The 57,384-nt window shown below is 70.5% G+C and carries 47 protein-coding genes and 3 pseudogenes (1 of these 50 only partly in view); 27 read left to right on the top strand and 23 right to left on the bottom strand.

Annotated features, from left to right (window positions below):
* Positions 1–109 precede the first annotated feature (109 nt).
* Positions 110–292, top strand: coding sequence for an acyl-CoA carboxylase epsilon subunit (locus IEY89_RS24660; protein WP_189149678.1), 183 nt, complete (start codon positions 110–112; stop codon positions 290–292).
* Between the two features lie 243 nt (positions 293–535).
* The gene (locus IEY89_RS24665; RefSeq protein WP_189149679.1) at positions 536–751 is read left to right on the top strand and encodes a hypothetical protein; all 216 of its coding nucleotides are present in this window, start codon (positions 536–538) and stop codon (positions 749–751) included.
* A 25-nt stretch (positions 752–776) separates the two neighbouring features.
* Here the strand turns inward: IEY89_RS24665 and IEY89_RS24670 are convergent, their stop codons facing one another.
* The 8 genes and pseudogenes from IEY89_RS24670 to IEY89_RS24695 form a co-directional block, all read right to left on the bottom strand.
* On the bottom strand, positions 777–4,682 hold the full coding sequence (locus IEY89_RS24670) for a glycoside hydrolase family 2 TIM barrel-domain containing protein (RefSeq protein ID WP_189149680.1): 3,906 nt from the start codon (positions 4,680–4,682) through the stop codon (positions 777–779).
* A gap of 308 nt (positions 4,683–4,990) precedes the next feature.
* A complete protein-coding gene (locus IEY89_RS40900) occupies positions 4,991–5,518 on the bottom strand; it encodes a cytochrome P450 (protein WP_229695410.1) in 528 nt (175 codons plus the stop codon).
* Between the two features lie 165 nt (positions 5,519–5,683).
* Positions 5,684–5,878, bottom strand: coding sequence for a cytochrome P450 (locus IEY89_RS40905; RefSeq protein WP_229695411.1), 195 nt, complete (start codon positions 5,876–5,878; stop codon positions 5,684–5,686).
* A gap of 52 nt (positions 5,879–5,930) precedes the next feature.
* Positions 5,931–6,387: pseudogene (locus IEY89_RS40910) on the bottom strand (MurR/RpiR family transcriptional regulator); the annotation flags it as partial.
* Between the two features lie 150 nt (positions 6,388–6,537).
* On the bottom strand, positions 6,538–7,479 hold the full coding sequence (locus tag IEY89_RS24680; RefSeq protein WP_229695412.1) for an ABC transporter substrate-binding protein: 942 nt from the start codon (positions 7,477–7,479) through the stop codon (positions 6,538–6,540).
* An 80-nt stretch (positions 7,480–7,559) separates the two neighbouring features.
* On the bottom strand, positions 7,560–8,249 hold the full coding sequence (locus IEY89_RS24685; RefSeq protein ID WP_189149681.1) for an ABC transporter permease: 690 nt from the start codon (positions 8,247–8,249) through the stop codon (positions 7,560–7,562).
* Positions 8,246–8,911 (bottom strand): ABC transporter permease, encoded by a 666-nt coding sequence (locus tag IEY89_RS24690; RefSeq protein ID WP_189149682.1) that lies wholly within the window; start codon positions 8,909–8,911, stop codon positions 8,246–8,248. The genes IEY89_RS24685 and IEY89_RS24690 overlap by 4 nt, the downstream gene beginning before the upstream one ends.
* Entirely contained in the window at positions 8,908–10,029 is a 1,122-nt protein-coding gene (locus tag IEY89_RS24695) for an ABC transporter ATP-binding protein (protein ID WP_189149683.1), read from the bottom strand. Before IEY89_RS24695 ends, IEY89_RS24690 begins: the two co-directional genes overlap by 4 nt.
* A 136-nt stretch (positions 10,030–10,165) precedes the next feature.
* Here IEY89_RS24695 and IEY89_RS40915 point away from each other — a divergent pair, with 136 nt between their 5' ends.
* The 5 genes from IEY89_RS40915 (at position 10,166) to IEY89_RS24725 (ending at position 17,516) form a co-directional block, all read left to right on the top strand.
* Positions 10,166–11,116 carry an ornithine cyclodeaminase family protein gene (locus tag IEY89_RS40915; RefSeq protein ID WP_229695413.1) on the top strand — a complete coding sequence of 317 codons (951 nt, stop codon included), beginning with the start codon at positions 10,166–10,168 and terminating at the stop codon, positions 11,114–11,116.
* Complete coding sequence (locus IEY89_RS24710) at positions 11,113–12,693, top strand: HAL/PAL/TAL family ammonia-lyase (RefSeq protein WP_189149684.1); 1,581 nt, start codon at positions 11,113–11,115, stop codon at positions 12,691–12,693. The genes IEY89_RS40915 and IEY89_RS24710 overlap by 4 nt, the downstream gene beginning before the upstream one ends.
* Positions 12,690–13,592 carry an amidohydrolase family protein gene (locus IEY89_RS24715; protein ID WP_189149685.1) on the top strand — a complete coding sequence of 301 codons (903 nt, stop codon included), beginning with the start codon at positions 12,690–12,692 and terminating at the stop codon, positions 13,590–13,592. Before IEY89_RS24710 ends, IEY89_RS24715 begins: the two co-directional genes overlap by 4 nt.
* 182 nt (positions 13,593–13,774) lie before the next feature.
* The gene (locus tag IEY89_RS24720; protein ID WP_189149686.1) at positions 13,775–15,391 is read left to right on the top strand and encodes a glycoside hydrolase family 43 protein; all 1,617 of its coding nucleotides are present in this window, start codon (positions 13,775–13,777) and stop codon (positions 15,389–15,391) included.
* A gap of 67 nt (positions 15,392–15,458) precedes the next feature.
* The gene (locus tag IEY89_RS24725; RefSeq protein ID WP_189149687.1) at positions 15,459–17,516 is read left to right on the top strand and encodes a glycoside hydrolase; all 2,058 of its coding nucleotides are present in this window, start codon (positions 15,459–15,461) and stop codon (positions 17,514–17,516) included.
* 39 nt (positions 17,517–17,555) lie between these two features.
* On the opposite strand, the gene IEY89_RS24730 is transcribed toward IEY89_RS24725, so the two are convergent.
* Both IEY89_RS24730 and IEY89_RS24735 read right to left on the bottom strand, forming a co-directional pair.
* On the bottom strand, positions 17,556–18,320 hold the full coding sequence (locus tag IEY89_RS24730; RefSeq protein ID WP_189149688.1) for a CoA-transferase subunit beta: 765 nt from the start codon (positions 18,318–18,320) through the stop codon (positions 17,556–17,558).
* Entirely contained in the window at positions 18,317–19,195 is an 879-nt protein-coding gene (locus tag IEY89_RS24735; protein WP_189149689.1) for a CoA transferase subunit A, read from the bottom strand. Before IEY89_RS24735 ends, IEY89_RS24730 begins: the two co-directional genes overlap by 4 nt.
* A gap of 146 nt (positions 19,196–19,341) precedes the next feature.
* Between IEY89_RS24735 and IEY89_RS24740 the strand changes: the two genes are divergently transcribed.
* The 5 genes from IEY89_RS24740 to IEY89_RS24760 all read left to right on the top strand — a co-directional run bounded on the left by IEY89_RS24740 (position 19,342) and on the right by IEY89_RS24760 (position 24,516).
* Positions 19,342–20,433, top strand: a complete 1,092-nt coding sequence (locus IEY89_RS24740) for an NAD(P)H-dependent flavin oxidoreductase (RefSeq protein ID WP_189149690.1) — start codon at positions 19,342–19,344, stop codon at positions 20,431–20,433.
* Positions 20,434–20,481: 48 nt separating this feature from the next.
* The gene (locus IEY89_RS24745; protein WP_189149691.1) at positions 20,482–21,246 is read left to right on the top strand and encodes an enoyl-CoA hydratase family protein; all 765 of its coding nucleotides are present in this window, start codon (positions 20,482–20,484) and stop codon (positions 21,244–21,246) included.
* A 3-nt stretch (positions 21,247–21,249) separates the two neighbouring features.
* Positions 21,250–22,380, top strand: coding sequence for an acyl-CoA dehydrogenase family protein (locus IEY89_RS24750; protein WP_189149692.1), 1,131 nt, complete (start codon positions 21,250–21,252; stop codon positions 22,378–22,380).
* Between the two features lie 9 nt (positions 22,381–22,389).
* Positions 22,390–23,424, top strand: coding sequence for an acyl-CoA dehydrogenase family protein (locus IEY89_RS24755; protein WP_189149693.1), 1,035 nt, complete (start codon positions 22,390–22,392; stop codon positions 23,422–23,424).
* Between the two features lie 210 nt (positions 23,425–23,634).
* On the top strand, positions 23,635–24,516 hold the full coding sequence (locus IEY89_RS24760; RefSeq protein ID WP_189149694.1) for an SDR family oxidoreductase: 882 nt from the start codon (positions 23,635–23,637) through the stop codon (positions 24,514–24,516).
* A gap of 358 nt (positions 24,517–24,874) precedes the next feature.
* On the opposite strand, the gene IEY89_RS24765 is transcribed toward IEY89_RS24760, so the two are convergent.
* Together IEY89_RS24765 and IEY89_RS24770 are read right to left on the bottom strand one after the other, a co-directional pair.
* Positions 24,875–26,275: a cytochrome P450 family protein gene (locus IEY89_RS24765; RefSeq protein WP_189149695.1), complete on the bottom strand. Its 1,401-nt coding sequence runs from the start codon at positions 26,273–26,275 to the stop codon at positions 24,875–24,877.
* Positions 26,276–26,464: 189 nt separating this feature from the next.
* On the bottom strand, positions 26,465–27,571 hold the full coding sequence (locus tag IEY89_RS24770) for an NAD(P)/FAD-dependent oxidoreductase (protein WP_189149696.1): 1,107 nt from the start codon (positions 27,569–27,571) through the stop codon (positions 26,465–26,467).
* Positions 27,572–27,873: 302 nt separating this feature from the next.
* Here IEY89_RS24770 and IEY89_RS24775 point away from each other — a divergent pair, with 302 nt between their 5' ends.
* The 9 genes from IEY89_RS24775 (at position 27,874) to IEY89_RS24815 (ending at position 37,352) form a co-directional block, all read left to right on the top strand.
* Entirely contained in the window at positions 27,874–28,473 is a 600-nt protein-coding gene (locus IEY89_RS24775) for an acyltransferase (protein ID WP_189149697.1), read from the top strand.
* A gap of 302 nt (positions 28,474–28,775) precedes the next feature.
* The gene (locus IEY89_RS24780; protein WP_189149698.1) at positions 28,776–29,942 is read left to right on the top strand and encodes a hypothetical protein; all 1,167 of its coding nucleotides are present in this window, start codon (positions 28,776–28,778) and stop codon (positions 29,940–29,942) included.
* Positions 29,939–30,709 (top strand): WecB/TagA/CpsF family glycosyltransferase, encoded by a 771-nt coding sequence (locus IEY89_RS24785; protein ID WP_189149699.1) that lies wholly within the window; start codon positions 29,939–29,941, stop codon positions 30,707–30,709. The genes IEY89_RS24780 and IEY89_RS24785 overlap by 4 nt, the downstream gene beginning before the upstream one ends.
* On the top strand, positions 30,709–31,968 hold the full coding sequence (locus tag IEY89_RS24790) for a nucleotide sugar dehydrogenase (RefSeq protein ID WP_189149700.1): 1,260 nt from the start codon (positions 30,709–30,711) through the stop codon (positions 31,966–31,968). Before IEY89_RS24785 ends, IEY89_RS24790 begins: the two co-directional genes overlap by 1 nt.
* A gap of 3 nt (positions 31,969–31,971) precedes the next feature.
* A complete protein-coding gene (gene wecB / locus IEY89_RS24795) occupies positions 31,972–33,087 on the top strand; it encodes a non-hydrolyzing UDP-N-acetylglucosamine 2-epimerase (protein ID WP_189149701.1) in 1,116 nt (371 codons plus the stop codon).
* Positions 33,088–33,138: 51 nt separating this feature from the next.
* A complete protein-coding gene (locus tag IEY89_RS24800) occupies positions 33,139–34,020 on the top strand; it encodes a YveK family protein (RefSeq protein WP_189149702.1) in 882 nt (293 codons plus the stop codon).
* The gene (locus IEY89_RS24805; RefSeq protein WP_189149703.1) at positions 33,983–35,479 is read left to right on the top strand and encodes an oligosaccharide flippase family protein; all 1,497 of its coding nucleotides are present in this window, start codon (positions 33,983–33,985) and stop codon (positions 35,477–35,479) included. The genes IEY89_RS24800 and IEY89_RS24805 overlap by 38 nt, the downstream gene beginning before the upstream one ends.
* Entirely contained in the window at positions 35,476–36,549 is a 1,074-nt protein-coding gene (locus IEY89_RS24810) for a hypothetical protein (RefSeq protein ID WP_229695414.1), read from the top strand. The genes IEY89_RS24805 and IEY89_RS24810 overlap by 4 nt, the downstream gene beginning before the upstream one ends.
* Before the next feature lie 11 nt (positions 36,550–36,560).
* Complete coding sequence (locus tag IEY89_RS24815) at positions 36,561–37,352, top strand: glycosyltransferase family 2 protein (protein WP_189149704.1); 792 nt, start codon at positions 36,561–36,563, stop codon at positions 37,350–37,352.
* A gap of 3 nt (positions 37,353–37,355) precedes the next feature.
* On the opposite strand, the gene IEY89_RS24820 is transcribed toward IEY89_RS24815, so the two are convergent.
* Both IEY89_RS24820 and IEY89_RS24825 read right to left on the bottom strand, forming a co-directional pair.
* Positions 37,356–38,255 carry a glycosyltransferase family 2 protein gene (locus IEY89_RS24820; protein WP_189149705.1) on the bottom strand — a complete coding sequence of 300 codons (900 nt, stop codon included), beginning with the start codon at positions 38,253–38,255 and terminating at the stop codon, positions 37,356–37,358.
* The gene (locus IEY89_RS24825; protein WP_189149706.1) at positions 38,252–40,276 is read right to left on the bottom strand and encodes an O-antigen ligase family protein; all 2,025 of its coding nucleotides are present in this window, start codon (positions 40,274–40,276) and stop codon (positions 38,252–38,254) included. The genes IEY89_RS24820 and IEY89_RS24825 overlap by 4 nt, the downstream gene beginning before the upstream one ends.
* 71 nt (positions 40,277–40,347) lie before the next feature.
* Between IEY89_RS24825 and IEY89_RS24830 the strand changes: the two genes are divergently transcribed.
* The gene (locus IEY89_RS24830; RefSeq protein WP_189149707.1) at positions 40,348–41,010 is read left to right on the top strand and encodes a hypothetical protein; all 663 of its coding nucleotides are present in this window, start codon (positions 40,348–40,350) and stop codon (positions 41,008–41,010) included.
* Between the two features lie 17 nt (positions 41,011–41,027).
* On the opposite strand, the gene IEY89_RS24835 is transcribed toward IEY89_RS24830, so the two are convergent.
* The 8 genes from IEY89_RS24835 to IEY89_RS24870 all read right to left on the bottom strand — a co-directional run bounded on the left by IEY89_RS24835 (position 41,028) and on the right by IEY89_RS24870 (position 52,309).
* Positions 41,028–42,074 (bottom strand): glycosyltransferase family 2 protein, encoded by a 1,047-nt coding sequence (locus IEY89_RS24835; protein WP_189149708.1) that lies wholly within the window; start codon positions 42,072–42,074, stop codon positions 41,028–41,030.
* 75 nt (positions 42,075–42,149) lie between these two features.
* On the bottom strand, positions 42,150–45,755 hold the full coding sequence (locus tag IEY89_RS24840; RefSeq protein ID WP_189149709.1) for a DUF4082 domain-containing protein: 3,606 nt from the start codon (positions 45,753–45,755) through the stop codon (positions 42,150–42,152).
* Positions 45,756–45,825: 70 nt separating this feature from the next.
* Positions 45,826–46,944: a DegT/DnrJ/EryC1/StrS family aminotransferase gene (locus tag IEY89_RS24845; protein WP_189149710.1), complete on the bottom strand. Its 1,119-nt coding sequence runs from the start codon at positions 46,942–46,944 to the stop codon at positions 45,826–45,828.
* Positions 46,941–47,633: an acetyltransferase gene (locus tag IEY89_RS24850; protein ID WP_189149711.1), complete on the bottom strand. Its 693-nt coding sequence runs from the start codon at positions 47,631–47,633 to the stop codon at positions 46,941–46,943. Before IEY89_RS24850 ends, IEY89_RS24845 begins: the two co-directional genes overlap by 4 nt.
* The gene (locus tag IEY89_RS24855) at positions 47,630–48,769 is read right to left on the bottom strand and encodes a DegT/DnrJ/EryC1/StrS family aminotransferase (protein WP_229695415.1); all 1,140 of its coding nucleotides are present in this window, start codon (positions 48,767–48,769) and stop codon (positions 47,630–47,632) included. The genes IEY89_RS24850 and IEY89_RS24855 overlap by 4 nt, the downstream gene beginning before the upstream one ends.
* The gene (locus IEY89_RS24860) at positions 48,766–49,758 is read right to left on the bottom strand and encodes an NAD-dependent epimerase/dehydratase family protein (protein WP_189149712.1); all 993 of its coding nucleotides are present in this window, start codon (positions 49,756–49,758) and stop codon (positions 48,766–48,768) included. Before IEY89_RS24860 ends, IEY89_RS24855 begins: the two co-directional genes overlap by 4 nt.
* A 29-nt stretch (positions 49,759–49,787) precedes the next feature.
* Positions 49,788–50,855 (bottom strand): Gfo/Idh/MocA family protein, encoded by a 1,068-nt coding sequence (locus IEY89_RS24865; RefSeq protein WP_189149713.1) that lies wholly within the window; start codon positions 50,853–50,855, stop codon positions 49,788–49,790.
* 14 nt (positions 50,856–50,869) lie between these two features.
* Entirely contained in the window at positions 50,870–52,309 is a 1,440-nt protein-coding gene (locus IEY89_RS24870) for a sugar transferase (RefSeq protein WP_189149714.1), read from the bottom strand.
* A 286-nt stretch (positions 52,310–52,595) separates the two neighbouring features.
* On the opposite strand from IEY89_RS24870, the gene IEY89_RS24875 reads away from it, so the two are divergent.
* The 3 genes from IEY89_RS24875 to IEY89_RS24885 are packed head-to-tail and all read left to right on the top strand — an operon-like array spanning position 52,596 to position 55,796.
* Complete coding sequence (locus IEY89_RS24875) at positions 52,596–53,444, top strand: glycosyltransferase family 2 protein (RefSeq protein WP_189149715.1); 849 nt, start codon at positions 52,596–52,598, stop codon at positions 53,442–53,444.
* Between the two features lie 26 nt (positions 53,445–53,470).
* Positions 53,471–54,742 (top strand): MFS transporter, encoded by a 1,272-nt coding sequence (locus IEY89_RS24880; RefSeq protein ID WP_189149716.1) that lies wholly within the window; start codon positions 53,471–53,473, stop codon positions 54,740–54,742.
* A 31-nt stretch (positions 54,743–54,773) separates the two neighbouring features.
* Positions 54,774–55,796, top strand: coding sequence for a TolB-like translocation protein (locus IEY89_RS24885; protein ID WP_189149717.1), 1,023 nt, complete (start codon positions 54,774–54,776; stop codon positions 55,794–55,796).
* A gap of 276 nt (positions 55,797–56,072) precedes the next feature.
* Here the strand turns inward: IEY89_RS24885 and IEY89_RS24890 are convergent, their stop codons facing one another.
* The gene (locus IEY89_RS24890) at positions 56,073–56,495 is read right to left on the bottom strand and encodes a YjbQ family protein (protein ID WP_189149718.1); all 423 of its coding nucleotides are present in this window, start codon (positions 56,493–56,495) and stop codon (positions 56,073–56,075) included.
* Between the two features lie 284 nt (positions 56,496–56,779).
* Between IEY89_RS24890 and IEY89_RS24895 the strand changes: the two are divergent.
* Together IEY89_RS24895 and IEY89_RS24900 are read left to right on the top strand one after the other, a co-directional pair.
* A pseudogene (locus IEY89_RS24895) lies at positions 56,780–57,046 on the top strand (ABC transporter permease); the annotation flags it as partial.
* Positions 56,986–57,384, top strand: a pseudogene (locus IEY89_RS24900) (LLM class flavin-dependent oxidoreductase); its annotated part runs 469 nt beyond the window's last position; the annotation flags it as partial. The pseudogenes IEY89_RS24895 and IEY89_RS24900, both read left to right, overlap by 61 nt.

The raw sequence follows: 57,384 nt of genomic DNA on the forward strand, positions 1-57,384 counted from the left end.
CGGCCGAGACCCGCTCGGTGCTCATCAGGTCGCTCACGATGCTGCACACCAAGCACGCCGATCGCCCTGCCCGCAAACACGGCAACCCCCCTCAGTGACGGAGGTTCACATGACGACTCCCGGACTGCGCATCGAAAAGGGCAAGGCCACCGTCGAGGAACTGGCCGCCCTCACCGTCCTGCTTCTCAGCCGCAGCGCTCTCGCACTTCGCGTCGGCGGGCCCGACGGCTCGCACCCCACCTCCTGGCGTCCCCAGACCTTCGACGCTCCCCACAGCTGGCGAAAGCGGTGACGAGGGGGCCGGTTCGGTGGCGGGGTCCAGGGTGACGCCGAGCATGCCGTGACCGGTGGCCGCGCAGGCGTTGTCGTACCCGGGAAGCCGTCGATCACCGGAAGGTCCGATGCCAAGCCTCGGACAGCCGGCGGTCAGGACGCCGAGCCGGACGCCCGCAGAGGCCAGGCGAAGCAGATGAGAGAGACGACGGCCGGCAGGGGGATGTTCTTGAACGACCTGCGGGCCCAGCCGGACTGACCGGTGCCGCGCGACACGATCACCGCCTGGTGCGAGCGGGTTCAACCTCGTCCGGACGTCCGCCGCCCCGCGTATCCACCGCAACACGTCGTCCACCGGCTGAACAGAACCGAGCAGCTCACCGGCCACCCGCTGCGCGAACACCGGACCGTCACGGCCCGGTGCCTCGCCTGTCCGGCCGAAGAACCGGGCGAGGGCGCCACCCCCGACGAAGGGTGACGCCCTCGAACCCATGCTCCCGCAGCTATCCGGCGGACTCCCCCGCCGTGGGCCGCCGCGAGGCCGCCATCGCCTCGTCGACGTCCGTCAGGGGACGCAGCCGGTAGGTGTACGCGTAGTCGCGGGCCGCGAACAGCTTGTACTCGTCGTGGGTGTGAGCACCCCAGCTGTTGTCGCCGCCGACGCCCATCTGGCGGTGGCTCAGGCGCAGGACGACCTCGTCTCGCGGAGTGAGTTGGTAGTCGTGGCGGGCCCCGACCGACAGGTCCTCCGGCGTGAAGTGCGAGGCGTTGACCTCCAGCAGCGGCTCGGCGGAGACCAACAGGCCGGCGCCCTTGCGGTCCGTCAGGGCGATCCAGCGGACGTCGGTCTTGTTGCCGTTCTCCTGCGGGCGCAGATAGCCGCTCCACTGCCCGTCGACGGTGGCGGAGTAGAGGCCCACGTCGGTGGCGTTGTTGCGGTCCCAGTGGTTCTCCTCGGGACCGCGCCCGTAGTAGTGCAGCCTGTCCAGGCGGCCGGGCAGAAGGAGCAGGTTGCCGACCTCCGGGATGTACGGCAGTGAACTCGCCCCCGGGTGCAGGGTGTTGTCGACCCTGATCTCACCGTTGCCGAAGACCGTGTAGGTGGTGGTGTACGTCGATGCCGGTGTCGTCGGCAGTGTGCCGGCGACCTTGATCTCGACGGCCCGGTCCCGCAGGGCGCGGACGCTCACGCCGGTCACCGCACGCCGGGCGCCCGCGTCGCGCCAGGTCTGGTTGCGGGTGTGCTGGCCGTTGCCCCGGTCGTTGTCGGTGGGGGCCCGCCAGAAGTTGGGGGTCGGCCCGGACTCGATCAGCTGGGCGCCGCCGGCCTTGTACGACGTGATCACGCCGGTCGCCTTGTCGACGGTGACCGAGAAGCCCTTGCCCCTGACGGTGACCGACGCGTCGCCGTCCTCGTGTCGGAGCGCCGGGACGCTGTTCAGGGGCCTGGGTGTGACGGCGGGGCTGCCCGCGTCGAGGGCGAGTTGCTGCCTGGCCACCTCGAAGCCGGCCTTGGCCCACTTCGTGCTCTCCCTGGTGGTGAAGGACAGTTGGAGGAAGTACTCCGCGCCCGGCGCCGGGTCGTCCGGCAGGTCGAAGGGCACGGTGATGTCCTTGGCGGTCAGGGGCGGGACGTCCAGCTGGGCGCGGGTGAGCTTTCCGCGCCGGACCACCCTTCCGTCGGCGACCAGTTCCCACCGACCGTCGAATTCGCGGAGGTTGGTGAAGAGGTACTCGTTGGTGAGGGTGACCGCGCCCGGCGTGGCACCCGAAGTGATCTGCACCGCCTGGTAGATCCGCTTGACCTCGGCGGACTTGCCGGTCAGCCCGCGGTCGGCGGTGATGATGCCGTCCCCGGCGAAGGCCCCGTCGTTGGGGTTGTCGCCCCAGTCGCCGCCGTAGGCGTAGAACGTCTTGTCCCGGGGCCGCTTCTCGGTGATGCCGACGGTGGCTGCGTCGAACCAGAACCGTACGCCGTCGTCGCCGGGGCCCCGGCTGTCGGAGGCCAGCTCGGTGGCGCTCAGCGCGCGGGCGTAGACGCGGGCCCGCCGGATGGTGCCGCTGAACTCCCGGGTGGGGTTGTCGATGTCGGTGGCCAGGGAGAGGGACGCGGTGTTGTTGCTGGGCCGCCGGGTGGTGGTCCTGGTGGCTCGCGCCACGCCGTCGACGTGGAGGGTCAGTGTGCCCGCCGCCGCGTCGAAGACACCGGCGACGTGGTGCTCCTTGCCGGTCCAGTCGTCGGGCAGCGTCCAGTACGCGCTGACCCACTGGCCGTCGCCGTAGATGAAGAACTCCAGGCCGCTGTCCGACTGCTTCAGGGCGTACTGGGTGTCGCCCTTGGCGATGACGGGCTGGTGGTAGCCGAGGAAGTGCGGGGTGATCCACGCCTCCAGCGTCAGGGACCCGGTGAGGTCGAGACGCTCGTCGCGGGCGAAGACGGTGCCGCCGGAGACGCCCTTGTCGCGGGTGAACGTGCCGGCGGGGGCGATGATCTCACCGTGGAGCGCGGCGGGCCCGGTCTCGGTCAGCAGCTTGCGCGTCGGGGTGGGCCAGCTCAGGGCCTGGTCGACGAAGTCCCAGATCCAGCCGCCCTGGAGGACGGGGTAGCGGCGGACGAGATCCCAGTACTTCTTGAAGTTCCCGTTGGAGTTGCCCATGCCGTGGGAGTACTCGATCATCACGTACGGCCGGGTGTCGTTGGTGTCCTTCGCCCGTTGCTCGACGCGGGCGGGACTGTCGTACATCTCGGAGCGGATGTCGCTGATCCCGGGGCGGTCGTCGCCCTCGTACTGGATGACCCGGGTGGTGTCGTAGGAGCGGATCCAGTCGTACATGGCGTTGAACGTGGTGCCGCCGCCCGCCTCGTTGCCGAGCGACCAGATGACGACCGAGGCGTGGTTCTTGTCGCGGTGGACCATGTTCTGGGCGCGGGCCACGCACGCCGTGGTCCACTCGGAGTGGTTCCCGGGGTACTCACCCCGGACGCCATGGGTCTCGAGGTTGGTCTCGTCCACGAGGTAGAGGCCGTACTCGTCGGCGAGTTCCAGCCACAGCGGGTTGTTCGGGTAGTGCGAGGTGCGGACGGTGTTGATGTTGAGCCGTTTGATGATGCCGATGTCCTCGACCATGTCCGCGCGGGTGAGGGCGGAGCCGTGGACGGGATGCATCTCATGCCGGTTGGTGCCCCGGAAGGAGACCGGCTTGCCGTTGATGCGCATCAGCCCGTCCTTCAGGGCGAACTCGCGCAGACCGACCCGGTGGGAGAGGGTCTCGGTCACTCGGCCGGCCGGGTCGCGCAGGCGGAGTACGGCGGTGTAGAGGTCGGGGTGTTCGGCCGACCACAGACGCGGTGCGGGAACGGCCTTCGCGGCCTGTACGGACTTCTCCTCGCCGGCGCCGAGCGCGACGGTCTGCTGGAGCGGGCGCGACCAGACCGGGTGCCCGCCCGCGTCGTACAGCTGCGTCTCGACGGAGTACTGGCCGGCGCCCTTGCCGCCGTAGTCCCGCACGTTCGCGGTGACCGACAGCTCGGCCGCCGAGTAGTCGTCGCTCAGCGGGGTGTCGAGCCGGAAGTCGCGCAGCCGCACGGCGGGCGTCGAGTAGAGGTACACCGAGCGGAAGATGCCGCTCAGCCGGATCATGTCCTGGTCCTCCAGCCAGTCACCGTCGGAGTAGCGGTAGACCTCCACGGCTATCTGGTTGGTGCCGGACTTCAGGTGCGGCGTGATGTCGTACTCGGAGGGGTCGTAGGAGTCCTCGTGATAGCCGACCAGCGTGCCGTTGATCCATACGTAGTGGGCCGACTTGACACCCTCGAAGTGCAGGAACGTGCGTCGTCCCGACCAGTCGCGCGGGAGGGTGAAGGTGCGGCGGTACTGGCCCACGGGGTTGTGGCGGGTCGGGGCGACCGGCGGCTGCGCCTCCTCGCCCCGGCCGTTGGGACCCCACCAGGGGTAGTCGATGTTGACGTAGATCGGGCTGTCGTACCCGTGCAGCTGCCAGGCGGAGGGGACGGGGATGGTGTCCCAGGCACGGTCGTCGAGGTCGGTGCGGTAGAAGTCGGTGTCCCGGTCGTCGGGCCGGTCGACGTACGCGAACTTCCAGGTGCCGTCGAGGCTCTGCCGGTACGGGGAGCGGGTGCGGTCGGCGGCGAGGGCCTGGGCGAGGGTCGCGTACGGCATCAGCGTGGTGTGCGCGGGTTCGGTGCCGACACGGAAGACGTCGATGTGGCCGTTCCACTCGGGGGTGGCGTCCGACGCGTCCGCGGCGGCGGCCCGGTGGGCGGCGGCCGGTCCGGACAGGGCGAGCGCGCCGAGGACGGCGGCTCCTCCCTCCAGGAGACGGCGGCGGCTGACGGCCTGCTGGGCGCGGACCGGCCCATCGGCGAGGGACTCGTGGGGGTGCGGCATGACCGTGGCCTTCCTCGGTACGACAGTGCGCTGTACGGACTGAGGGCGCGTCAGATCTTGTTCGTTACTGTTGACAAACCGACCCGGAATCCGGCAGCGCTGTGGTCATCGGTGGCGGCTCAATCCACCTGGGCGGTGCGGGAGTTGCTGTTGGGTCAGCGCACAACTGCTGGTGACAGTGGGAGCTGCCGAGCCAGGCTCACCCTAGGACTCCGAACGCAGCCGAAGCAAGAATCTTGTCTGACTCTGTTGGATCCTGATGGCTCAGCTCGCACCTCCTCCTCCCGGCGGCCCCGCACTCCCCCTCGTCAGGCGGGAGCGTCCCACAGCACGTGCAGGGCGGACGGCTTGCGGAAGACCAGGCCCCCGCACAGCGGCGGGGTGGTCCGGGTCCAGGCGCAGTCCGGGCAGGCGTTCGAGGAGGCGGTGGAGGGCGATGCGGGCTCGAGGCGGGCGAGGCGCTCGGCGAGGCAGTGGTGGGGTCCGTGGGCGAAGGCCAGTTGGAGGCGGGCGTTCTCGCGGCGGACGTCGAACCGGTCGGGGTCGGGGAAGACGGCGAGGTGGCGGTTGGCGCCGGTCAGCGAGACGGTGACCAGATCGCCGCGGCGGATCGCGGCCGGGCCGAGGACGGTTGTCCCGGGTGGCGTAGCGGTCCACGACGGCGGCGCCGGGTTCGAGGCCCGGTGACTCTCGATCGCGCCGTCCAGGAGGTCCACGTCGTCCCGGACGAGGGTGAGTTGGGCGGGGTGCCGGAACAGGTGCAGCAGCGCGTTGGTGATCATCGCCTCGGTGGTCTCGATGCCCCCGAACATCAGGACGGCGACATTGGACGCCACCTCGGGCACGGTCGGCCGTCCGGCGGCGGAGACGAGGAGCGAGGCGGTCTCCCGGCCCGGGGCCCGCCGTGTGGCCGGCGGTGATGTCGGAGACCGACCGCACGATGGCGTCGTACCAGGCGAGCACCGTGTCCGCGGTGGTACCGGTGAGGCCGAGAGCCTCGGTCACGACGGCGACCGCGAGGGGCCGGCGAAGGCGCGTCGCAGGTCGGCGGCGCCGGTGGGTGGGAGTGCGCTGATGAGCCGGCCCGTCTCGCTTTCGATGCGGGCGGTGAAGCCCTCCCGTACCGCCCTCGGGCGGAAGGGCGCGTTGAAGGGTTCGCGGTGGCGGGTGTGCTGGTCGCCGTCGGGGGAGAGCATGCTGGGGCAGACGACCTGGGCGGTGGAGAAGCGGGGGTCGTCGACGGTGAAGGTCGAACGGCCGTACGTCGGGGTGGACTTGGCCGGGAGTAGGCCAACCCGCGTGCCTGGGCTGCGGAGGCGCGCGGCCCGAGCGTCGGCAGCGGCCGGGAGGCGGCGAGCGGTCGTCCCGCGCGTTCCACGGGGCCGGGGTCCGCGAGCAGGGGTCCGCGAGCAGGGGGGCGAGCTGCCGCAGGTTGTCGATCTCGGCCCGGACGGCTTGCCGGTACGGGTTGTTCGACCGTTCCTCCGGGTCCGCACCGGCGGGGGCGACCTCCCGCAGATGTCTGCGCAACACCGGATACCAGTCGAAGCCGAGGGCCACCGCGAACCCCGTCACCGACGGCCGGCTGACACCGGCCAGGTGGGCCGGCTCCACGCTCGACAGGAAGGGCACGTCGCCGCCTGCCGGACCGGACGGTGCGCGATACGGCGCTGTGCCGGGTGAGCCGACGTCCCTCGAAGAGCTGGCCGCCGTGCGGAGGAACCGGCCCGGGCGGCCATGTCGGGGCCGGCGCCGTCGCGCATCCGCGCCCCGGGGCGGTCGTGTTCGGTCCCCTCTCCCCTGCTCGGCGTGCCGGGCGGGAGAGAGGGCGGGCGGGGTGTGCGACCGAACGAGGTCAGCTCACGAGACCGGTGCTCGTCAGCCACTCCTTGGCGACGGTGCTGGAGTCCTCCTTGTCGTTGACGAGCTTCTTCATCATCTCCAGCAGGTCCTCGGTGGTGAGCTTCGCGGAGAGGGCGTTGAGCGCCGCCTTGGCCGTGTCGTTGACCGCCGACTTGTAGACCAGGGGCGTGACGTTCTGCGAGGAGAAGAGGTTCTTCGGGTCCTCCAGGACCACCAGCTTGTCCTCGACGATGGCGGGGTCGGTGGTGTAGAGGTTGGCGGCCTGCACGTCGTTCGACTTGAGCAGCTTCACCAGGGTGGTCTGGGCGCCCGCGTCCAGCGGCTGGAACTTCCCGAACTCGACGCCGTAGACCGTCTTCAGGCCGACTCCGCCCTGGGTGCGGGTCTTGAACTCCGAACCGGCCCCGATCGTCATGTCCTTGGCGACCGGCTTGAGGTCGGCGAGGGTCCTGAGCTTGTACTTGGCGGCGGTCTCGGCGGTGACGGTCACCGAGTCCTTGTCCTCGGCCGCGGCGGAGTCGAGGATCTCCACCGTCGAGGGGAGCTTCGCCTTCAGCTCGGCGTTGACCTGCTCCGTGCTGGTCGCGGTGCTGTTCTTGTCGACGGCCACCGACAGCAGGGCGCCGTTGTACTCCGGGAAGACACCGATGCCGCCCTTGACGACCTGGTCGTAGTAGACCTCGCGGGCGCCGATGTCGAACTTCCGGGTCACCTTCAGGCCCTTGGCCTCCAGGGCCTGGGCGTAGATCTCGCCGAGCAGCTGGTTCTCGGGGAAGTTCGCCGAGCCGACGACGATGGATTTCCCGCTGCCGCCGCTGTCACCCGTCAGCGGATTGCTGTCGCTGTCGTCACCTCCGCCACAGGCGGTGAGCGAGAGTGCGGCGATCAGGCCGAACGCGGCGCCGCGGTGGATGCCTCGGGTGGTGCTGCTCATGGGTTTTCCTTTCTCGGAGCCCGGAGGCTCGGACGATCATGGATTCAAATGAATCGAAGGGCACAAAAGGTTCGAAAAGTTCAGGACTTGGAGGGCGAGACCCTGAGGCCGGGTGAGACGACGGCGCGCCGCAGCGCGGTGAAGGCGACCTGGACGACAAGGGCCAGGACGACGACGACGGTCGAGCCGCCGATGACGAGCTCGTAGTCGTTGCGGGAGAGCCCGTCGACGATGAAGCGGCCGAGGCCGCCGAGACCGGGGTAGGCGGCCACGGTCGCGGTGGCCACGACCTGGATCGCGGCAACCCTGAGCCCGAGGAGGATAAGTGGCAGGGCCATCGGCACCTCCACCCGCGCCAGGACCTCCCACTCGGTCATACCGACCCCACGCGCCGCGTCCCTGGTGGCGGGATCCACGCCCCGCACGCCCTCGAACGTGTTGATGAGGATCGGCGGGACCGCGAGGGCGACCAGGGCGACCAGCACGGGCGTCGTGCTGAGCCCCGCGAGGGTGACGACGAGAACGACCAGACCGAAGGTGGGGACGGCCCGCGCCAGGTTCGCCACGCTGGCCACGGCGAACGCCCCCCGGCCGGTGTGGCCGACGAGCAGCCCGAGGGTCAGCCCGATAACGGCGGCGAACAGCAGGGACAGACCGCTGTAGGTGAGGTGTTCGAGGAGCCGATGGGGGATGCCGTCGTCGCCGTGCCACTGCTTCGAGGACGTCAGCCAGTCCCCCACGAGCCGGATCTGGTTCAGGAAGTCGTTCATGACGCCGTCACCTTGTTCCGGGACCAGGGGGTCAGCAGCCGCTGCGCGAGCACCAGCAGCGCGTCGGTGGCGAGTGCGAGCAGCATGATCAGCACGATCGCGGTGATGATCGGGGTCGGGAAGTCGAGTTGGAGACCACGGGTGATGTAGTACCCGAGGCCGCCCTGTCCGATCAGCTGCCCCACCGCGACCAGGCTGATGGACGACACGGCCGCGACACGTACACCGGCGATCACGACGGGTACGGCGATCGGCAGTTCGACCTGGACGACACGCCGTATGGCGCCGAATCCCATCGCGGTGGCCGCGAGCCGGACCGGTTCGGGGACCGAGGCCAGCCCGTCCACGACGTTGGGCACCAGCACCGACAGCGTATAGATCGTCAGCGGGATCATCACCGTGCGTTCGGTGAGCCCCGTGTAGCGGACGAAGATCATGAACAGGGCCAGCGACGGGATCGAGTACAGGATGTTGGCCACGGTCAGCACCGGTGGGTAAAGCCAGCGATAGCGGTGGCACAGGATGCCGAGCGGTACCGAGATGATCAGCCCGAACAGCACCGGCAGGAGACCGAGTCTCAGATGGATTCCGGTGTAGTCGGCCAGTTCAGCGGCGTGATCGCCGATCCACTGCCACCGGATGAGCGGCTCGCCGTCACTCATCGTTTCCCACCGTCCGCCCTGGTGGCGTCCGCCGTTCCGCCCGTCCCCGCGGACAGTTCGTGGGCGTCCGCGACCCCGACCACGGCGCCGTGCGCGTCCACGCCCACCGCGAGGCGGGCGGGCGACAGCAGCGCCGAGTCGAGGGCGGCCCGTGCCGAGTCGCCGACGAGGCTGAAGGTGTGGCCGAGGGGAGCCAGTGGCACGTCCGCGAGGGTGCCGCTCTCCGGCAGGTCGGCGACCGCGGCCCAGCCGAGCGGCCGTCGGCCGTCGTCGACGACCAGCACCCAGGGCTCGTCGCCCGTCCGTGCCGACGCCACCGGCGAGGTCGCCGCCAGTACCGGACCGTCGCGCAGCGGCACGTCGGCCGCGTTCACGAAGGACAGCCGGCGAATGCCCCGGTCGTGCCCCACGAAGTCGGCGACGAAGTCGTCGGCGGGATCGGCGAGCAGTCGCTCGGGGGTGTCGAACTGGGCCAGCTTGCCGCCGGTGCGGAACACGGCGATCTTGTCGCCGAGCTTGATCGCCTCGTCGATGTCGTGGGTGACGAACACGATCGTCTTGTGCAGTTCCTTCTGGAGCCGGATGAACTCCGCCTGCAATTCCGCCCGGACGATCGGGTCGACCGCGCTGAACGGTTCGTCCATCAGCAGCACGGGCGGGTCGGCGCCCAGCGCCCTGGCCACCCCGACGCGCTGCTGCTGTCCGCCGGAGAGCTGGTTCGGATAGCGCTTGGCCATCTCGCTCGGCAGCCCCACCAGTTCCAGCAGTTCCGCCGCCCGCGCCCGCGCCTTCTTCCGGCTCCAGCCGAGCAGCAGCGGAACAGTGGCGATGTTGTCGAGGATGGTGCGGTGCGGGAACAGTCCCGCGTGCTGGATCACGTACCCGATGCCGCGGCGCAGCTCGGGGGCGTTGACCTCCCGGATGTCCTGGCCGCGCAGGCTCACCGTCCCGGCCGTGGGCTCCACCATGCGGTTGACCATGCGCAGGGTGGTGGTCTTGCCGCAGCCGGAGGGCCCGACCAGGACCGTGAGGCCACCCTCGGCCAACTCCAGCGACAGTTCGTCCACCGCCGTCGTCCCGTTCGGATAATTTTTGCTCACCGCGTCGAATCTGATCAAGGCTGCCCCTTACCCAACTGAATATAGTCATGCAGAGTTATCCATGAGTGAATGGCAGTCAATGCTCATCTGTAAACGGCACGTTACATTCACACGAAATCAGGTCAGAGTGTCCGAAATGTGAGGAGGCGCCGCCATGAAACCGGTCCGGTTCACCTTTTTGAACGGCTCGGACATCGCACAGCTGGAGCTGGCCGACGCCGAGATCCTCGCTCTCGCGGCTCTGCTCAATCTCTTCGACCCGCGTACCGGTATGCCGGTGGCCGTGGTCGACGCGACCACCCTCACCGAGAGGCGCACCGGCGCCCTCACCGCGCTGGGAGAACGCCACCCGGCCCGCCCGGACGCCAGGGTGCTCGGCAACATCGGCGCCCGCGCCACCTCGTACGGGAACGTCCGTCTCCTCGACCGACACTGCGACCTGACCGAGATCCGCGTCCACTCGCGCCGCCCTGAGAGCCGCGAGGCCTTCGCCGGGCGTCTGGAGCGGAACCCCGGCAAGCCGGTCGTCGTGACGGAGGACCGGCAGACCTGTGTGGAGGGCGCGGACATCGTGGTGGAGGCGGCCCGCCTCGGACATCGCCCCCACACCAGCCGCCGGCGCCCCTCAAGCGCCCGCGAGATCCGCCCCGCCTCCTCACCCGCGCGGCCCGGGCGAACGCCTGGACGGTGCGCAGGGTGGGCAGCCGCCCGTCCAGGGCTCGGCGCAAGGTGCACGCCGCCGGAGCCGCTCCTGCGGACGGAGTGGATCGCCCCGGGCGCCCTGATCGTGAACTACGGAACGAACGGCGCGGTCGAGCTGAGCCTCACGGACATCATGGACAAGATCGTCGTCGACGACTGGGGCTGGGCGCAGGCCGGACCGTTCGGCGCCCTGCGCGCCCGCGTGGACTCCGGCAGGCTCACCAGGTCCCCTCTGCACGGTGAGCTGGGCGAGATCGTCGCGGGCCGCAAGCCCGGCCGGGAGAGCCCCGAGGAGACGAACCTGTTCCGGCACCCCGGCCTCTCCCTCCCCGGCATCGCGCTGGGCGCCGCCATGCCGAGGAAGGCCGAGGCGCGCGGCGGCCAGAAACTCCGCATCTCATGACGGACACCGGCACCGGCGTCGGCGGCGACATCGCGCAGGTCGTCGTCGACGGGCGGACACTGTCGTACGGCGATGTCGTCGCCGTCGCCCACCACGGCGCCCACGTCGCCCTGGCGGACGGGGTGCTGCCCCGGCTGGTGCGTGAGCGGGCCGTCGTCGAGGACATCGTCGACCGCCAGGTCCCGACGTACGGCCTGACGACGGGACTCGGCACCCGCTCCTCCTACGCCCTGCCGCGCGCCGAGCTGGCGGAGTTCAGCGTCCGTACGGTACGTGGCCGGGCGAACGGCGTCGGCGATCCGCTGCCGGTCCCGGTGGTCCGCGCCGCCGTCCTCGCCCGGGTGAACGGCATCGCGGGCGGCGGCAGCGGAGTGCGGCCGGAGATCCCGCGGCTGCTCGTGGCGATGCTCAACGCTCGGGTGCATCCGGTGATCCCCGAGGTGGGGTCGATCGGCGCCTCCGACCTGTGTCAGCTGGCGCATGTCGGCCTGGTCGTCATCGGTGAGGGCAGCGCCGAGTTCGACGGGGAGGTGCTCGACGGCGCCACGGCACTGCGCCGGGCCGGTCTCGCGCCGGCCACGCTGGGTCCCAAGGACGGGCATGTGCTGTGCAGCGCGAGCCCGCTGGCGGCCGGACAGGGCGCGCTCGCCCTGCACGAGGCCGCCGCACTCCTCGCGCTGACCCAGGCGGTCACGGCGCTCACCTACGAGGGTTTCCGGGCGAACACGAGCCCGCTCGACGCCCGGGTGCTCGCCCTGCGCCCCGCCCCCGGCCAGTCCCGCGCCGCACGCGAACTGCTCGCCCTGCTGGACGGCGGTGAGCTGGGCGATCCGCGCAACGCGCGGCGGGTCCAGGACCCTGTCAGCCTGCGCTGCGCCACCCAGGTGCACGGCGCCGCGTACGCGGCCCTGGACTTCGCCGACGCCGCCCTGCGTCCGGAACTGAACGGCTGCGGCGACAACCCGGTGGTGCTGCCCGACACCGGCGAGATCCTCTCCTCCGGCAACTTCCACACCCCGGCGCCGGCCCTCGCTCTCGACACCCTCGCCCTGGCCCTGACCCAGACGGCATCGATCTCCGCCGAGCGCATGCGCCGGCTCCTCGACCCCGCCGTCAGCGGACTGCCGGCGAACCTGTCGCCGTACGGACCGGAACGCTCGGGCTTCGCGCCACTGACCAAGACAGCGCAGGCGCTCGTCGCCGAGATCCGCATGCTGTCCGCACCGGTGTCCACCGACCCCCGGCACGGCGCGGACGCCGTCGAGGACGACTCGACCAACGCGGCGCTCGGAGCACGGCGGCTGGCCACGATCCTCACCCGGCTGCGGCTGCTGCTCGCCGTGGAGGCCCTGGTCGCCGCGCAGGCGGTGGACCTGGCGGCGCCGCCCGCCCTGGGGCGTGGACCCCGGTTGCTGCACCGGGCGATCCGGGCGGCTGTGCCCCGCCTCGACGACGACCGGCCCTGCGGGGTGGACGTGGAGGCGGTGAGTCACGGCATCCTTGGGTCCGCCGACGTCCGGCGCGCACTGAGCGCGATGCTGGAAGAATCGTCAGCCCCGGTGGGAGGAACGTCATGACCAGCGTCGACGTGCACCAGCATCTGTGGACCCCCTCGCTGGTGGCGGCCCTGCGCGCCCGCCGCGAACCCCCGTTCCTCGACGGCTGGACCCTGTACCTGAACGGTGAGCCGCCCTACGAGATTCCGCCCGCCGATCACGACATCGCCCGCCGTGCGGACCTCGCCGCCGCCGACGGCCTCGGCCGGGTACTCGTCTCGCTGTCCGCCCCGATCGGCGTGGACTGGCTTCCCGCCGCCGAGGCCAGGCCTTTGCTGGACGCGTACCACGAGGGATCGGCCACCCTCCCGAAACCTTTCGACGCCTGGGCCGCCGCCTGCGTGCGGGACATCGACGCGAACGCGACGGCCAAGGACCTCGACCGGGGGTTCGCCGGCCTCCAGCTCCCGGCGAACGCCCTTTCCGACGCCGCCGGTTACGCGCGGTGTGCCCCGCTCCTCGACCTGCTCGTGGAACGCGACCTGCCGCTGTTCGTCCATCCGGGACCGGCGGCCGGCGAGGCGGAGGGCCCCGACTGGTGGCCGGCGATGGTCCCGTACGTCCAGCAGATGCACGCCGCCTGGTTCGCCTTCCGCGCCTTCGGCCGCCCCCGCCATCCGCGCCTGCGCGTGTGCTTCGCCCTGCTGGCCGGACTCGCCCCGCTGCACGGAGAGCGTTTCGCCGCCCGGGGTGGCGGCTCGGAGGGACAGATGGACCCCGGCGTCTTCGTCGACACGTCGTCCTACGGTCCCCGTGCCGTCGACGCGATCGTCCGTGCCCTCGGCGCCGGGGCCGTCGTCCAGGGCTCGGACCGGCCTTACGCGGAGCCGCCGCTGCACCCCGGATTCGGGCTGGGCGGAGCGGCGGCGTACGCCTTCCGGATCGCCAATCCGCGGCGGCTGCTCACAGGAAAGTACTGACGAAACATTTCGACGTGAACAGCGAATGATGCGAGGGGTATTGACGCGCGCCGCGCGCCTCCTAGTATCCAAGATGCTCGAAGACACGGCCAATGTTCGACATGACGAACACTGACGGCCGAGTTCCCCGCCATCGCCCGACTTCGCACACCTCTTAGCCCCCAGACAAGAGGAGCGCTCATATGTCATGGCTACATCAACCCCGCACGCGCCGGAACGCGCTGACCGCGGCGACCGGCCTGGTCGTGGGAGCCGCGCTCCCCACAACAGCAGCCGCGCAGACGCTTCCGGCCGCCGCCGCGCAGTACGCGAACCCCGTGCTCTGGCAGGACTTCGCGGACATCGACATCATCCGCGTCGGCGACACGTACTACTACTCGGCGTCGACGATGCACTACTCCCCCGGGGCGCCGATCCTCCGCTCCTACGACCTGGTGAACTGGGAGTTCGCCGGTCACTCCGTGCCGGTCCTGGACTTCGGGTCCAAGTACGACCTGAACGGCGCCCGCGGCTACGTACGCGGCGTCTGGGCGTCGTCGCTCGCCTACCGTCCCAGCAACCGCACGTTCTACTGGCTCGGCCAGATCGACTTCGCCCGCACCTACGTCTACACCGCCACGAGCGTCGAGGGTCCCTGGAACAGACTCACCACGCTCAACACGGTGTACTACGACGCGGGTCTGCTGGTCGACACCGACGACACCCTGTACGTGGCGTACGGCAACACCACCATCAGCGTGGCCCAGCTCTCCCCGGACGGCCGTACGCAGGTCCGGTCTCAGCAGGTGTTCAGCACGCCGTCGAGCATCGGCACCCTGGAGGGCGCCCGCTTCTACCGGATCAACGGGAACCACTACATCTTCCTGACCCGCCCGGCCAACGGCCAGTACATCCTGAAGTCGACGAGCGGCCCCTTCGGCCCGTACACACTGCGTCAGGTCCTCCTCGACCTGCCCGGGCCGATCTCCGGCGGGGGAGTCCCGCACCAGGGCGGGCTGGTGCAGACGCAGAACGGTGCCTGGTACTACCTGGCCTTCGTGGACGCCTTTCCCGGCGGCCGGGTCCCCGTGCTGGCGCCGGTCACCTGGACCTCGGACGGCTGGCCCGTCGTCCAGCTCGTCAACAACAGGTGGGGCGCGTCGTATCCCAGTCCCGTCGTCCCGTCGCCGCCCCGGCAGGTCACCCCGATGACCGGCGTCGACACGTTCGACGGTACGACGCTCAAGCCGAAGTGGGAGTGGAACCACAACCCGGACAACACCAGGTGGTCGGTCAACAACGGTCTGACCCTGCGGACCGCGACCGTCACCAACGACCTGTACTGGGCCCGCAACACCCTCACCCACCGCATCCAGGGCCCCACCTCGACCGCCACCGTCCAGCTCGACTACTCGGCGATGCGCGACGGCGACCGCGCCGGACTCGCGCTGCTGCGTGACTCCTCGGCCTGGATCGGTATCAGGCGGGACGGCGGCGCTACCCGGGTGGTGATGGTCAACGGGCTGACCATGGACGGCAGCTGGAACACCACGGGCACGGGGTACGAGGCCGCGAGCGCCGGCGTCTCCGGGGGCCGGGTCTGGTTGCGCGCGACGGCCGACATCCGGCCCGGCTCGTCGCGTCCGGGGACGTTCTCCTACAGCACCGACGGCGTGAACTTCGTCCGTCTGGGGCCCGCTTTCACCATGGGCAACAGCTGGCAGTTCTTCATGGGTTACCGCTTCGCCCTCTTCAACCACGCCACGCAGGCGCTCGGCGGCTCGGTCCGCGTCGCCCGCTTCGAGCTGTCCACGCCCTGACCGCGCCGCAGGCACAGGGCAGTCGGCACGCACCCGCATCCCGCACACGACCGTACGAGGAGAGCAGATGACCCTTCTGAAACGAGCAGGCCGGCGCCGGGCACCGGCGCTCGGTCTGCTGGCCGCAATCGCGCTGATGGCGACCGGCACCGCCACAGCCGTGCCCGCGAACCTGCCCGCGGCCGGGACCGCGGCGGACGTCAGGGCATCGACGCTGGGTGCTCAGGCGGCGCAGTCCGGGCGGTATTTCGGGGCCGCGGTGGCCGCCGGCAAGCTCGGCGACACCACCTACACGGGCATCCTGGACCGTGAGTTCAACTCGGTGACACCCGAGAACGAGATGAAGTGGGACGCCACCGAGCGCACCCGCAACTCGTTCACCTTCGGCTCCGCCGACCAGATCGTCAACCGGGCGACAACCCGCGGACAGCGCCTGCGCGGCCACACCCTGGTGTGGCACTCCCAGTTACCCAGCTGGGTCAGCTCCATCACCGACGCGAACACCCTGCGCGGCGTGATGAACAACCACATCACCACCGTCGCCAACCGCTACAAGGGAAGGATCCACTCCTGGGACGTCGTCAACGAGGCGTTCGCCGACGGCGGCAGCGGCCAGCACCGCCCCTCGGTGTTCCAGAACCTCCTCGGTGACGGCTTCATCGAGCAGGCCTTCCGCACCGCGCGCAGCGCCGACCCGGCGGCCAAGCTCTGCTACAACGACTACAACATCGAGAACTGGAACGACGCCAAGACCCAGGGCGTCTACCGCATGGTCCGGGACTTCAAGGCGCGCGGGGTGCCCATCGACTGCGTCGGCCTGCAGGCCCACTTCGGCGCCGGCGGCCCGCCGTCGAACTTCCAGACCACGCTGTCGAGTTTCGCGGCGCTCGGCGTGGACGTACAGATCACCGAACTCGACATCGCCCAGGCACCCGCGTCGGCCTTCACGAACACCGTCCGCGCGTGCATGAACGTGGCCCGCTGTACCGGGATCACCGTATGGGGCATCCGCGACAGCGACTCCTGGCGCAGCGGGGAGAACCCGCTGCTCTTCGACCGCAACGGCAACAAGAAGGCGGCCTACCAGGCGGCGCTGACCGCGATGGGCGGTAGCCCGGCCACGGTGGCGGCGCAGGACACGAGCACCCGCTCGGCGGCACAGGCGGCAGCCCTGCCCTCCAGCTTCAAGTGGAGTTCCAGCGGCGCGCTCATCGGGCCGAAACCGGACTCGACGCACAACATCGCGGCGCTCAAGGACCCGACGGTCGTCCACTACAACGGCAAGTACCACGTGTTCGCCAGCACCGCGAGCGCGGCCGGCTACAACCTCGCGTACCTCAGCTTCACCGACTGGTCACAGGCGGGCTCGGCCACCCACCACTACCTGGACCGCACCGCCATCGGCACCGGATACCGGGCCGCACCCCAGGTCTTCTACAACGCGCCGCAACGCCTGTGGTACCTCGTCTACCAGACAGGCAACGCCTCGTACTCGACCAACCCCGACATCAGCAACCCCAACGGGTGGAGCGCCCCGCGCAACTTCTACTCGTCGATGCCGGACATCATCAGGCAGAACATCGGCAACGGCTACTGGGTCGACATGTGGGTGATCTGCGACAGTGCCAACTGCTACCTGTTCTCCTCCGACGACAACGGCCACCTCTACCGCTCCCAGACCAGCGTCGGCCAGTTCCCGAACGGGTTCACCAACACCGTCATCGTCGCCCAGGACTCCAACAAGTACGCCCTGTGGGAAGCGAGCAACATCTACAAGGTGCAGGGCACCAACCAGTACCTGATGCTCGTCGAGGCCATCGGCTCCGACGGCAGGCGCTGGTTCCGCTCCTGGACCGCCACCAGCCTCGCCGGCTCCTGGACACCCCTGGCCGCCTCCGAGAGCAACCCCTTCGCCCGGGCCAACAACACCACCTTCCCGGCCGGAACCTGGACCCGCGACATCAGCCACGGCGAAATGATCCGCGCGGGCTACGACCAGACACTCACCATCCCCGCCTGCAGGCTCCAGTACCTCTACCAGGGCATGAACCCCAGCGCCGGCGGCGACTACAACACGCTGCCGTGGCGCCTCGGCCTGCTCACCCAGACCAACTCCGCCTGCTGACGGACCGCCTATCCCGATGACGGGCCGGGGTGCCGGGTCCTATGACCCGGTGCCCCGGCTCACCTCACGTTCGCGCAGGCCGCGCGGGTCGACGACCTCGCGGATGAGCCGCAGTTCGGTCTCGTCGGGCAGACGGGTCTCGGGGGCGCCGGTCGCGTCGAGCGTGAAGCCGGTGTTCGCGTGGACCTCCTCCGCGGTGACGCCGGGATGCAACGAGCGCACGCGCAGCCGCCCGTCGTCCCCGTAGTCGAGGACCGCGAGGTTGGTGATCACCACTCCCAGGTGGTGGAACCCCAGCCCCTTGCCGTCGCGCGCACGGTCGTTGCCCACGCCGCAGACCACGTCGACCTTCTCGACGAAGACCTTCGGGGTGTGCCGTGCCACCCAGTAGTCGGTACGGTGGTTGGCCGTGTTGCCCGGGGCCCCGCGTACGCCGATGAGTTGCCGTGCGGGACGACGCCAGTCGCCGATCAGGGAGATGTTCTGGTTCCCGTACCGGTCGATCTGGCTGGCCCCCATCATGCTCTGACGACGGCCACTGGCGACGATGTCGAAAACCCGCCGGTAGGGCACCCAGCCCTCGACGACGCCCCCGTCCGCGGCGGTCCGGCCGAGCGGAGGCGGATCGCTCATGAAGTAGGCCTCGCCGTCGGTCAGCACCAGGTCCGGGCTGGTCGTCAGGCGGGCGAGGCGCGCTCCGACCGAGGGCAGGACACCGGCCGTGTGCGCGAGCACCTCCCCTGCGTCGCGCCACACGTCGGCGCAGGCCACGGCGCACACTTCGGCCCGGGTGATCTCCGTCATCGCGCCTCCTCCTGCCCGTCGCGGTTGGCGTGGAACACCGCCACCGCCTCGTGGTACGCCTGTTCGTCGCCGTCGAGGAACGTCTTGCGGAACAGCTGCCAGGAGTCGGCGTCCCGCGCGGCCGACGCGTAGTGGGCCTGGAATGCCTCGTCCCGCGCGTAGTCGGGATCGCAGGAGGTGAAGTGGGCGCCCCGGGGAGTCTCGATGACCCCGTTGACGAAGAGACGGCTGATCAGGAGTGACTGCGCGGGCCCGGCGGCGAGCAGGTCCCCCGGCTCCACGATCCGCTCGGTGCTGACGTAGCAGCGGTCGGCCGCCATCGCGAACAGGTCGTCGAAGTACGGGTCCGGGCCCAGGTACTGGGCGTTGCCCGCCCGGTCCGCCCGGTTGACGTGCACCAGGGCGACATCGAGCCGCAGGGCCTTCATCGCGACGTACTCCTCGTCGGCGTACGGGGAGGCGATCGTCACCAGGTCGGGGTTCATTGTGAGGACGTCGGAGCCGAGGCCAGCGCGGGTGGGCAGGAAGGACAGCCGGCTCGCGGCGGCCCGCAGGCCGGTGACGAACATGCCCTCGTCGTACTCGGCGGTCTCCACACCGCCCTGCTCCCGTACGGCGCGGAAGTGCGGGTCGAGGGCGATGCTGTCCAACGACACGAAGCCGTAGACGAGCTTGCGGACCCTCCCTGCCGCGCACAGCAGCCCCACGTCCGGGCCGCCGAACGTGACCACGGTCAGATCGCGCACGTCGTCCCGCAGGAGTTCACGCACCAGCGCCATCGGTTTGCGCCGCGATCCCCAGCCGCCGATACCGATCGTCATGCCCGACTCGACGGTCCCGGCGAAGTCCTCCAGGGACATCGACTTGTCACCCATGGACAGATCCCTCCCACGCTCTCACCCTTACGGAGTCTTACCTATCAAACACTTGTTAGATTACGTTGACCAGACCGACAACCCCTCGGAAGCCGGGCCCGGGGATTCCTCCCTGCCCGGGGAGCGGCGCGCGAAGGAGACCCGGCATGAGCGCCCCCATCGCCCCTGTCCATCCCGCCCTGCACACCGCGCTGTGCGATCTGGTCGGCGTCCGTCACCCCATCGTGCAGACCGGCATGGGGTATGTGTCCGGCCCCGAACTGACGGCGGCCACCGCGGCGGCCGGCGCACTCGGCATCCTGGCCAGTGCGACGCTCACCCTCGACGAGACCCGGGACGCCATCCGTGCCGTCCGGGAACGCACCGACGCGCCGTTCGGCGTGAACATGCGCGGCGACTCGCCCGACGTCCTGGAGCGCGCCGCCCTGCTGGTGCGCGAGGGCGTGAAGGTCGCGTCCTTCGCGCTCGCGCCCCATGAGCGCGTCGTCCGCGAGCTGAAGGACTCCGGGCTGGTGGTCATCCCCTCCATCGGTGCCCGCCGCCACGCGGAGAAGGTCCAGGCGTGGGGTGTGGACGCGGTGGTCGTGCAGGGCGGTGAGGGCGGCGGCCACACCGGGGGCGTCCCCACCTCGATCCTTCTCCCCCAGGTCGTGGACGCCGTCGGCATCCCGGTCATCGCGGCCGGCGGGTTCCGCGACGGGCGGGGGCTGGTGGCCGCGCTCGCCCAGGGCGCCGTGGGCATCGCGATGGGTACGCGGTTCCTGCTGACCAGCGACAGCACGGTCCCTGACTCGGTCAAGGCCGAGTACCTCGGGCGGGGCGTCACCGACACCGTCGTCACCCCGGTCCTCGACGGCATCCCCCAGCGCGTACTGCGCACCGAAGCGGTGGAGCGGCTGCTGCGGGAGCGGGCGCCCGCGCGCCTGGTCCGCTCCCTGCGGCACGCCGTCGGGTTCCGGAAGGTCTCCGGCACCTCGTGGTCCGACCTGGTCCGCGAGGGGCTGGCGATGCGCCGCAGCCATGAACTGGGCTGGTCCCAGGTCGTGATGGCGGCGAACACCCCGATGATGCTGCGCGCCGGCATGGTCGACGGCCGGACGGACCTGGGCACCCTCGCCTCCGGCCAGGTCGTCGGCGTCATCGACGACCTGCCCAGCTGCGCCGAACTCGTCGAACGCATCGTCGCGGAGGCCGACGCCGTCCTCACCCGTCTGACCACCGCCGGAGCGAAACGGTGACCACGGCCGACCGCGCCACGGCGCGGCACCGCGACACAGGGAGAGCCCATGGGCACTGACATCATCAAGGCCGGAGTCGACGAGCGCGGCATCGCCGAGGTGGTCGTCGACTGTCCGCCGGTCAACGCCCTGCCGGTGGCGGGCTGGTACCGGTTGGCGGAGACGGTCGAGCGGCTCGGCCGCGACCCGGACGTGCGGGTGGTGCTGCTGCGTGCCGAGGGACGCGGTTTCAACGCCGGCGTGGACGTCAAGGAGTTGCAGGCCGACACCGGCCACACCGCCGTCATCGGGGTGAACCGCGGCTGCTTCGCCGCGTTCGCCGCCGTCTACGACTGTGCGGTGCCGGTCGTCACCGCGGTCCACGGTTTCTGCCTGGGTGGCGGCATCGGTCTGGTCGGCAACTCGGACGTGATCGTCGCGGCCGAGGACGCGTACTTCGGGCTGCCCGAGGTGGACCGGGGCGCGCTGGGCGCGGCGACGCACCTGTCCCGCCTGGTCCCGCAGCACCGGGCCAGGGCGATGATGTACACCTGCGCCACCGCGTCCGCCGCCGAACTGCACGCCTTCGGTTCGGTGTTCGACGTCGTGCCGGCCGACCGGCTGCGGGACCGGGCCCTGGAGGTCGCCGCCGACATCGCCGGGAAGAACCCGGCGGTGATCCGCGCCGCGAAGGAGGCCTTCAACGGCATCGACCTGTGGGACGTCAAGCGCAGTTACCGCTACGAACAGGGCTTCACCTTCGAGATCAACCTGTCGGGCGTCGCCGCCGAGGTCCGCGACACCTTCGGCGGCCGTACGGACGGGGAGGGGTGAGCCGTGGATCTCACCTGGAGTGCCGAGGAGGAGGAGTTCCGGCTGGAGGCACGGGAGTGGCTCGCGGCGAACGTGCCGTCGAACCCCCTGCCGTCCGGTGACACCCGCGAGGGGTTCGCCGCCCATCTGGAGTGGGAGCGCGCGCTGTTCGAGGCCCGCTGGTCGGTCGTGTCCTGGCCCGAGGCGTACGGCGGCCGGGACGCGTCCCTGTGGCAGTGGCTGGTCTTCGAGGACGAGTACCACCGGGCCGGGGCGCCCGCCCGGGTCACCCAGAACGGCATCTTCCTGCTGGCCCCGACCGTCTTCGCGTTCGGTACGCAGGAGCAGCAGCGGCGCATCCTGCCGAGGATGGCCGCCGCCCAGGACCTGTGGGCGCAGGGCTGGTCCGAACCGGGCGCGGGCAGCGACCTCGCCGGTATCCGCAGCCGGGCGGTCCGCGACGAGCAGGCCGGTGGCTGGCGGCTAAGCGGCCAGAAGACGTGGACGACCCGCGGCGCCTTCTGCACCCACCTGTTCGGCCTCTTCCGTACGGACCCGGAGGCGGAGCGCCACCGCGGCCTCACCTACTTCCTCGTTCCGCTGGACGCGCCCGGTGTCACGGTCCGCGGATTCGAGCGCCTCGACGGCGACGAGGGGTTCGCCGAGGTCTTCCTCGACGACGTCCTCGTGCCCGACGCCGATGTGCTCGGCGGGGTCGGGGAGGGCTGGCGGGTGGCGATGGCGACGACCGGGTCAGAGCGCGGTCTGACGCTGCGCTCCCCCGGCCGTTTCCTGCACACCGCCGGCCGGCTCCTCGACCTGGCGCGGGCGAGGGGGCCGGGGTCGCATCGGGACCGGGTCGTGCAGTCGTGGATCGAGGCCCAGGCCTACGAGCTGTTCACCCTGGAGCAGGTCACCTCGATCGTCGAGGGACGGCAGGTCGGCGCCGAGTCCAGCCTGAACAAGCTGTTCTGGTCCCAGCTCGACATCGCCCTCCACGAGATGGCCGCCGAACTGCTCGGCCCCGAGGCCGAGGTCGACGGGCCCTGGAGCCGAGGATTCCTCTTCTCCCTGGCGGGCCCCATCTACGCCGGGACCAACGAGATCCAGCGCAACATCGTCGCCGAGCGGCTGCTCGGCCTGCCGAGGAGGTGACCGGAAGCGATGCGCTTCGCCGTAACCGAACGGGACACGGCTCTCGCCGAGGCCGCCGCTGAGGTGCTGGCCAAGCGGGCCGGCGCCGAACAGATCCGGGCCGGGTGGCCGGGGGGCCGCACCGAGAGCGTCGACGCCGTGTGGCGGACGCTGGCCGGGGTCGGTGTCACCGGTGCCCTGGTCCCCGAAAGCGCCGACGGCTGCGGCCTCGACGAGAACGCGCTCCCGCCCCTGATGGAGACCCTCGGCCGCAGCGGCCTGCCGGTCCCCGCCGCCGAGTCCGTGGCCGTCGGCGCCCCCCTGCTCGCCGCCGCGGGCGCGCCCCAACTCCCGGCCGTACTAGGGGGATCGGCGCTGCTCACGGTGTCCCTCACCCCCGATGCCCCGGTCCCCTTCGCCGCCCGCGCCGACCTGATCGCCGTACCTCGCGGTGACGGGCTGCGCCTGTACACACGGGCCGAGATGGAGACCGAGCCGGTCGACTCGATCGACGGCTCCCGGCGGCTGGCCCGAGTCCACGCTCCGTCGGACGGCGGGCTGTTGCTGGCCGAGGGACCCGATGAACTCGCTGTCGCGTACCGACGCGGGGTGCTGGCCACGGCCGCCCTGCTGGTCGGGCTCGCCGGGCGGATGCTCGAACTGACCGTGGCCCATGTGCGGGAGCGGCACCAGTTCGGCGTACCGGTCGGCTCGTTCCAGGCGGTCAAGCACGCCCTGGCGGATGTGGAGCTGGCGGTACGGTTCGCCCGGCCGGCGGTCCTCGCGGCGGGCTGGGCACAGGCGGCCGGGGATCCGGAGACCGCCGTACGAACGTCGATGGCGAAGATCCTCGCCTCGGAAGCGGCCCGACAGGCGGCCCGTACGGCGATCCAGTGCCACGGCGCCATGGGGTACACCACCGAGTACGACCTCCACCTGTACGCCAAACGGGCCTGGGCCCTGGCCGCGGACTGGGGCGGGCCGACGGAGCACCGGGAGTTCGTCGCGCAGCGACTGGGCCTCGCCGGGACGTCGGACTGCACCGGCGAAGAGGCGGCCATGTGAGCGGAATCTGTCGGGACCGGGTCGTCGTCTCACCGGAGCGAGCCAGAGCCAGGGCCACGGTTGCGAACACGCCCTCGCACCGGTCGCCGGAGAGGGCCTGGTCGTCGTCAACGACTCGCGTGAGGCCACGAAAGCGGCGGCCGAAGAAATCAAGGCGTACGGCGGCACCCTTTGGTGCGGCCCGGACATCGTCGGCGAAGGAGCGGACACGTGAGCGGAATCTGTCGGGACCGGGTCGTCGTCGTCACCGGAGGGGGGCAGGGCCTCGGGCGCGAGCACGCCCTCGCGCTGGCGGCGGAGGGGGCCCGGGTCGTGGTCAACGACCTGGGCGAGGCCGCGAAGGCGGTGGCCGAGGAGATCGGGGCGGCCGGTGGCACCGCTGTCGCCGACCTGGGCGACGTCAGCGACTGGGGGTACGCGGAACGGTTGATCGGGCGGGCCGTCGACGAGTTCGGCGCGCTGCACGCGCTGGTGAACAACGCGGGCGTCAATCGGGACCGGATGCTGGTCTCCATGACCGAGGCGGACTGGGACCTGGTCCTGAAGGTCGACCTCAAGGGGCATGCGGCACCACTGCGGCACGCTGCCGCGTACTGGCGGGAGCGGAGCAAGCAGGGCCGGCCGGTCGACGCCCGGATCGTCAACACCAGCTCGGGGGCCGGGCTGATGGGCAGTGTCGGCCAGGGAAACTACGGCGCCGCGAAGGCGGGCATCGCGGCGCTCACCGTGATCGCCGCCGCCGAACTGGCCCGGTACGGCGTCACCGTGAACGCCGTCGCCCCTTCCGCCCGCACCCCGATGACCGAGGCGGTCGCGGCGTTCGCCGAGAAGATGCGCGCACCGGAGTCCGGCTTCGACGCCCCGCACCCCGGCAACGTATCGCCGCTGGTGGTGTGGCTGGCCTCGGCCGAGTCGGGTGACGTCACCGGCCGTGTCTTCGAGGCCGAGGGCGGCACGATCGGCCTCGCCGACGGCTGGCAGCACGGACCCCAGCGGGTACGCGACCGCCGCTGGACTCCCGACGAGGTCGGCCCCGCGGTACGCGGGCTGCTCACCGAAGCGCCCTCGCCCGCGCCGGTGTACGGCGCCTGAGAGCGGCCCGAGGCCTGCGGGTGTGCGGCCCCGCGCTCGGCCACCGGGCCGTCCATCCCGCGTGCGCAGAACTGGTACGCGCGAAGTATTCGCCCCGGCCGCTCCCGCAACGCCCGGCAGGCCCGAGCCGGCGCCCCGACATGCTAGGCCGCCACTGGCCTGGTGACCCTGTGGACGTTCTCCGCCCCCGCCACCCCCACACCCCGTCCCATCCCTGGGGGCTGCCGCCCCCAGACCCCCGCTCCTGCCTCAACGGGCCTCGTCCGCAAACGCCGGACGGCCTGGGAACCGCACCACCCAGCCAGGATCACGCAACACCCTGGCGCACCCAACAGCGCGGCCGGAGGCGGCGGTCACATCAGCGGCCGGTACGGATCAGCCCCGTCAGATAGCGCCACAGGGAGGAGCGCTGCCGGGCCGACGGGTCCGGCAGCTCCGTCTCGGCCGACTGCGTCGCCGGGTCGTACGCCAACCGTCGTTCGGGCACCGGGGCGAGTTCGTACCGGACGGGCAGCGACCGCAGGCCGCGCATGAACGGCGAGGAACGCCAAGGGAGTTGGTCCACGGGGAGGGCGAGGTCCAGGTGCGAGAACCGCTCGAACAGCCGGCCCACGCCGACCGACGCGACCGTCGACGCGAGCTCGCGCGCCGGGCACTGACGCGGGCCGGCGCCCCAGGACAGGTGGGCCCGGGTGCTGACCGTGGTGCTCGGGCAGACGTTCCCGGCGAAGAGCGGGTCGGCGTGGGCCGCGGCGGAGGAGACCCACACCGGGTCGCCCGCCCGGATCGTGTGGTTGCCCAGCGCCGTGTCCCTGGCCGCGAAGCGGGGCACGAAGTTGACCAGCGGCGGCTTGCGCATGACGACCCGGTTCATGGTCTCCCTGACCATCCCGGCGGACAGGCTGGCCCGCACCCCGCCCTCACCCGAGATGACCTCGACCACCGTGTTGGATATGAGGATGCCGACGTGGTCGGAGGTCATGCCCAGCAGCATGAACAGCTCGCGGGCCAGTTCGTCGAGCGAGAGGCCGGGGTGGGCGGCTATCAGGTACGAAGGGAAGTCGTCCCCGGGCTCGTCCAGTTTCACCGCCGCCAGTTCGGCCAGGGTCGCGAGCAGCCGCTCCAGGGCGGGCTCCGCGTCCGGGCCCGCGTCCAGTACCCGCCACATGTCCATCAGCGCGTCGTCGCCCTGTGAACCGGGGAAGCCGAGCAGCCGGCTGGCCACCATCAGCGGCAGGGGCCGGGAGAACTGCGCGGACAGATCCGCCAGGCCCGTGCTGCCGCCCTGGCCCATCAGGCTGATCAGTTCGTCGGCGTAGTCGGTGACGGCCTTCTTCAGCCGCCTCGCCTGGGGGTGGCCCGGGTCCTGGAAGGGTTTCAGCGCCACGTCCCACGCGGCCCGCAACGGCGGGTATCCGGGGCCGCCCTGGATCAGCACATGGTTGACCTCCAGGGACGGTCCGAGCGGCCAGTCGGCGGGTACTCGGCCCTCCGAGCGGGCCCGCCAGTTCTCCAGCCCCTTCGGCCACCCGTCGTCGTCCTGGAGTACCTGGAGCGACTCCTGGTAGCCCAGGACCAGCCAGGCGGGTACGCCCAGCAGGTCGACCGGTGCGACCGGACCGTGCCGCTGCCGCAACCGTTCGTACACTAGGGCGGGACGCGTCTCGTAGTCCCTGGTCAGCAGCGGTTCAGGGGTCATCTCCTCCAACCGCGTGTCGTCCACGTCCACGGATCCGCCGTCGCCCCACTGGGATTTCATCGTCGCGCCGCCCCTCCAACACGCCCCGTACCGGCTCACGTTCAGCCGGTAGTTGGAAACGGTGGGGACCCTACCGCAGGGCGTACGGCAGAGTAACAACGGGGGCGCAACCCACAGTTGAGGACCTGGTGAAGAAGACGTCCACAGGAAGCACGCGAGGCCTCCACGCGGTCTCCACGCGAGCGGGGGTCAGGCCGCCGTGTATCCGAGTTGGCGCCTCATGTACGGGGTCATGAGCGTCCTGGCCTTGGCCAGGGTGGCGGTACGGCCACCGAGGACCGCGGTCTCACCGCCGGGCACGGGCACCATGGTCACGCCGTCGGAGGGGCCGAAAGGCACGACGAGCGGAGTGCGGTGGACGGGACGGTAGAAGCGCGGCTGCCTGCGGTGCTTGCCCGAACCCTGAAGGTACGAGCGGATGTTGTGGAAGGCGAGGTCGGCCTGGGCGAGCGCGACGGGGGTGATCTTGAGTTCGCTGACGTCGTTCACATCGCCGACCGCGAACACGTCCGGCCATCCCTCGACCCGCAGCGTCCGGTCGACCTTCACATGCCCGGAGGCGTTCAGCCAGTCGCTGTGCCCGGCCATGCGCAGCCAGAACGTGTTGGGGGTGGTCCCCGTGGCCCAGAAGGAGCGGTCGGCGTCGATGAGGTTGCCGTGGGCGTCGCGATAGGTGCCGAAGTCGTTGCCGGGCGACATGAAGGCGTCGAGCCGGACTTCCACGTCGTGGGCCTCCAGCCAGGCGCGGGCCCTGTTCCCGGCCCGCTCGCTGCCGGTGGCATGGAGCAGTGCCGACCCGGAGTGGGCGAGGGTGACCCGGGCGTCCGGCCGGGCCAGACGGATCTCGGCGCTGAGTTCGACGCCGGAGGGCCCGCCGCCGACGACGAGGACATGGTCCGCGGCGGCGATGTTCCGCTGGTGCCCGGCGAACGCCTGGGCGGCCTCCTCGACGGTGGTGCCGGTGAAGCGGGCCGGTTCCGGATAGTCGGCGCCGGTGGCGATCACCACCACGTCGTACGGGAGACTCTCGCCCGTGGCCAGCACCACCTGCCGCTCGGCGGTGTCGATGCGCACCGCCTTGCCGACAGCCACTCGGCCCTTGCTCAGCAGCCGGTCGTACGGGATGAACGGCGTGGTCGTCCATGCCGGGTGCACACCGGCACGCAGGGAGGCTATCCGGTGGAAGAAGACCTCCTTGCGGTCCACCAGCGTGACGTTCGCCGTCTCGTCCAGTCGTTTCGCCAGCCGCACGCCGGCATAGCCGCCGCCTATCACCACTACGTCGCCGTCACGCACACCGAGTCTCCTGTGCCTGTGGGGGGAGCGAGCACCGGGGCGTGTGGGCGCCGTCGGCCACTCGACTGCCGTCGAGCCTAGCGCTTGAAACTTAAAGAGCTGAAGAACTTCGGTGTGCATTCTGTGAATGCGACCGCACGGATCCCCACTCCGGCGGCCGATCCGCGCCGCAGGCGGCGTCCGCCACGCGCAGAGGCCCGTCTCGGCCGGGTACAGGTCAGCGTCACCCCGTGATTCGGCGAACGTATGGTGCTCCCGTGAAAGTACTGCTGTCATCCCGGTGAGAAGAAAGGTTCAACCAGGTGAGTTCCAGGATCCAACCGACCGCCCAGGTCGACGAAACGGCCACGATCGGCGACGGGACCACGGTCTGGGATCTGGCCCAGATACGGGAGGACGCCCGGCTGGGCAGCGGGTGCATCGTGGGCCGGGGAGCGTATGTCGGCCCGGGAGTGCGGATCGGCGACAACGTGAAGCTCCAGAACTACGCCCTGGTCTACGAGCCCGCGGTGCTCGGCGACGGGGTGTTCGTCGGTCCGGCGGCGGTATTCACCAACGACCACTTCCCGCGCTCGGTGGACCCGGAGGGCCGGCTCAAGCGCGGTGACGACTGGGAGGCAGTGGCGGTGGTCGTCGATGAGGGCGCGTCCGTGGGGGCCCGTTCGGTGTGCGTGGCGCCGGTACGCATCGGCCGCTGGGCGCTCGTCGCCGCGGGCGCCGTGGTGACCCGGGACGTGCCGGACTTCGCGCTCGTGGCCGGCGTTCCGGCCCGCCGGATCGGCTGGGTCGGCCGGGCCGGCGTACGACTTACCGAGCGGGAAGGCGAGTCGGGCGTGTGGGAGTGCCCCGAGACGGGCGCGCTGTTCGAGGAGAAGAACGGCGAACTGGTCGAGCACGCGTAACTTCCGCGTCCCACAAAACGCAAATCTTCGAACATCTACAGGCATAACATGTGTGCGAACTACGCAGATCAAGCACAATGAGCACACTAACCAGTGCCCAGGGGGGTTACCGGGTGGATACGCCTGTGCCAAGAGCGAGGAGCGACAACCGCTTCGACGCCTCATGGCTGATCTCTGACGCCTGACGTCCGATCTGCGACGTCTGATGTCCGATGTTTGATTGCGCCGCGTACTGATCCGTGCCGCGGCGATCACCAGTCTGTTCACCACAGGACCCACAGGGGGGTTGGTGTGCCCAAAACATGACCACCACACGTCTGACAGCGCTCGGTCGTGAGGAACCACCGCTGCTCGCGCTCGCCCAACGCCTCCTCGCGGTCGCCGAGTCCGGACTGCCGTCGATGCTGCTCCCTGGCGGTGAGGCCTTCGTCTTCACCATGGCCGGGCGCGAAACCCCCGGCGGTTCCTGGGCCCTGGAGCGCCGCGGGACCAGCACCCGGTACGCGGCCATCACCGCACTGGGCGCCCAGTACCTCCCCGAGGACCGCCAGCGCGCGGTGCTCGGCGGACACACGGCCCAGGAGTTCACGGGTCTGCTGGTCCAGTCACTGCCCACGGTGACCAACCTCGGTGACGCGGCGCTGATCGCGTGGGCAGCCGCCGAGACCGACCACCCCAAGCTGTCCGACGCCCTCGCGCAGGTCGACGCCCTGGACGACGAGGGCCGGCCGCAGTACACCGTCGAGGCGGCGTGGGTGCTGTCCGCCCTCGCGGCGGCTCGCCACACGGTCGACGTGGAGAGACGTTTCAGCGCAGCTCGCGACCGCCTTCTGCGGGCCCGGATCGGGAACAGCCCGCTGTTCCCGCACGCCACCGGGCCCGGCCTGGTGCCCTGGTACCGGTCGCACGTGAGCTGCTTCGCCGACCAGACGTATCCGCTCCAGGCCCTGGCCCGCGCACACGCCAGTGGCGACAGCGGCGGTGAGCCGGAGGCGCTGGCCGCCTCCGAGGCGTGCGCGGCGCGCATCTGTGAGCTGCAGGGCGACGGCGGGCAGTGGTGGTGGCACTACGACGCGCGCACCGGCGGTGTCGTGGAGGGCTACCCGGTCTACAGCGTCCACCAGCACGCGATGGCGCCGACCGCCCTGTTCGATCTGACCGACGCGGGCGGCAGCGACTTCGGCGCGTCGATCCGCAAGGGGCTGCGCTGGATGACGGACGTACCCGAACTGGCCGCCGGGAACGAGGAGTCGATGATCCTCGACGAGCTCGGCGTCACCTGGCGCAAGGTCTACCGGGGCGACCCGAAGAAGGCGGTACGAGCCGCCCGAGGACTCGGCAGCCGAGTCGCTCCGAACCTCCGGCTGAAGTCCCTGGACCGGGTGTACCGCCCGGTTTCCGTGGACCGCGAATGCCGGCCGTACGAATTCGGCTGGATGCTGCACGCCTGGCTGGGGGGACGAATATGAGCGAGCGCCGGACCCTGTTCGGGGTCGAGATCGACCCACTGACCATGGACGAGACCGTACAACGCTGCCTCGAAGCGGTCCATGAGGACAGACAGTTGGAGATCGGGGTGGTCAACGCCGCGAAGCTGGTGAACATGCGGCGCGACCAGCGCCTCGCCGACGCCGTGTCCGGCTGTGATCTCGTCGTCGCCGACGGACAGGCCGTGGTCTGGGCCGGCCGGGTGCTGCGCGCCCCGCTGCCGGAACGGGTGGCCGGTATCGACCTGTTCATGCGGCTGCTGGCCGAGGCCGAGACGGCGGGCATGTCCGTGTACTTCCTCGGCGCCAAGGAGGAGGTGCTGGAGGAGATGCTGCGCCGGGTGGCCGACCGCTTCCCCGGCCTGAAGGTGGCCGGCAGCCGCAACGGCTACTTCGACGACTCCCAGCAGGAGGCCATCGCCGGTGCGATCGCCGACAGCGGCGCCCAGATGCTGTTCCTCGGCATGACCTCGCCGAAGAAGGAGATCTTCACCGCCGCCTACGGCGAACGCACCGGCGCCCGCGTCGTGCACGGTGTCGGCGGCTCCTTCGACATCCTGGCCGGGATCACCAGGCGGGCCCCCGAGGTCTGGCAGCGGTGGGGAGTCGAGTGGCTCTACCGCGCACTGCAGGAACCGCGCCGCCTCGGCCGGCGCTACCTCACCACCAATGCCGCCTTCGTCCTCATGACGGCCCGGGAACTCATCCGGCTCACCCCGTCACCCGCCTCCGCGAACAGGAGCAACTGATGCGCGTCGTCGTGGTCGGACAGGGATACGTCGGCCTGCCGCTGGCCATCCGCGCCGCCGAGGTCGGACACGAGGTGATCGGCTACGACGTCGACTCCCGTCGGATCAAGACCCTCGCGGCCGGTGAGTCCTTCGTCGAGGACGTCTCCTCGGAGCGGATCCGCGCGGCACTGGACAACGGCTCGTACCGCCCGAGCGAGTCGGCCCGTGACTGCGGCGGCTTCGACATCGCCGTGGTGACCGTCCCGACTCCGCTGCACGAGGGCACCCCCGACCTCCGTTACATCAAGGAGTCGGCGGTCACCCTCGCCCGGTACCTGCGCCCCGGTGCCACCGTCGTCCTGGAGTCGACGACCTATCCCGGCACCACCCAGGAGCTGTTCGCACCGATCCTGGAGGACGGCTCGGGCCTGACCGCCGGCAGCGACTTCCACCTCGGATACAGCCCGGAGCGGATCGACCCCGGAAACGCCGTCTGGGGCTTCAAGGAGACCCCGAAGGTCGTGGCCGGGGTCAACGAGGCCTCGCTCAAGGCCGTTCAGGACTTCTACGCGCAGCTCGTCGACACCACCGTGCCGGTGAGCTCGCCCAAGGAGGCCGAGCTCGCCAAGCTGCTGGAGAACACCTTCCGGCATGTGAACATCGCGCTGGTCAACGAGATCGCGATGTTCGCCCACCACCTGGACATCGACGTGTGGCAGGCCATCGACGCGGCCTCCACCAAGCCCTTCGGCTTCATGAAGTTCACGCCCGGACCGGGCGTCGGCGGCCACTGCCTGCCGATCGACCCCTCGTACCTGTCCTGGCGGGTGCAGCGCGAACTCGGCCAGAGCTTCCGCTTCGTGGAGCTGGCCAACGACATCAACAACCACATGCCCGAGTACGTGGCGCGCCGCATCAGCGACCTGTTCAACGAGAGACGCCGTTCCGTGAACGGCTCGCGCATCCTGCTGCTCGGACTGGCGTACAAGAAGAACACCAGCGACGCCCGCGAGTCGCCCGCCCTGCGCATCTCCCAACTCCTCCTGGACATGGGGGCACAGGTCAGGGCGGCGGACCCGCACGTGGTCGAAAGCCTGCCGGTGGACAGCCGGCTGGTACGGGTCGAACCGACCCCCGAGGAGCTGTCGGCCGCCGATGTGGTGGTCCTGCTCACCGACCACGACAGCTTCGACTACGAACTCGTGGCCGAACACGCCCCCTTCGTCCTCGACTGCCGCCGGCGGCTGTCGGCGGGACCCACCATCGAGGTGCTCTGAACCATGCCGCGAATCGTCTGTGTCGCCGGGGCGCGACCCAACTACATGAAAATCAAACCGGTGATGGACGCCCTGGAGCACCGGGGCGCCGAGGTCGTTCTCGTCCACACCGGCCAGCACTACGACCCGGCCATGAACGACGTGTTCTTCGCCGACCTCGGCATCCGGCCGCCCGACCGCTTCCTCGGGGTCGGTTCCGGCAGCCACGCCGAGCAGACCGGACGCGTGATGACCGCGTTCGAGCCGCTCATCGACGAGGTGTCCCCGGACATCGTCGTGGTGGTCGGCGACATCAACTCCACCCTGGCCTGCGCCCTGGTCACCGCGAAGGCCGGGCCGCTGCTCGCCCACGTCGAGGCCGGTCTGCGCAGCCGCGACTGGAGCATGCCGGAGGAGGTCAACCGCGTCGCCACCGACCGGGTCAGCGACTATCTGCTGGCTCCCTCGCCCGACGCCGTCGAGAACCTGCGCGCCGAGGGCTACCGGGACGACCAGATCCATCTCGTCGGCAACGTCATGATCGACACGTTGATGGCCAACCTGGAGCGGGCCAGGGCCTCGGACGTCCTGGACCAGTACGGCCTGACCAAGGGCGAGTACGGCCTCGTCACCCTGCACCGGCCGGCCAATGTGGACGACCCCGAGGTCCTCACCGGGCTGTTGAAGGCCCTGGGTGAGATCGCCGGGCGACTTCCGCTCGTGCTGCCCGTGCATCCGCGGGCCGCGGAACGGCTTGCCGCCATCGGGGTGCCGGGCGGTGTCCGGCTCGTACCGCCCGCCGGATACCTGGACTTCATCGCCCTGCAGGACTCCGCCCGCGTCGTGCTGACGGACTCCGGCGGCATCCAGGAGGAGACCACCGCGCTGGGCGTGCCGTGCGTGACCCTGCGGGACAACACCGAGCGGCCCATCACCGTCGAGCAGGGCACCAACGTGCTGGCGGGCCGCGATCCGGCGCGGATCGTGTCCACCGTGAACCGGGTGCTGGACGCTCCGCCCGCACCGCGCAGACCCGACCTGTGGGACGGCCGCGCGAGCGACCGGATCGCCGATGTGCTGCTGGAGGGGGGCACCGCGAGCACGCGGCCGAGACCGACCGACCAACCATTCCTCATATGATCCGCCTGCACCATATGCTCGTCGCACATCAGCACGCTGGGGGGAACCACCATGGATCTCGCTGAGATCTTCCGGGTCATGCGCAGGCGTTGGTACGTACTGCTGCCCGGACTGCTGCTGACCGCCGGTCTGGCGGTCGCCGCGGCACTGGTGGTTCCGGTCACCTACCAGTCGCAGAGCACGGTGAGTCTCCTGAACTCCAGGAAGGCCACCGTGGCCTACGACGGCAACCCCTTCCTCAGCACGCAGACCTCGCTCACCGGTATGGCCGACAGCCTGGCCCGCAACCTCAACTCCGATGTCTCCGTGCGGGAGCTCAAGTCCCGTGGCGCCACCGGCACGTTCGAGGCCAAGCTCGCCGACAACGCCCAGGGTCCGCTGATGGCGCTCACCGTCACCGGCACCGACAAGGCCACGGTCCTGGCCTCGAACCGGATCCTGAACACGTATGCCAGGGACCGGCTGGAGCAGTTCCAGAAGCAGCAGTCCGTCACCCCGCAGGCCATGATCCGGATGACGACCATCGTGTCCCCGCAGAACCCGGTGGCGCAGACCAAGACCCGGCTCCAGTACATGATCATGGCCGGGGGTCTGGGCCTGGTGCTGAGCCTGGTCGCCACCTTCTACGTGGAGGCGCGCCGTCGGTCGCCCAGGCCGAAGCAACCGGAGGAACCGGAGCAGGCAGAGGAGCCGGAACAGCCGGAAGAATCCGCGAGCCCGGTCACCGCTCCCGAACCGCGGAGCCGGGAATCGGTCGCGGAACAGACGATCGCCCTTCGGACGCCGCCCAGTTGGTCGCGGCCTGCCGAGAACAGGCCCGCCGCGGAGCCGCGGGCCGGGCGGCCCGCCATGGCCGCGGCGCCCGCCGCAGAGCCGCCCGACGAGGAGTCGACTCATGGACAGCGTTCGCACACCGGACAGCGAGAGCGCTGAGGCGGACGACCTCCCCCCTCCTCCCGCTCCGGCCTCCCTCGGCCGGAAGGTCCGTTCGGCGGCCCGCTGGAGCCTGATCAACACCGTTGTCATGCGCCTGGGCAACTTCGCCACCGGCATCCTGTTGGCACGCTTCGCCCTCGGGCCGGCGGAGTGGGGTGTGTACGGCATCGCCCAGACCGTGCTCCTGGTCCTGCTGTCGGCGAACGAACTGGGCGTGGGCCTGGCCATCGTCCGCTGGGACGGAGACCCCCGCCGCTTCGCGCCGACCGTACTGACCCTGAGCACCCTCTCCAGTGGTCTGCTGTATGCCGCCATCTTCGTCTCGGCGCCGACGGTGGCCGGGCTGCTCGGCTCGCCCGAGGCCTCGGACGTCCTCCGGGTGATGTGCGTGTGCCTGGTCATCGACGCGGTGGCCCATGTGCCCGCCGGGTTCCTGACCCGGGAGTTCGCCCAGGGCAGGCGGATGGTCATCGACGCGGTCAACTTCGTCATCAGCACCTCCGTGACCCTGGTGCTGGCCTTCTCCGGCTGGGGCGCGATGAGCTTCGCCGTCGGCGCGGTCGCGGGCAACATCGCCGCCCTCGTCGGCTTCGCCCTGGCGGTCCCCGGTACCCTGCGGTTCGGCTGGGACCCCGAACAGGCCCGCGCGCTGCTGCGGTTCGGGCTCCCGCTGGCCGGGGCGAGCCTTCTCGCCCTCGCCGTCGTCAACGTGGACACCATGGTCGTCGGCTCGTCCCTCGGTGCGGTGACCCTCGGTTTCTACGTCCTGGCGTTCAACATGTCCGGCTGGCCGGTGCGCATCATCTCGGAGGCGGCCAGACGCGTCTCCTTCGCCGGTTTCTCCCGCCTCGCCGACTCCCCGCAGGCCCTGGCCCAGGGCTTCAGCCGCGCCCTGGGAGTCCTGGTCACCGGCACCGTCCCCCTGTGCGTGCTGCTCGGCGGCCTCGCCGCCCCGATCGTCGAACTCGTGTACGGCAGCCGGTGGGTGCCCGCCGCCGCCGCGCTGCCCTGGCTGATGGCCCTCGGCCTGGTCCGGATCGCCTGCGAACTCGCCTACGACTGTCTCGTCGCCGTCGGACAGCGCCGGTCCCTCATCCTCGTCCAGGGTTTCTGGGCCCTCACCCTCGTCCCGGTCCTCGTCGTCGGCGCACGTCTCGACGGCATCGTCGGCGTCGCCCAGGGCCATGTGCTGGTCGCCGTCTGCCTCGTCGTACCCGCGTTCCTGTACGCCCTCTCCCGGGCCGGTATCAGCCTCGCCCACATCGCCAGGGCCTGCGGCTGGCCCCTGTTCGGGGGAGCCGTGATGACCCTGGTCCTCCTCGCCACGAAGCAGTTTCTCGGCGACGGCATCCTCGCTCTGTCCGTCGTCGGCACGGTCGCCCTGGCGTGCTACGTGGTGTGCGTACTGCCCAGCCGCCGTTTCCTGCTCGGCTCACGGAAGGCGGAGAAGGCGTGAAGAGGCTCCTGTACCTGCTCGGCGTCCTGATGCTCGCGCTGTCCACGGCCTGCTCCAAAGGTGCCGACTCCGCCCCGGCCGCCAAGAGTCCCGGCCCCTCCTCCACCGCCGCTTCCGGCACCCCCAGCGTCTCCAGCACCTCTCGGGCCCCCAGCCCCTCCCGTACCCCGAGTCCGTCCAGCACTCCCAGCGCCCCCCGTACCCCGAGCGCCGCCGGCACCCCGAGCGCCCCCGGCACGGCTCGCGCCACCCCCGCGGCACCGCGGAGCGCCGGCTTCCCCGACGCCCGCACCACGGGCCCCCGGATCGCGCTCACCCCGCACTCCACCGGGAACATGAGCGTCAGAACCGACGGCACCGTCATCAGGGGCTGGGACATCACCGGGTCCCTCGACATCTACGCGAACAACGTGACCGTCATCGACAGCAGGATCACCTCCACCAACTGGTGGGGGATCAACCTGCGTCCCGGCTACTCCGGACTCAAGGTCCTGCACACCACCATCACCGCCGTCCCGGGCAAGGGCCCCGACAACGGCGGCGTGAACTACGCCGTCTCCAACATGGGATCCAGTTCCATCGAGGTCGGCTGGTGCGACATCTCCGTCTTCGGCAACGCCCTCTCCATGGGCCAGGGCCACATCCACGACAACTACGTCCACGGCCTCGTCCCCTTCGTCAACTCCGGTGGCGAGTGGCAGCACACCGACGCGGTCATCAGCGGCGGCGGCAACACGGGCAAGCTGATCATCCGGCACAACACCCTGCTCAACGCCGTCGCCGTCGACCGGGGAGCGTCCGCGAGCATCGGCCTGTTCGCCGACACGGGGCCCGTCTCCAACACCGTCGTCGACAACAACCTGCTGGCCGGCGGCGCCTACGCCCTCTACGGGGGCGGCGACGGAGCCACCGGAATCAAGGTCACGAACAACGTCTTCTCCACCCAGTACCACCGCAACTCCGGCGTCTACGGAGCCGTCACCGCGTGGAACGCGAGTGGCTCCGGCAACGTCTGGAGCGGCAACCGGTTCTCCGACGGCACCCCGATCACCCCCGAACCGGCCGGCTGAGGAAGAGGATCATGCGACGCATCGCCCGCGCCCCCTGGGAGCTCCTCAAGCGAACCTTCGGCTGGCTCGTCCTCTTCGAACTCCGCAACAAGGTCCTCCTGCTCCCCTCCGCACTACGACTGGCCCGAGTCGAAACCGCCGAGACCCGCCGCCTCACGCCTGCCGTCGCCCCCATGCCGACCGCCCTCGTCGCCACGGTCATCGCCACCCACCGTCGCCCCGACGAGGTGCGGGCAGCCGTCCGCTCGGCCCTGGACCAGACGGTTCGCGATCAGGTCGTCATCGTCGTCGACGACGGCGCCGGACTCCCCGAACTCCCGGACGATCCAAGGCTGTTCGCCGTGTCCCTGGAGCGCAACACCGGTGTGGCCGGCGTCGTGCGCAACGTGGGCATCCGCCTCACCCGCTCGCGATACGTGGCCTTCCTGGACGACGACAACCTGTGGGAACCCGACCACCTGGAACGGGCGCTGGCCGTGCTGGAGTCCCCCGACGGACCCGACGGCGTCTACACGGCCCTGCGCCGGGTCCTGCCGGACGGGACCGAACGGGACGTCCTCTCCGTGCCGTTCGACCGTCGCCGGGCCGCGCGGGAGTCCTTCCTGGACACCAACGCGTTCGTCGCGCGGCGCGACAGGGCCTTGCGCTTCAGCCGTCTGCGCCGCACGCCGGACGTGCTGCCGCGTGAGGACTGGGAACTCGTCCACCGGTACAGCCGAAGCCACAGCGTGCGCCATGTGCCGCACGCCACCGTCCGGTACCTGGTGAACCCGGAGAGCTTCTACACGACGTGGTCCGGCTGAGCGTCACGGCCCCGGCGTCGCCCGCAGCGCCCCCGGCCTGAGCAGCGCGGCAGCCGCCGCCCGGCTGGCCTTCCGCCCCAGGACGGCCCGCGATGTCTCACGCAGCAGAACTGCCCCCCGGAAGCAGGCCGTCGCGACGGTGCCGTGGCGCCGCCCGTACAGCCGCACGCGGTTGAGCGTGAGCAGGGTCCACAGACGAGGTGAGACCTGGGACTCGCCGCCCAGGTGCACGGCCTCGGCCGTCGGCTCCAACTGAGTGGCGTATCCCAGATCCCGCGCGCGCAGGCAGTACTCCGTCTCCTCGGAATAGAGAAAGAAGGACTCGTCCCACGGACCGCAGGCGGCCAGACAGTCCGTGGAGACGGCCATCAGCGCGCCGGTCGCCCAGTCCGCGCGCGTGGGCCGCCGATACGCGGCGGGGTCGGTGACGATCTCGCTCAGGCCGGGGAAGCGTCCGGCCCGGCGGTTGCCGATGAAGGCCTCACCGAGGGCCCGGAGCACACTCGACTCGCGGCGCAGCGAGAAGTGGGGCGCGTCCCGGCCGTCCTCGTACAGGAGGGGTACGGCGATTCCCACGCCGTCGCCGAGCCGGTCGACGAGGCGTTTGACGCAGCCCTGCCGCATCCGGATGTCCGGGTTGCAGATGACGACGGCCTCATGTCCTTCGACGGCGCCCAGCGCCGCGTTGACCCCGGCGGCGTACCCGGCGTTGCGGCCGGTCGGGACGACCGTGGCGTCGGGGGCCAGCGCGCGGAGAACCTCGACGGTGTCGTCGGCGGAGTCGTTGTCGGCGACGACGAGCCGCCAGTCGAGGCCCGCCATGCCGTCGGGCAGCGCGGCGAGGAACCCGGGGAGCACCGCGGCGCTGTTCCAGGTGACGACGATGACGGCGACGGGACTCAACGGGACTCCACGAGTTGGGGAAGCGGGGCTTCAGGGGCCTTGCGGGGTGCCGGGACGGCGTCGGTGGCCGCCTCGCGCCGGACGAAGCCCAGATAGCTGGCCCCCGCTCCCAGCAGCAGGAAGAACATGCCGGCGAACATCGGAAAGCTGAGGGAGTCGAAGGTGGCGCTGATGACCAGGGCGACCAGCGACGAGGCGAAGAACGCCTGCCCCAGTTCGCGGTCCGACTCGGTGCGGGCCAGCCGCCGGACGGCACCGCCGTGGTGGATGCCGGTGATGAACAGGGCGAGCAGGGCGACCATCCCGAGCGCCCCCATCTCGGCCAGGGTCAGCATGTACTGGTTGTCCGTGAAGAAGTACAGGTCCGGGGTGAAGGTGCCGAAGCCCCGCCCGAACAGGGGGTGTTCCTTCAGATAGGGCACGATCGCGCTGTATTTGACGGTCCGGGCCTGTGTGCTGCTGTCCGAGTTGGACAGGAACGACGCGAACAGGGCGGTGATCGTGCCGAGCAGCCCCGGAATGAGCACCTTGAAGACGGCGACGGACGCCGCCATCACACCGATCGCGGCCCAGCGTCGGGCCGGCTTCCAGCGCGGCACCATCACCAGGGCGACCAGCAGCATGCCGATGATCGAGGTCCGCGACACCGTCAGGGGCAGCGCACCGGCCATGAGCAGGACGGGCCCCCAGCGGCGCAGCACGTGGAGGTGGCGGCGTACCGGATCGAAGGCCTGCTGGATCGCGAAGGGCACGAGGATGGCCAGCATGCCGCCGAACTCCAGCGGCTGGGCGGTGGTGGAGCGGGGGCGGGTGAAGGAGCCACGGTCCATGACGCTCACCTGGGCCACGCTGGTCCGGAGGCCGGGGATGTGGAAGGAGTCGGCGATGTTGGTGGCCGCGAAGAAGTCGTAGAAGCCGATCGCGGCGACCACGGACCCCATCACCACCATCCGGCGCATCAGGACGTCCAGCCGGCTGCGCTCCTGCACCCCCGCCGAGGTCAGGACGACCAGCGACACCCACACCATGAACCCGATGAGCCCGCGGTCGGCCCCGAGGAGTTCCTGGTGCGAGCTCTCGCGCAGCGCGTCCGCGATGTACGCCGCCAGAACGGCCAGGCCGAGCCCGCACATCGCGACGCGGGCGGTCCTGGTCCCCGGCGCGGGAAGGACACGGCCGCCGAGCCAGGTCGCGAGGTACCACAGGAGGCCGAGCAGAGCGAAGACGTTGGCCGGGGTGCCGACGCCGCCGAGTGCGGGCAGCGCCAGGTTCGACGGGATGAAGAAGGCCAGCACCAGGTAGACGGTGAGGATCGCGGTGGCGTCGACCCGTCGGTTCAGCCAGCCCGGTCGCTCGCGGTTCGGCGCGCGGGCCTTCTGCGGTCGCGGGGCGGTGCCTTTCCCGACGCGCCGGCGGCGGACCACGGCGACGCCCTCGAAGAGGATCGACAGCAGGAACGCGCTGACGACACCGACGATGACGACGGCCGCGATGTTCTGGTAGCGGCTCTTCGACTCCGCCACCGGGGTCTGCGGCAGGACCACGGGGGCTGTCTGCACGAGATACGCGGGCGGAACCTTGGCGGCGGCCTGCAGGGCGTTGAGCTGCTCACCGGCGAAGGTGGTCAGGGTGTTGGTCTCCTTGAGCACCTTCGCGCGGTCGGTCCCGGTGACGCTGAGCATGAGCAGCGGGCTCTCGCTCTGCGGCGCGAAGCCGGCCGTGTAGGGATCCGTGACACCCCGGCCGTGCAACTCCTTCGCCGCGTCGCTCGATTCGAGGGTTCTGATCAGTACGTCCGCCGTGACGATGAGCGAACCGCCCGCATTGGAGATCGGGTTGCCGAACGTGGGGGCCAACCGGGAGACGGCCGAGGAGTCCAGCAGCGCGACCGAGCTCTGCGACTCGTAGGAGACGGGGACGGTCACGTACAGATAGGCGCCGCCGATCAGGCTGAAAACGGTGAAAGGGACCATGAAGTACCAGCGTCGGCGCAGAATGGCCCATATTTCCCCAAGGCTCATGAACCATCCCTCCGTTCGGTGGCATCGCGCCGCGCGTCCTGCCAGTATCGGGGTCGACGGAAGGAACTCACATGTCGCCCGGCAACGTCGCAGACGCACTGCTCCGCCGCTGGTACGTCGTGGTGGCCGTGCTGCTGCTGACGGCCGCCGGGGCCTACCAGGTGGTGCGCCCCGCCCCCCGGTACGTCGGCTCGGCGGTGGTCGTCCTCAAGCCGCCGGTGACGCAGAACCAGCCCAACCAGCTGACCAATCTCCAGCCGCCGCTCGCCGTGCTCTCGTACTCGGTGGTCCAGCAGCTGGAATCCCCTGCCGGGGCCGCGGAGCTGAAGGCGGCGGGGGTCCGCGGGACCTACCACCTCGTCCCCCGCAACAGCGGCACCAGCGCGACACCGCGCTATCTGATCCCCTCCCTGCAGGTGCAGTCGCAGGCGTCCGGCACCGACGCGGCCGTCACCGCGGTGCGCCGGATCGTCGACGTCTACACCCGGCACGTCGAGGAGATGCAGACGGCCCAGGGCGTCTCCGCCGGCTCGCGGATCACCGCCGCCGTCCTGGTCTCGCCGAGCGCCGCGGCGGTGCAGGGCAACAAGAGCCGGGGCCTCGCGGGTGCGGCTCTGCTGGGTTCGGCCGCCGGCGTCATCGGCGCGCTCTGGTTCGACCGGTACGCGCTGAACCGCCGGAAGGACGCTCCGGGCCGCCGACGGCACGCCGGGCCGGTTCCCGTGCCCAACTGAGTGGTACTGACGGTCCATCAGATGCCGCGGCGCTTCCAGGACTCCCACCACAGCCACTCCCGCCCGCGCTCGGCGACGGCCGACCACACCAGGGGCTGCAGATACGGCATCGCCTTCGGACCGATCCGTCGCCTGAGCCGCAGCGCGCGGTACTCGGGCAGCGCCGCGTACTCCGGCAGGCACTCCTCGGCGAAGGCCACGCAGTCGTCGACCGGAACGACGCCGGTGCGTCCCCGGTCGTAGGCCCGGTAGGCCCGGCGCAGCGCGAAGCGGGCGAGCCGGGTGTGGACCTTCTCGGCAAGCAGGTCGGCCTGGGGCAGCCGGTCGGCGCACTTGGCGAGCACCGAGTCGAAGGCGACGAGACGCTGACGCAGGTCGTCGAGCTGGCCGCCGAAGTCCGTGGTGGACATGTTCTTTCCGTGGACGCGGTAGAAGGCCTGGTCGGCACCGCGTACGTAGCCGACGTCGGCGTGTGCGGCGAGCCGCATCCACATCTCGATGTCTCCGGCGTGGGGCAGGGCCGGGTCGTAGCCGCCGACCTTGCGCTGGAGGCTGGTGCGGACGACGACCTCGGGCGAGGTGATGCAGCCGGTGCCCTCGCTGAAGCGCCGTTCCAGCCACCACTGCCCGGGATAGACGACCGAGCCGGTGCCGCGTGTGCGGGCCGCCGGCAGGGGGCCGCCGTGCTGGAAGCGCAGCGGGCGCCCGTAGGCGAACCCCGCTTCGGGATGGGCGTCCAGCAGGGCCGCGGCCCTGACCAGGGCGCCCGGGACCAGCCGGTCGTCGGCGGAGAGCAGGGCGACGTAGTCGCCGTCGGCCCATTCCAGGAGGCCCTCGTTGTAGGTGGCGATGTGGCCCTTGTTGGTTGCGTGGACGCGGACCTCGATACGCGGGTCGGCGGCGGCCAGCTTGTGCGCGGTCTCCGCCGAGTCGTCGGGCGAGGCGTCGTCGATGATGAGTACCCGGACGTCAACGCCGTCCTGCTCGTCCAGGACGCTGCTCACACAGTCGGCGAGGAAATGGCCGTACTTGTAGCAGGGGATCACAACACTGACGGTGCTCATCGATACGGGAAGCCAATCCCCGGTGGTGGTCCGCGCCGAGCGTGGCGCGGACCACCACCGGTGGGTTCTGGTCGGTCAGTTCTTCTTCTTGTAGACGGTCTTGCTGGTGAGGGTCCAGCTACGGGCCTTCACCGTGTGGCGCTGCTTGTCCACGGCCGCGACCGTGACCTTGAACCGGGTGCCGTCCGGCAACGGGGACGACAGATGGACGGACACCTTGTGCGTGGCCCGGTTGTAGGAGACGACGGCCTTGACGTCGAGCTTCTTCGCGGCGGCCGACGTCGGGCCGGGCAGGACGGTCACGGTCGCCCTGACGGACGACAGCTTGGCCGAGGCGGGCAGGGTCACGACGAGCGGGCCGGCCGCGTCCGCGGTGTGCGACACCGATGACGTGGTCACCTCCGAGGAGGTGGCCGTCGTCAGGGATGCGCTCGGGTCGTCGGCGGTGAAGACGGGGCCGACCCAATAGTTCGCGGATCCGTAGGAACTGTTGGGGAAGACCGTGTTGGCGCCGTACCGGTAGAGCCCGTTGCGGCGGGCGGTGATGTCGGCGGTGGCGGTCAGCGGATAGGACTGGTGGGCGGACGCGAAGTAGCCGCCGTTCACCGCGTAGTTGCCGTTCGGCGCGTGGTAGGAGGCGACGTACCGGGTGCCGGCGGTGACGGCGACCGGGGTGGCGAAGGTCATCTGCTGCCACCCGGACGCCGTCTCGGCGGCGAAGGTACCGGTGGCGAGCAGCGTGCCGTCCTCGGACCACAGGCTGCCGGTGTGGGTGCCGGTGTTGGTTGCGCCCTTGTAGAAGGTGACGCCGGTGATCCAGCCGTCCGCCGAGGACGTGAACCGGGTGCCCAGCTCGACGGAGTTGGCGTCACCGGTGACAGCGGCCGTGGCCGGCACCGTGGAGGAGTTCCACAGCGTGCAGGGACAGGTGACCGCGGGCGGGGTGGAACTGGTGGTGAAGGTCCACGTCACCGGGGCCGTCATGGCGTTGCCCCACAGGTCCTCGGCCCGTACGGAGGCGGTGTACGTGGTGTTCAGTGCCAGCTCCGTCGACGGTGTGAAGGTCGCCTTGTTCGACGCGGGGAGCGTCTTGGTGCCCGGCACGGTGTTGCCGTTCGGGTCCTTCAAGGTGAACGTCAGCGTGTCGGAGTCGATGGCGTGGTCGAAGACGGCCGACACCGGGGTCGTGATCGACGCGCCGGTCGCCCCCGACGTCGGGGAGGTGGAGGTGACGACGGGCGGGGTCGTGCTGGCCGTCGAGGTGTCGAGCACGACGTCGACCCAGTAGTTGCTGCCCGAGGACGCCGAGGACGGGAAGGCGCTGGTCGAGCTGTAGCGGAAGACGCCGTTGCCGCCGTCGGTGCCGGACTTGAGTCCGGTGAGCGGGGCCAGACCGGCCGCGCTGCCCGAGAAGTAGCCGCCGTCGTAGGAGTACCCGCCGTTGGGCGCGAAGTACGAGGCGACATAGGTGGTGTTGGCCTTGACGGTCACCGGGGTGGAGAAGTTCAGCTGCTGCCAGCCGGAGGCCGTCTCGTTGGTGAAGGTGCCGGTGGCCAGGCGGGTGCCGGAGGCGCTCCACAGGCTGCCGGTGTGGGTGCCGGTGTTGGCCGGGGACTTGTAGAAGCGGACGCCGGTGATCGAACCGGCAACCGTGGTACGGATCTTGACGCCGAGCTCCAGGGAGCTGCCGTCGCCCGCGTTGACGGTGCCGGGGACGGACGTGGCCGGCCAGATGGTGCAGGGGCAGGCCTGGGGGCCGACGGTCAGCGGGATGGTGGTGACGGCGCCGATGTTGACGCTGTCGTCGACCGCGCGGACCTTGACGGAGGCCGAGCCCGGGGTCGTCGGCGTCCAGCTGTAGCTCCAGGACGCCAGCCCGGTGGCGGCGTTCCAGGTCGTGCCGTTGTCGGTGGACACCTCCACGCGGGCCACCACTCCCCCACCGGAGTCGGTGGCGGTGCCGGAGATGGTGACCGGCTTCAGCGCCGGGACGGTGACCCCGGAGGCCGGGCTCGTCACGGTGATGGCGGGCCCTGTGGTGTCGGTGGACTTCGTCGCGGTGACGAGGTTGCTCTGCAGGGACTTCGGCTGCACGTCCATGTCGGCGAGGATGTTCACCGTCGCCTGCTGCATCCGGGCGTCCTCGGTGACCACCTCGTCCTCGGGGTCGTACGTCGGAAGGTTCGTCAGGCCCCACGACCACTGCACGGTCCCCGCTCCGAACACCAGGGCTCCGGAGTCCTGGTCACGGAACTCGACGAGATTGTGCGTCGCGGTGCCGTTGCCGTACATGTTGCCCCAGTCGAGGCGGTACTTGCCGTCGTCGATGTCCACTGTCGTGGACGAGACGTGGATCGCGCCGGCCGGCCTGGTGCTGTTGACGATGTCGCTGTCCCACTCGTAACCGAGGGTGCCGGCCGGGAAGGTGGCGGTCTGACCCGACGTGAGGTTCGCGACGGAGGTGTCGCGCCAGATCCGGTTCCTGCCGTACGAGCCGGGGACCGTGATCGAGTCGGCGCGGTAGCCGTTCACCGTGAACATGGACCCGGTGAGGATGTTCGGCGGCTGGTAGTCCATGCCGTACTGGGTGCTGGTCGGGTCCATCCAGGTGCCGGTCCAGGTGCCGCTGGGGTCGGCGATGCCGTTGCCCTGCACCATCTTGGTCATCTTGTAGCAGACCATGGTCCGGTTCGAGGTGCTGGTGCCGTCGATGCTCGGGGTGAACCGCGTCTTCCAGAAGACCTCGTTGCCGCTGAAGTAGGCCTGCTGGACGCCCGCCTTCCGGGCTGCCAGGACGTTGTCGTACTGGTCTTGCGTCCAGTACTCGTCATGGCCGGAGGAGAGGTACACCTTGTGGTTCTCCAGCAGGGTGTCGCCCCTGGTCGACACGTCCACGCCGGACAGATAGCTGACGTCGTAGCCGTTGCGCTCCAGCCAGGACAGCATCATGAACTCGGAGCCGTAGATGCCGTTGTCACCGCCGATGTCCAGCGGCCGGTTGTAGCTGACCTCGTAGGCACGGCCGTCCGGTGCGGGTCCCGTGCCTCCGTACATGTCCTGGCCGCCGTAGTCGTTGTAGGCCTGCCAGGTCTGGTCACTGGTCTGCACGACGATGTCGGAGGTGCTGGAGTCCTTGCGGACGACGAACGGGTACGGCATCAGACCGTCGCCGTCCGTCTGCGCCAGGTTGGCGATGTACAGACCGGACACGGCGTCGCTGGGCACCGTCCAGCTCACGGTCACGGGCCAGTTGCCGCAGTCGACCAGGCCCGTGCTGCTCTTGGTGGTGCAACTGGCGGGGCTGGTCGTGTAGTTGGCCGGGTAGGTCACGGCCGCCTGAGCCGCGGTCGACTGCAGGCGCGCGCCGTCGCCGCCGTACCAGCCCAGTCGGTAGATCTGCACGTGGTACGGGACCGGTGACTGGATCTTGAACTGGACGGTGTCACCGGCCTGGACGCTCTCCTTGGTGGTGAAACCCTTGATGTCGCCGTAGGAGTTGGCCGAGAACCAGTCGGACTTCGGGCTGCCCGTCTTGGAGTTCTCGCAGACGATCGGGTTCGATCCCGTTCCGCACGGATCGGACGCGGCCTGGGCGGGGATGGCCTGCGGGAGTACCGCCCATATCAATGCTGCTACAACGGCGAGGCGCCCGCCCCGGATCCGTCTGCCCCATCTGTTCATGTGTACCTCTCAGCGGTGCTGTGCAGGGCCGACCCTGAAAGTCGACGTGGAGCGTGAAACAGAGAACCGATCAGCTCTGGAGCGCCTTGGTGAGCGTGTCCACGACGCGTTGCTGCTGGTCGGGGCTTATCTGGGGGAAGAGCGGCAGCGACAGGATCCGGTCCGCCGCCTTCTCGGCGTGGGGGAAGTCGCCGCGGGCGTGGCCGAGATGCCGGTATGCCTCGGTGAGATGGACGGGGGCGGGGTAGTGCACCCCCGCGCCGATGCCTTCCGCGTTGAGCTTGCCCACGATGTCGTCGCGGTCCACGCCGGCGACCTGGACGACGTACAGGTGCCATACGTGGACGTTGCCGACGTCCGTCGTCGGGAGCACGACCCTCCCGGCGGACGCCAGGTCGGCGAGCAGCGTGTCGTAGCGGGCCGCGGCGGCCCGCCGGGCCGCGTTGCCGTCCGCCAGCCGGGCCAGCTTCGCCCGCAGGACGACGGCCTGCAGTCCGTCCAGGCGGCTGTTGAACCCGGGTACGTCGTGGCGGTACTTGGCGACGCCGCCGTGGTTGGCGATCGCGCGGACCAGGCCGGCCAGTTCCTCGTCGTCGGTGAGCACCGCGCCCGCGTCGCCGTAGGCGCCCAGGTTCTTGCCGGGGTAGAAGCTGGTCGCGGCGATCCCGCCGCTGCCGGGCGACCGGCCGTCGCGGGTGGCGCCCTGGCACTGGGCGGCGTCCTCCACGACCCGTACGTGGTCGGGCAGTTGGCCGGCCAGATCCGTGACTTCGGCCAGTTGCCCGTACAGGTGCACCGGCACCACCGCGCGGGTGGCCGGGCCGACCGCTTTCAGCGCGGCCTGCGGGTCGAGGAGGTAGGTGTCCGGCAGGCAGTCGGCCAGGACGGGCCGCGCGCCGATCCGGGCCACCGCGCCCGCGGTGGCGATGAAGGTGTTGGCGGGTATGACGACCTCGTCACCGGGCCCGACCCCGCTCGCGCGCAGGGCGAGTTCGACGGCGTCGGTGCCGTTGGCGACACCCACGCAGTGCGCGACGCCGCCGAAGTCGGCGTACTCGCGCTCGAACGCCCTCACCTCGTCGCCGCCGATGAACGCGGTGTCGGCCAGGATCCGTTCGAATCCGGCCCGTACCTCGTCGGCGACCTCCTCGTGGGCGGCTTTCAGGTCCACAAGCGGTATCTGGTTCATCTCAGCGGTCCCCCCACTGTTGTTCGTGTCGCGAGTTCGTCCAGCGCGGGCGCCGCCGCCTCGCGCAACCTCCGGGCCGGGCTCCCCACCCAGACCTCGCCCGGCGGCACATCGCCGAGCACGGCGCTTCCCATCCCGATCTGCGACCAGGCGCCGACCACCGTGCCCTCCCTGACCAGGGCGCCGGAGCCCACATAGGCGCCCCGCTCCAGCCGCGCTCCCCCGCCAAGCCGGACGCCCGAGGCGATCGTGGCGAAGTCCTCGACCACGTCGTCGTGGGTGAGGACGGCCTGCGGCATCACCGCGACATGCGCGCCCACCCGCACGGCGGCGGTCAGGACACAGTGCGCGAGCAGCACCGAGCCCGGACCGACCTCCGAGGTCCGCGACACCGACGCCGTCGGGTGGATCACGGTGGCGTAGCGGTCCGTCGACAGGCCGAGTCTGCGGACCAGACGGGCGCGGGCCGCGTAGTCCCGGGGGTTGCCCACACAGATCACGACCCGCGCCTCGGGCAGGTCGTGGACCAGGTCGCACCCGCCGAGTACGGGCACACCGTCCACCTCGGTGCCGTGCAGGGCGGTGTTGTCGTCGAGGTGCCCGAGCAACTCGGTGTCACCCGCGTCCCGTACGGCCTGTGCGGTCTCCCGGGCGAAGCCGCCCGCGCCGATGATCAGCAGTCCGCTCACCCTCGGGCCTGTTCGCGCAGCGCCGCCACGACGCGGTCCTGCTGGGCCTCGGTCAGCGTGTGGAACAGCGGCAGGATCAGCGAGTCGCGGCTGATCCGCTCGGTGACCGGGAGCGGCACACTGGGGTGACCCTCGTAGGCGGGTTCGAGGTGCGAGGCCATGATCCCGCGCCGGGCGGAGACGCCGGCCTCGGCGAGCGCGGCGAGCAGGTCGTCCCGGCCGACGGGGAAGTCCTCGTCCGGCAGCACCCAGTAGGACTGGAAGTTGCTCTGGCCGTGCTCCGGGTCGCGTACAGGAGTGAGTCCGGGGACGTCCCGCAGCAACGCGTCGTAGCGGGCCGCCAGTTCGCGGCGGCGGGCGATCATCGCGTCGAGCTTGCCGAGCTGGACCAGGCCGATGGCGGCCTGGACGTCCGTCATCCGGTAGTTGTAGCCGACCTCCAGATAGCTCTCCAGGACCGGCTTGCTGCTCGAATGGCGCTGTGCCGCCGAGGCGTTCATCCCGTGCTCGCGCAGCCGGCGCAGGCGTGCCGCCCACTCGGCGTCGTCCGTGGTGATCATGCCGCCCTCGCCGGTGGTGACGAGCTTGCGGGGGTGGAAGGACCAGGCGGCGATCAGCGCGCCCTGTCCGACGGGCTTGCCGCCGACGGTCGAGCCGATGGCGCAGGCGGCGTCCTCGACGAGGGGCAGGTCCCAGTCGGCGCAGGCGGCGCGCAGGCTGTGCACATCGGCCGGTACGCCGCCCTGGTGGACGGCGAGGACGGCCTTGGTACGGGGGGTGCGGACCGCGTCCACGGTGACCGTGGTCAGGTTGCCGGTGGCCGGGTCGACGTCGGCGAACACGGGCTCGGCCCCGACGTAGCGCACGGCGTTGGCGGTGGCGATGAACGACAGCGACGGCACCACGACCTCGTCGCCTGGCCCGAGGCCGAGCGCGACGAGCGCCAGGTGCAGGGCGGTGGTGCAGGAACTGACGGCGATGCCGTGCTCAGCGCCCACCCGCTCGGCGAAGGCGCGCTCGAAGGCGGCGACCCGGGGCCCCTGGGCGACCCACCCGGACAGCACGGCGTCGGAGGCGGCCCTGGCCTCCTCCTCGCCGAGCCAGGGGATCATCACCGGGATGCGGTCGGTGCTCACTTGGCAGCCTCCGCCGCGGCGTCGGCGGCGCGCTCGGCACGCCACCACTCCACCAGGTCCCTGAGCCCCGTCCGCATGTCGATCCGCGCCGTGAAGCCGAGCCGCTCGGCGGCCCGGGTGGTGTCCGCGAGCCGCCTGACCACGCCGTTCACCGCGCGGGCGGGCCCGTGCTCCGGCTCCAGGTCGGAGGCGCCCATGGCCTCCAGCAGACCGTCGGCGAGTTCGCGCAGCGAGGTCTCGGTGCCGCTGGCGACGTTGAACACCTCGTCGGTGAGATCCGACTCGGCGGCCAGCACATTGGCTCTGGCGATGTCCCGGACGTCGACGAAGTCCATGGTCTGGGTGCCGTCGCCGAGGATCAGCGGCGGCTCGCCCGCCTCGATGCGCTCCATCCAGCGGATGAGGACCTCGGTGTAGAGGCCGTGGATGTCCATCCGGGGGCCGTAGACGTTGAAGTAGCGCAGTGCCACGTAGTCCAGCCCGTACATGGCGTGGAAGCTGCGCAGCATGCCTTCGTTGAAGGCCTTCGCCGCACCGTAGAACGTGTCGTTGTTGTACGCGTGGTGGCGCTCGGTCGTCGGGAACGTCTCGGCCATGCCGTAGACGGACGCCGAGGACGAGGCGATGACCTTGCCCACTCCGGCCTCGGCAGCCGCCTCCAGGACGTTGAAGGTGCCGTCGACCATGACCTCGTTGGCCAGCCGGGGTTCCTGCGCGCACTGGGTGATGCGGATCGCGGCGAGGTGGAACACCAGGTCGGCGCCCTCGGTCACCTTCCGTACGGTGGCGGCGTCCCGGATGTCGCCCTCGACGACCTCGACCACGCCGCTGGGCATGGCCTTGGCGAGGTTGGCCCGCCGCCCGCGCACGAAGTTGTCCAGCACCACGATCTCGCGGGCGCCGCCCTCGGCCAGGAGGTCGACGAGGTTGGAGCCGATGGTGCCCGCTCCCCCGGTGACCAGGATCTTCTTGCCTCGTACGCTGCTCAACTGCCCTGCCTTCTCAGTGAATGGAAACGTCAGCGCCCGGCACGCAGGCCGACGACCGCGCCCTTGAACTCGAGACTCCGGGACGCCGCTTCGAGGATGTCCAGCACCCGCAGGCCCGCGCGGCCGTCGGTCAGCGGCGCTCTGCGCTGCCTGATGGCGTCGCCGAACTCGTCGACCATGCTGCGCAGCGCTTCCTTCTCGCCGATGGCGGGAGCGACCATGTCTCCGGAGCGGTACGAGACGAGCATGTCCCGGCGCTCGTCCACGCCGATCTCCTGGGGCGCGGACAGATCCACCCCGCGGTCGAAGATCGCCACGCGCTGGGCGGGGTTGAGGTCGTCCCAGATCAGGGTGCGCTTGGCACCGCCCACCATGGTGGTGCGGACCTTGGTCGGCGACAGCCAGTTGACGTGCACGTGGGCGATGGCCCCCGTGTTGAGCTGGAGCGTCAGATAGGCCACGCAGGCCTGTCCCGCGCCGATCGGGTCGGCCCCGTGGGCGGCGACGGCGACCGGTTCGACGTTGTCGGGGAGGATGAAGTCCAGGATCGACAGGTCGTGCGGGGCGAGGTCCCACATCACGTCGATGTCCTTCTGGACCAGCCCGAGGTTGATCCGGACGGAGTCGACGAAGTGGATGTCGCCGAGTTCTCCGGAGCGGACCAGTTCCCGGATACGGCCCACGGCGGGCGTGTAACAGTAGGTGTGGTCGCACATCAGGGTGAGCCCGCGTTCTTCCGCCTCGGTCACCAGGCGCATCCCGTCGGCGTAGGTCGCCGCGAGCGGCTTCTCCACGAGGACGTGCTTGCCGGCGCGCAGGGCGGCCAGCGCGATGTCGAGGTGGGTCCCGGCGGGCGTGGCCACGGCGACGGCGTCCACCGACGGGTCGGCGAGGACAGCCGCGTAGTCCGAGGTGGCCTGGACGGTCGAGTAGCCGCCGAGGACCCGCTGGGCCCGGTCCACGTCGAGGTCGCACAGCCAGCGCAGCCGGAACTGCTCGCTGGCCTGGAAGTTGCGTACGAGGTTGGGGCCCCAGTAGCCGGCCCCGACGACCGCGATCCCCAACGGCTGCGTGCCCTGCGTCACTTGGTTCCTCATATTCCTTCGGTCCATCAGTAGGCCCCCGTTCCGCGCACCACCGCGGACCCGGTGCGCGCCAGGATCTCCAGGTCGAGACCCATCGACCAGTTGTCCACGTATCCGAGGTCGAGGCGGACCGCCTCGTCCCAGGGCAGGTCGGAACGTCCGCTGACCTGCCACAGCCCGGTGAGGCCGGGCTTGACGAGCAGCCGGCGCTTGACCTCCGGCGTGTACTCCTCGACCTCTTCGGGCAGTGGCGGCCGGGGGCCGACGAGCGACATGTGGCCGCCGACCACGTTGATCAGCTGCGGCAGTTCGTCGAGCGACGTGCGGCGCAGCACCGAGCCGACCCGGGTGATCCGAGGGTCCTCCTTCACCTTGAACAGCAGACCGTCTCTGTTCTCGTTGAGGTGTTCCAGTTCCGACCGGAGCGCCTCCGAGTCCGGCCTCATGGTGCGGAACTTGAACATGGTGAAGTGGTCGCCGTACCGGCCCACGCGCTGCTGCCTGAACAGCGTCGCCCCCGGACTGTCCAGGCGGACGATCAGGGCGATCAGCAACATCGGCAGGGCGAGGAACGCCAGGAGCACCGCCGCGAGCGACCGGTCCAGGACTTCCTTGGGCAGCCGGGAGATCCGGGTCAGGTTCGGAGCCTGTATCCGCACCAGTGGCACCCCGTTGGTGGGGCGTACCGCCAGGCGGGAGGCGGACACGTCGGTCAGCACGGGGGCCAGTAGGAAGTCGACGCCCTGCACGGCCGCCGTCCAGGACATCCGGCGCAGGACGGAGGCGTCGGCCTGGGGTACCGGCAGTGCCACCACGGTGCTGATGCCCATGACCCGGACCACGTCGTCCATGTCGCCGATGCCGCCGAGGACGGGGAGCCCCAGCTTGTGGATCTCCGCCCGGTTCTTCGGATCGCTCAGGCACACCCCGGCGACGTGCAGTTCCTGTGCGCCTCCGCGGCGGAGTACGGTCACCAGCTCCACGATGCCGGGTGAGGGCCCGACCAGGAGCGTCGCGCTCCGGTCCCGGCCCCGGGCCCATCTTCGGTGGAGTCGACGGCGGAGGGCGTAGCGGCCCGGCAGTGCGATCGCAACGGTCGGCACCGCAGCCATGACCATGTCATGGAGAAGTCCCTCGTCGTGTACGAACACGTAGTGCGCGCCCGCGGCCAGCGCAGGCAGCACGAGAGCGCCGCGGAGCACCCGTCGGTACTCCTCGGTTCCCAGACCCAGAGCGGTGCGGTCGTAGGAGCGATGGACGACCATGACCGCGATCCACATCGGGGGCAGCACCAGGGCAACCGCCCAGCGGCCGTACACCGCGTGGATCAGGAAGGCCGCGGCGAGAGCCGCGAAACCGTCCGCGACCAGCAGGGCGATCCGGTACTTCCGATCCCAACGCCTTCGGCGAGCTTCCGGAGTCCTGCGTTCCACAACCAGTTGCTCATGCGTGACCTCAATGGCCATGCTCCCCCCACCACATGCGCGGCTACCCCCCGATCGAAGTGCCCTCCACACAGGGACACTGAAAGACGAGGGAGCGTCAGCGGTTCCCCAACCGCCTCATGCCCCCCAGCATGCTTTTCCTGCGAGTTCATATACGTGCAAAATGCCACACCGTGACATCAAGTCAAGGACACGTTCCCCACCCAAACCGGTCCGGCGGCACTCAATCTAGACCACTAAACGCAATCACGGGAACGGTTGAACGAAACACACATCGCATTAGTGACACTGACGGCATACTGCCCACGTGACGAGCATCGTGATCCCGGCCCACAACGAGGCACGAGTCATCGGCCGACTCCTCGATTCGCTGGTGGCCGACTCCGCCGACGGCGAGACCGACATCGTGGTCGTGTGCAACGGCTGCACGGACGACACCGCGCGGATCGCGGCCACCCACGGACCGCGCGTCCGCGTGGTCGAGATCCCCACCCCCTCGAAGCACGCCGCCCTGCGCGCGGGAGACGACCACGCGCGCGGCTTCCCCCGCCTCTACGTGGACGCCGACGTCGTGCTCACGGCCGCGGACGTACGGGCACTGGTCGAGCCCCTGAACGACGACACCTCGGACATCCTGGCCACCGCCCCCGAACGGCGGATCCCGCTGACCGGCTGCGGCTGGCGGGTGCGCGCCTACTACCGGGTGTGGCAGCGCCTCCCCGCCGTGCGCGAAGGGCTGTTCGGCCGGGGCGTCATCGCGGTCTCCAAGGCCGGGCACGCCCGGATCGCCGCTCTGCCGCCGCTGATGGCGGACGACCTCGCCGCCTCCCTGGCGTTCGCCCCCGGGGAGCGGCTGGTGGTCGGCGGCGCCGGTGTCGTGGTCCACCCCCCGCGCACCTGGCGGGACTTGATGAAACGGCGGGTCCGGGCCGCGGTGTCCACCGCCCAGGTGGAGCAGCACCAGGAACCGGAGGAAGCCTCGGCGCGCACCAGCGTGGCGGACCTGAAAGCCCTGGTCCGCAGGGATCCGAGGCTCTTCCCGAGTGTCGTAGTCTTCGTCGCGGCGGCGGTCGCCGCCCGGCGGGCATCCAGAAAGGCCATCCGGGCACAGGACTTCGGTACCTGGCTACGGGACGAGAGCAGCCGGCAGAACTGATCGCACCGCACCTGGAGTTCTCGATCATGTATCTCACCGACCGTTCCGCCCCCGCACAGGCGGACGGCGAACAGGGCCGAAGACGCGGCCCGGGGCGCAAGGTCGCCCCCGTCGTGCTCGTGCTGGGCTCGGTCAGTCTGATAACCGACATCTCCTCGGAGATGGTCACCGCCGTTCTGCCGCTCTACCTCGTCACCACGCTCGGTTTCACCCCCCTGGTCTTCGGCACCCTCGACGGCGTCTACAACGGCGTCAGCGCACTCGTGCAGCTCACCGGCGGCCATCTCGCCGACCGTGTTCGCAACCACAAACTGATGGCCGGGCTCGGGTACGGCCTGTCCGCACTGTGCAAGCCCCTGCTCCTGCTCGTGAGCAGCATCGGCGCACTCGGCACGGTCCTCGCCCTCGACCGCACCGGCAAGGGCCTGCGCACCGCACCACGCGACGCGATGATCTCCCTGTCCACGCCGCCCGAGCGACAGGGCCGCGCCTTCGGCGTGCACCGGGCGATGGACACCACGGGCGCGATGCTCGGCCCGCTGGCCGCCTTCTTCATCCTGCGGGCCGCGACGGACGGCTACGACGCCGTGTTCGGCGTGAGCGCCTGCGTCGCCGTGCTCGGCGTGCTCGTGCTGGTGCTGTTCGTACCGGGCCGTCGGCAGCTCCCGCAGCCCGACGAAGCGGGTACGGCGGCCACCCAACCGCCTATTCGCTTTCGCGAAGCCCTGGCGCTGCTGCGGCTGCCACGGCTGCGGGCGCTCGCCGTCTGCGCCGCGCTGCTCGGCCTGACGACGGTCAGCGACGCCTTCGTCTATCTGCTCCTGCAACGGCGCGCGGGCATCGCCGACGAGTGGTTCCCGCTGCTGCCGCTGGGCACCGCCGCGGTGTTCCTGCTGCTGGCCGTGCCCCTGGGCGCACTGGCCGACAAGATCGGGCGGCGCACGGTGTTCCTCGCCGGGCACGTCAGCCTGCTCACCGGCTACGCCCTCCTGTTGTGGGCCCCGGCCACGCCGGCCCTGCCCTTCCTCGTCCTCGCGCTGCACGGCCTGTTCTACGCGGCCACCGACGGTGTGCTCCCGGCCGCCCTCGCCGGCATCGTTCCCGAACACCTGCGCGCCAGCGGCCTCGCCATCGTCGGGACCAGCCAGGCGCTGGCCCGGTTCTGCTGCTCGCTGGCCTTCGGCGCCGCCTGGACCGTGTGGGGCGACGGCCCGGCACTGGCCGGATCCGCGATCGGTCTGCTGTGCTGCGCCGTCGTCGCGGGCATGGTGCTGCGGCCGACCGGCGAAACCCGATGACCACCACAGCCACAAAGCCCCGAGGATCCACATGACATCGCTGCGCCGCCGCCTGTTCATACTCGTCACCGGCGTGCTGATCCTCGCGGGGGTGGGAACCGGCGTGGTCCTGCACGCCGCCGACCGCGCGGACCGGGCGAACCGGTCGCAGCCGGGCGGCCCCGCCGTCAGCACGGGCAAGCTGACGCTCGACCAGAAGAGCCGTCTGACGTTCGTCAACGCCGCCGCCGGCCCGCACCGCACCGCGGTCGCCTCGGTTCCGTCCACCGACCCCGGGGCCGGCCGGACCGCCTCCGACCTGAAGTGCGCGCGCTTCTACGCGGCGGCCGGCACCGGCGTCTGTCTCCAGTCCGTCCCCGGTGTCCTGAAACAGAGCAACCGTGCCCTGCTCCTGGACGCCAACCTCCGCACCCTGCGCACCTACCCGCTCGCGGGCACCCCCAGCCGGGCCCGGGTCTCGCCCGACGGCCGCTTCGTCGCCTGGACCGTCTTCGTCTCCGGCGAGTCCTACGCCTCCGCGTTCTTCTCCACCCGGACGTCGATCCTGGACACCCGTACCATGCGGCTGACGCCCAGCCTGGAGACGTTCTCCATCACCCTGGACGGCAAGCCCTACCGCGCCTCGGACGTCAACTTCTGGGGCGTCACCTTCGCCTCCGACGACGACACCTTCTACGCCACCCTCAACACCGCCAACAAGACCTACCTGGTTCGCGGTTCGCTCTCCGGGCACAAGGTCACCACCCTGGTCGAGAACGTGGAGTGCCCCTCGCTCTCCCCCGACGGGACCCGTGTCGCCTTCAAGAAGCGGGTCCTGTCCCGCACGGCCCTCTGGCACGAGTACGTCCTCGACCTCGGCACCCTCAAGGAGACGGCGCTCGCCGAACGCCACAGCGTCGACGACCAGGCCACCTGGCTCGACAACGACACCGTCGCCTATGCCCTCCCCACCGACGGCGAAATCGGCGGCAGCGACCTGTGGACCGTCCCCGCGAACGGCACGGGCAGCCCCCGCCTGTTGATCACGGGAGCTTCGTCCCCCGCTCCGCTGTAGACGGCGGGGGCCGAGCCCGTCCGCGTCCAGGTGGGCGCGGACGGGCTCGCCGGGGTCAGGGCGCCTCGCGATCGCAGGAGAGGTCTCGCAGCCGCACCGCGTCGGCCATCGCCTGCGTGCCGGTGTCATGCGGGTGCAGGCGATCGCCGTTGTCCTCCCAGCCGATGATGTGTCCGCCAACGGCGCCGGCCGCGCGGTGAGGACCTCCTCGCGCTGCCGCTCCGGGGACGACGTGGCGAGCTTCAACCGCGACCGCCGCCCCCGGGACGATCACGCTCAGCCCAGGAAGCTCAGTCGAACCTGACGGTTGACATTGGAGATGTTGGTGTCGACCAGGCACACCGACTGCCACGTCCCGAGCTCCAGTCGCCCGCCCAGCACCGGCAGCGTGGCGTGCGGTGGGACGAGGGCCGGGAGGACGTGGTCGCGGCCGTGTCCGGGGGTGCCGTGGCGGTGCTGCCAGCGGTCGTCGGAGGGGAGCAGGGTGTGCAGCGCGGCTAGGAGGTCGCTGTCGCTGCCCGCACCCGTTTCGATGACCGCGATTCCGGCGGTGGCGTGCGGGACGAAGACGTTGAGGAGTCCGTCCCGGCCATCGGCCACCTCCCTCAGGAAGCTCTCGCAGTCGTGGGTGAGGTCGACGACCGTCTCCTCGGTGCCGGAGACGATGTTCAGGACGCGCGTGGTGAAGGCATTGGACATGTGCCCCATCATCACCCGGTCCCCGGGAGCCACCCCCGACCCGACTCCCGCTCCTTGATACGGAAGGTCCATTCTGCGAGACGCCATTGACCGTGGCGGTCATATCCACCTGCTGCGGGTGACCTCCGCCGCGTGTCGCCGCGGCTGCTGACGCCCTTCCCCCTCCCTTCACGCCCGCCTGGGCTCCGCCCCACCCGCACGTCCCGGATCTCTCCTGATCCCCTCCGGACGCGGCGGCGTCGAGGCACCCCCTCCCCGGTCACTCTCCTCCTCGTGGAGCACTCATGAGCATCAGCCACGCCCCACCCGGATCCATCAAACCCGACATATCGGGCAAATCTGGTCCCGGTGCGTCCGAAGTCGCCTCCCGAGACGCCGAGCGCGCCCTCCCCGAGCTCGAACCCATCGTCCCCAGCTCCACGCGCCGCACCCGCGTCCCCCGCTGGCTGCGCCGCACCTCGGGTCCGCTACTGCTCCTCGCGCTCTGGCAACTCCTCAGCAGCACGGGCGCGTTGACGGCCGACATCCTCGCCTCACCCGGGCGGATCGCCCCCTCACCGGTGGCGCCTCCTCCGAGCAACGCCGCTTCGGCGACGACCTCGACCATGACCGGCGGTACGCCCGGACCGACGAGTTCCTCTCCGTCGTACGACAAGCGTGGAGCGGTCGGCCGTACGACTTCGACGGTGGGCACTACCGGATCGAGGACGGGCTGACGGCCCTGCCGCCCGACCCGGTTGCCGCCGCTCTCCTTCGGCGGTTCCTCTCCGCCGCGGGGCCGGTCGTGGCGGGGCACGCGGATGTGTATCTGACCTGGGGTGAGCCGCCGGCGCAGGTGAAAGAGGAGATCGACTGGATTCGGTCGCCGGCCGAGCGCGGGGGGCGGACG

This window comes from Streptomyces lacrimifluminis (genome assembly GCF_014646095.1).
GTDB classification, from domain to species: Bacteria; Actinomycetota; Actinomycetes; order Streptomycetales; family Streptomycetaceae; genus Streptomyces; species Streptomyces lacrimifluminis.

Excerpts from the sequence above, each read along its gene's own strand:
- IEY89_RS24745 (WP_189149691.1), top strand. The coding sequence starts at position 20,482 with ATGGGCACTGACATCATCAAGGCCGGAGTCGACGAGCGCGGCATCGCC.
- IEY89_RS24755 (WP_189149693.1), top strand. The coding sequence starts at position 22,390 with ATGCGCTTCGCCGTAACCGAACGGGACACGGCTCTCGCCGAGGCCGCC.
- IEY89_RS40905 (WP_229695411.1), bottom strand. The coding sequence starts at position 5,878 with ATGCTCTCCCCCGACGGCGACCAGCACACCCGCCACCGCGAACCCTTC.
- IEY89_RS24725 (WP_189149687.1), top strand. The coding sequence starts at position 15,459 with ATGACCCTTCTGAAACGAGCAGGCCGGCGCCGGGCACCGGCGCTCGGT.
- IEY89_RS24845 (WP_189149710.1), bottom strand. The coding sequence starts at position 46,944 with ATGAACCAGATACCGCTTGTGGACCTGAAAGCCGCCCACGAGGAGGTC.
- IEY89_RS24680 (WP_229695412.1), bottom strand. The coding sequence starts at position 7,479 with ATGAGCAGCACCACCCGAGGCATCCACCGCGGCGCCGCGTTCGGCCTG.
- IEY89_RS24660 (WP_189149678.1), top strand. The coding sequence starts at position 110 with ATGACGACTCCCGGACTGCGCATCGAAAAGGGCAAGGCCACCGTCGAG.
- IEY89_RS24740 (WP_189149690.1), top strand. The coding sequence starts at position 19,342 with ATGAGCGCCCCCATCGCCCCTGTCCATCCCGCCCTGCACACCGCGCTG.
- IEY89_RS24880 (WP_189149716.1), top strand. The coding sequence starts at position 53,471 with ATGTATCTCACCGACCGTTCCGCCCCCGCACAGGCGGACGGCGAACAG.
- IEY89_RS24890 (WP_189149718.1), bottom strand. The coding sequence starts at position 56,495 with ATGTCCAATGCCTTCACCACGCGCGTCCTGAACATCGTCTCCGGCACC.
- IEY89_RS24840 (WP_189149709.1), bottom strand. The coding sequence starts at position 45,755 with ATGAACAGATGGGGCAGACGGATCCGGGGCGGGCGCCTCGCCGTTGTA.
- IEY89_RS24730 (WP_189149688.1), bottom strand. The coding sequence starts at position 18,320 with ATGACGGAGATCACCCGGGCCGAAGTGTGCGCCGTGGCCTGCGCCGAC.
- IEY89_RS40915 (WP_229695413.1), top strand. The coding sequence starts at position 10,166 with ATGAAACCGGTCCGGTTCACCTTTTTGAACGGCTCGGACATCGCACAG.
- IEY89_RS24670 (WP_189149680.1), bottom strand. The coding sequence starts at position 4,682 with ATGCCGCACCCCCACGAGTCCCTCGCCGATGGGCCGGTCCGCGCCCAG.
- IEY89_RS24685 (WP_189149681.1), bottom strand. The coding sequence starts at position 8,249 with ATGAACGACTTCCTGAACCAGATCCGGCTCGTGGGGGACTGGCTGACG.
- IEY89_RS24830 (WP_189149707.1), top strand. The coding sequence starts at position 40,348 with ATGTCGCCCGGCAACGTCGCAGACGCACTGCTCCGCCGCTGGTACGTC.
- IEY89_RS24780 (WP_189149698.1), top strand. The coding sequence starts at position 28,776 with ATGACCACCACACGTCTGACAGCGCTCGGTCGTGAGGAACCACCGCTG.
- IEY89_RS24815 (WP_189149704.1), top strand. The coding sequence starts at position 36,561 with ATGCGACGCATCGCCCGCGCCCCCTGGGAGCTCCTCAAGCGAACCTTC.
- IEY89_RS24865 (WP_189149713.1), bottom strand. The coding sequence starts at position 50,855 with ATGAGGAACCAAGTGACGCAGGGCACGCAGCCGTTGGGGATCGCGGTC.
- IEY89_RS24720 (WP_189149686.1), top strand. The coding sequence starts at position 13,775 with ATGTCATGGCTACATCAACCCCGCACGCGCCGGAACGCGCTGACCGCG.
- IEY89_RS24690 (WP_189149682.1), bottom strand. The coding sequence starts at position 8,911 with ATGAGTGACGGCGAGCCGCTCATCCGGTGGCAGTGGATCGGCGATCAC.
- IEY89_RS24785 (WP_189149699.1), top strand. The coding sequence starts at position 29,939 with ATGAGCGAGCGCCGGACCCTGTTCGGGGTCGAGATCGACCCACTGACC.
- IEY89_RS24710 (WP_189149684.1), top strand. The coding sequence starts at position 11,113 with ATGACGGACACCGGCACCGGCGTCGGCGGCGACATCGCGCAGGTCGTC.
- IEY89_RS24835 (WP_189149708.1), bottom strand. The coding sequence starts at position 42,074 with ATGAGCACCGTCAGTGTTGTGATCCCCTGCTACAAGTACGGCCATTTC.
- IEY89_RS24885 (WP_189149717.1), top strand. The coding sequence starts at position 54,774 with ATGACATCGCTGCGCCGCCGCCTGTTCATACTCGTCACCGGCGTGCTG.
- IEY89_RS24765 (WP_189149695.1), bottom strand. The coding sequence starts at position 26,275 with ATGAAATCCCAGTGGGGCGACGGCGGATCCGTGGACGTGGACGACACG.
- IEY89_RS24715 (WP_189149685.1), top strand. The coding sequence starts at position 12,690 with ATGACCAGCGTCGACGTGCACCAGCATCTGTGGACCCCCTCGCTGGTG.
- wecB (WP_189149701.1), top strand. The coding sequence starts at position 31,972 with ATGCCGCGAATCGTCTGTGTCGCCGGGGCGCGACCCAACTACATGAAA.
- IEY89_RS24735 (WP_189149689.1), bottom strand. The coding sequence starts at position 19,195 with ATGGGTGACAAGTCGATGTCCCTGGAGGACTTCGCCGGGACCGTCGAG.
- IEY89_RS24800 (WP_189149702.1), top strand. The coding sequence starts at position 33,139 with ATGGATCTCGCTGAGATCTTCCGGGTCATGCGCAGGCGTTGGTACGTA.
- IEY89_RS24870 (WP_189149714.1), bottom strand. The coding sequence starts at position 52,309 with ATGGCCATTGAGGTCACGCATGAGCAACTGGTTGTGGAACGCAGGACT.
- IEY89_RS24825 (WP_189149706.1), bottom strand. The coding sequence starts at position 40,276 with ATGAGCCTTGGGGAAATATGGGCCATTCTGCGCCGACGCTGGTACTTC.
- IEY89_RS24790 (WP_189149700.1), top strand. The coding sequence starts at position 30,709 with ATGCGCGTCGTCGTGGTCGGACAGGGATACGTCGGCCTGCCGCTGGCC.
- IEY89_RS24805 (WP_189149703.1), top strand. The coding sequence starts at position 33,983 with ATGGACAGCGTTCGCACACCGGACAGCGAGAGCGCTGAGGCGGACGAC.